Below are 42,078 nucleotides of genomic sequence, written 5' to 3'. Positions count from 1 at the left end.
TGCTTAACTTCAAATCCTTGCGGTCAATGTGTCAAGTTTTATTGACAAAATCATAAGGAATGAAACAAATGGCAGATACCCGAGATATATCGTGTGGGAAAACGTCCCCGGAGCGTTCAGCTCAAACAAAGGCGAGGACTTCAAAGCGGTCCTCGAGGGCATATGCAGGCTCAAAGACAAACGTTTTTCTGTTCCTAGACCTGCAAAGTGGTCAAAAGCCGGAGAGATATTGGCAGACAGTTTCTCCATCGCTTGGAGAACCCTCGACGCTCAGTATTGGGGAGTGCCCCAAAGAAGAAAACGTATCTACCTTGTCGCAGATCTTGATGGCAGGAGTGCAGGAAAAATACTTTTTAAGTACGAAAGCCTGTCGGGGTATACTGAACCGTGCCGCCGTCCGTGGCAAACAGCTTCCCGAACTTTTGCGGCTGGCTTTGGAGAAACAAGCGTATGCCTGAACGATCAAGGCGGCGAAAGAATGGACATCACCAATGATGTGACAACTACCCTCAGAGCAGAGGCTTATCACTCGCCTTGTGTTTTGGAAACGGCAGGATTTTGTACAGAACATTCAGCAAAAGCAGGCGGTATCGGTTTTGATGAAGAAAAAGCACCTACGCTCCGTGCAGGAACTATCCCTGCGGCGGTATATGAAAACCATTCGCAGGATACAAGGTATACCGAACTGAAAGACACCGCACCGACCGTGTCCTCAACATACGGAACCGGAGGCAATAATCAGCCGTTTGTGGTAGAAAAAGATACCCGATGTTTTGATGTCAGATTTACTTCTGAGGGAACAAGGAACGCAAGGCATAACTGCTACGAAACGGACACCTCACGAACGATAGATACCGGCGGCAACCCTCCCGATTCAAATCAAGGCGGAATAGCAGTTGTGTCAGTTCAAGGCTCAATGATAGGCAGGGCTGAAAAGAATGGTCCTATGGGCAGCGGCATTAACGAGGAAGTTTCGTTCACCTTAAATTCCACAGACAAACACGCTGTTGCATACAGCACTAGTAAGAATTCTCATCACACGCAGGCGGAAGAAAATTTGGCAAATACACTTGTGGCAAGCGACTGGAAAGACCCGCCCACTGTGTCCAGCAAACCGACTTACATAGTCCGCAGACTTACTCCAACCGAATGTGCAAGACTTCAAGGCTTTCCCGATGATTGGTGTGCTGATCTTGGAACTGATGAACCGACCGATGATGAGATAAAGCTGTGGCAGGATATTTTTGCAGAGTACAATAAAGCTGTTGGCAAAAGCACAAAGCCTAAGACTGAAAATCAGATACGCAAGTGGCTTAAAGCTCCCCATTCTGATTCGGCAGAGTACAAGATGTGGGGAAACGGCGTGGCTTTGCCTTGCGTATGTTTTGTGCTGGCAGGAATAGTGTATTACGCACAAAACAACAATTTGTAGTATTCCATCGCCAGATATACACAAGATATTGTGTGTATCTTTGTCGAATGATCGTATTGATATATCTCCGAAAAAGAGTTAATATGTGTACACCGAAAGGGAAATACACAAGTTTAGGAGAATTGAAGATGAACGACAAGCTTGCAAGACAGATAGAGGAAATGAAAACGCAGACCATTGGCGTTGAGGTGGAGATGAACAACATCACAAGAGAGAAAGCCGCACGCATTGCCGCAGAACTTTTCGGCACAGGCAGATTTGAAAACACCGCTTACCGCAACGGCTACTGCACTTGGTCGGCTTTTGATGAGAGTGGCAGAGAGTGGAAATTCCAAAAGGACGTCAGCATTGCAGGTATAGACAGCGAAAAGTGCGAACTTGTAACACCGATACTTCAATATTCGGACATCGAGCTTTTGCAGGAACTTATCCGCAGACTTCGTAGAGCGGGAGCAAAAAGCGATGCAACAAGGGGCTGCGGAGTTCATATTCACATCGGTGCAAAGGGTCACACACCGCAGACGCTTCGCAACCTTGCAAACATTATGGCAAGCCACGAAAGCCTTTTAGCCGCCGCTTTAAAGCTTGACAGAGGAAGAATGAACAGATACTGCAAGACAGTTGACCCGAATTTCCTTGAAAAACTCAATAAACGCAAGCCAAAGACAATGTCAGACCTTGCCGACATCTGGTACGGTTCACAGGGTGCTGATTCTTACAGAGAGCACCATTACAATTCAAGCAGATACCATATGCTCAATTATCACGCAACATTCACCAAAGGCACGGTTGAGTTCAGACTTTTCCAGTTCGATGCACCATCAAACGGCAGGCAGAACGGACTTCATGCTGGTCAGCTGAAAAGCTACATTCAGCTTTGCCTAGCACTCAGCCAAATGGCGAAAGAGGTCAAGACCGCTAGTCCGAGACCTCAGCAGAACGAAAACCCTAAATACGCAATGAGAACTTGGCTTTTAAGGCTAGGCTTTATCGGCGAGGAATTCGCAACGGCAAGGGATATTTTAACACGCAATCTTGACGGCGACACGGCTTTCAGACACGGCAGAGCGGCTTGAAACGATTAGTCGCAGACCCACCCGATCGCTTTGGCGGTCTTGCGGTGGTAGAAGGAGTTGATACTTTTGAAAAGATACTACATAGCATACGGCAGTAACTTGAACGTTGCTCAAATGAGAAGAAGATGTCCGACTGCGACAATACTTGCAACGGCTGATTTGAAAGGCTGGGAACTGCTTTTTAAAGGCAGTTTGACAGGTTCTTATCTCACCATTGAGAAGAATGAAAGTGGCAGTGTTCCGGTAGCAATATGGGAAGTGAACCCTGCCGATGAACTTGCCCTTGACCGCTACGAGGGTTACCCGAACTTCTATTACAAGCAGAACATCAAGCTGACCTGCAAGGGTATACGCACAGGCAAAAGGCGAACGATAACAGCATTTGCCTACATTATGCATGAGGACAGACCTATCGGCATTCCGAGTGAGTTTTACTTGAGAACTTGCCTTGATGGGTACGAGGCTTTTATGTTTGACAAGCGTGTGCTGATGAGGGCATATGAAAAGTGCAGGGGATAGTTGAGAATGAAAGATAACACAACAACGCTTCGCACCTGTCCGCTTTGTGGGGCACAGTACGGCGATGTTCCAGCTCTTTCGAGGAAGTACCCCAACACGCATATCTGTCCCGAATGCGGCATACGGGAAGCCTTAGAAAGCATAGGTGTCCCCGCTGATGAGCAGGAAAAGATAATCGAAACTATACATAAAAGCAAGGGGTGATAATTTGCGAAAGCTTGAAAAATATGTTCCTACTAAATTTATGTCTGAAACTTCGCACTATGACAATTCAGCCGCTGACTATGCCGTGAATTTCATCGAGTGCCTATGCCACACCAAAGGCACTTGGGCACACAAGCCGTTTGAACTAATCGACTGGCAGGAGAAGATAATCCGTGATATTTTCGGCGTGCTAAAGCCGAATGGCTATCGTCAGTTCAACACGGCATACATTGAGATACCAAAGAAACAAGGCAAATCGGAACTTGCGGCGGCTGTTGCATTGCTTTTGACCTGCGGCGATGGCGAGGAACGTGCGGAAGTTTACGGCTGTGCGGCTGACAGGCAACAGGCAAGCATAGTTTTCAACGTGGCGGCGGATATGGTAAGAATGTGCCCTGCTCTTTCAAAGCGTGTGAAGATACTCGATTCACAAAAGCGTTTGATCTATCAGCCGACCGGCAGCATTTATCAAGTGCTTTCCGCAGACGTCGGCAACAAGCACGGTTTCAACACCCACGGTGTTGTCTTTGACGAGCTTCACACTCAGCCGAACCGCAAGCTTTATGATGTTATGACCAAAGGCTCTGGTGACGCTCGTATGCAGCCGCTGTATTTTCTCATCACTACGGCCGGCAATGACACAAAGTCTATCTGCTATGAAATTCACCAAAAGGCACTTGATATTATTAAGGGCAGAAAGATAGACCACACTTTCTATCCTGTGATATACGGAGCGGAAGAATCAGACGATTGGACTGACCCGAAAGTATGGGCAAAAGCTAATCCTTCGCTTGGCATCACAGTGGGTATTGACAAAGTACAAGACGCCTGCGAATCGGCAAAGCAGAACCCTGCTGAGGAAAACAGTTTTCGTCAGCTTAGGCTTAATCAATGGGTAAAGCAGGCTGTACGCTGGATGCCTATGGAGAAATGGGACAAGTGTGCTTTTGCTGTCAGAGATGACGATTTAGAGGGGCGGGTGTGCTATGGCGGGCTTGACCTTTCATCGACTACGGATATTACTGCATTTGTGCTTATTTTTCCTCCGAGAGATGAGGACGAAAAATACATCATCCTGCCGTACTTTTGGATACCTGAGGACAATCTTGAACTGCGTGTTCGCCGTGACCACGTTCCATATGACCTATGGCAGAGGCAGGGCTTTTTGCAGATCACTGAGGGGAATGTGGTTCATTATGGCTTCATTGAGAAGTTCATAGAGCAATTAGGCGAAAAATTCAACATTCGTGAGATAGCGTTTGACCGCTGGGGTGCTGTGCAGATGGTTCAGAACCTTGAGGGTATGGGTTTTACAGTAGTGCCGTTTGGACAGGGTTTCAAAGATATGTCGCCGCCGACAAAAGAGCTTATGAAGCTGACGCTTGAAGAGAAGATCGCACACGGCGGTCAGCCTATCCTGCGTTGGAACATGGACAACATTTTCATTCGTACCGACCCTGCCGGCAACATCAAGCCCGACAAGGAGAAGTCTACCGAGAAGATAGACGGTGCTGTGGCGACCATTATGGCGCTAGATAGGGCTATTCGGTGCGGGAATGATAATACGGAGAGTGTGTATGATAGTAGAGGAATACTGTTTATCGATACATATTAATAGTATATTGTGATTTAGGCATACTATAAATGTCTTCATATATTTGAGGAGCACAGTTTGAATTTGTTTAGAAAAAATTTCTTAATAAACATTGACTGTTGGGGAGCATTTGTGCTATAATAGCAATATAAAAAGTTCCCCAAGGGAGAAGATACAATGTCGGTACAATATAATGAAATACAGGAATTACTGAGGAGGCGTGCTGATCTTAATGTAAGATTAAACTTAATGCCCTACGATGGTACACCTGAAATCAAAGAGCGTGGAGATGGAAAATATCTTTATGTAAGAAAGCGTGTGGCTGGCAAACAAACATCAACGTATGTTGGAGTATATACTGAAGAACTGTATAATCTGCTTCTTCGTAATGCTAGAGAGGCACGTGAAATAAGAAAGTCACTTAGAAGTATTGAAAAGCAGCTTGCTGCAGTTGGATATTCTGAGGATGAACTTTCTGCTGATGTTATAAGTAATATAGCATTTGCCCGTGTCAATATGAAAACGAACATCTATGATCAGGCGGTTTTGGAAGGTGTAGCAACCTCTTTTCCACAGACAGAGAAAATTATAGAAAACGGAAAAGTTTCCGGTATGACTGCTACAGATGTGCAGAAAATTTTGAATTTGAAACACGCATGGGAGTTTATTTTGGACCGCGATGTAATTGCAAGCCAGTCTGACTACTATATGCTCAGTCATATTGCAGGACTGGTAAATGAAGGATTTTTTGCCGAGGGTGGTCGAATTTGAGGTGTTCCGGTTACCATAGGCGGTTCAAGCTATGTGCCTCCACTGCCAAATGAACTGGATGTAAAAGATAAAATCAAACAGATAGTTGAAGAAAATGATGATGCTATTAACATAGCTATAAAACTTTGTCTTTATTGTATGAAGATGCAGATCTTTCTTGATGGTAACAAACGTGCTTCTGTCATTTTTGCAAATCATTATCTTATTTCGCATGGTGCTGGTTCCCTAGTGATTCCTGAAAATGAAGTTCCAGAATTTAAACGACTTCTTGTAAAATACTATGAAGATGATGAAATTAACGTTATTGCATCCTTTATGAAAGAACACTGTTGGAAGACAATTTGATTACAACTAACATTTGTGTTGGGGAACAAACGATGATATAAAATTACGAATATGCTCCCCAATGTTATAGATACCATAAGAGTCGAGAAATCGGCTCTTTTATATAGCAGAGGGATACCGCTTGATACTTTCCCTTATTTCTCACATAATATTAAGGACAAATTCACTTATTCTATTGACCTTTCCCTTATTTTATGATATAATTTAAGGTAAAAGAATGGAGGTAAGGAAATGCGAAGCTTTAATTACTCTGCTTTGAAAGAACAAAGGTGGGATTCTGATATTCTCGGACTTATAGCGGCTATATACAAAGAGACCGGAAAACAGGAGCAGTATTTGAAACAGCGTCCGCAAGAGTTGGAAAAGCTTGTTGAGATAGCAAAAATTCAAAGTACCGAAGCCTCAAATGCGATAGAGGGTATCGTAACAACAAGCACGAGGATCAAGCAGTTGGTCGAAGAAAAGACTACTCCTCGAAATCGTGACGAGCAGGAGATCGCAGGGTATAGAGATGTGCTGAACGTTATACACGAAAGTTTTGACGCTATTCCGATAACTCAAAATTATATTCTGCAGCTTCACAAAATGCTTTACAGCCATATGAACAATCCGCTTGCAGGCAGAACAAAAAGCGTGCAGAATTATATCAGTGCGACTTACCCCGATGGACATACAGAAATACTGTTTACTCCGCTCGCACCATACGAAACATCTGAGGCACTTGACAGGATATGTGAAGAGTACAACCGTGTTATCGGTAATTTGGAGGTTGAACCGCTTATAATCATCCCCATATTTATACACGATTTTCTCTGTATACACCCTTTCAATGACGGCAACGGCAGAATGAGCCGTCTGCTTACCACTCTTCTGCTGTATCAGAATGGCTTTTACATTGGTAAATATATATCGCTCGAGGCAAAGATCTCTAAGAACAAAAATCTGTATTACAGTGCTCTGAGTCAGTCGCAGACCGGCTGGCACGAAGGCAAAGAGGACGCTGTGCCATTTATAAAGTACATTTTAGGCACGATACTTGCATCGTATAAAGATTTTGAAGAGCGTACCTCGCTTGTTCAAGAGAAACTGCCTGCAATTGAGATGGTCAGAATGGCAAGCAAAAGCAAAATAGGGCGATTTAATAAGCAGGATATAAGGGAACTCTGTCCTACTCTCAGTGACAGTTCTATCGAGGGCGCACTAAGAAAACTTGTTGCCGCGGGAGAATTAAAAAAAGAGGGCAAGGGAAAGAGTACCTGCTATTTCAGATTAAATTAGATCACAAATTGAATTAACGCAATACGAGCATCTATCAAAAAAGATAGGTGCTTTTTTATGTCCAAAAACCAGAAACGAGGTGACCAAATGTCAATATTCAGCGGCATATTCCACAGCAGGGATAAGCCTAAAAACTCCACAGCAGGAGCGTCCTACTGCTTCTACATGGGAACAAGCACCAGCGGCAGACGTGTGAGCGAACGCTCGGCAATGCAGATGACGGCGGTGTATTCCTGCGTTCGTATACTTTCTGAGGCAGTGGCAGGACTGCCTTTGCATTTGTATAGATACACAGCGGAGGGCTCGGCAAAAGCCACAGACAACCCACTTTACGCTTTACTGCACGATGAACCAAACCCTGAAATGACCAGCTTTATGTTCCGTGAAACGCTTATGACGCACCTGCTTTTGTGGGGTAATGCTTATGCTCAGATTATTCGCAATGGCAAGGGTGAAGTCGTCGCACTCTATCCTTTGATGCCAGACCGAATGACAGTTGACAGAGATGAAAACGGCAGGCTGTACTACCAGTATCAAATGCAGGACAGCGACCCACGAACTATGAAAGGCTCAACTGTCATTTTACAGCCGTCAGATGTTCTGCACATCGCAGGACTAGGCTTTGACGGATTGGTCGGATACTCGCCTATCGCAATGGCAAAGAACGCCGTCGGACTTGCGATAGCCACAGAGGAATACGGAGCAAAGTTTTTCGCAAACGGAGCAACGCCAAGCGGTCTGCTTGAATATCCGGGCACTGTAAAAGATCCCGAGCGTGTGCGTGACAGCTGGAACAAAGGTTTTTCGGGCGGCAATTCACATAAAGTTGCGATACTCGAAGAGGGTATGAAGTACACGCCTATCTCCATTTCGCCAAACGAGGCTCAGTTTCTTGAAACCCGTAAATTTCAGATAAATGAGATAGCGAGAATATTCAGAGTGCCGCCACATATGGTCGGTGATCTGGAGAAATCAAGCTTTTCAAACATTGAACAGCAATCATTGGAGTTCGTCAAATACACACTTGAACCTTGGATAGTTCGATGGGAACAGGCAATTTCAAGAGCATTGCTGACACCCGACGAGAAAAGCAAATACTACCCTAAGTTCAATGTTGACGGCTTGCTTAGAGGTGACTATCAGAGCAGAATGAATGGGTATGCAGTGGGTATACAAAATGGTTTTATGTGCCCGAATGACGTGCGTTCACTGGAGAATATGGATCTTATTCCTGATGAGTTGGGCGGCAACAAATTTATGTGCAACGGAAATATGATAGATATTGCCAGCGTAGGCAGGCAGTACGAAAAGGAGAAAGACGATGAAGAAGTTTTGGAAGTGGAAGAATCAGACCGAACAGACGGAGAACAGTCCGATGACGGAGAGAACGCTCTTCCTAAACGGCACGATAGCCGAGGAAAGCTGGTTCGATGATGATGTCACGCCGCAGATATTCAAAGAAGAACTGAACAGCGGTTCGGGCAACATCACGGTTTGGATAAACTCTCCCGGCGGTGACTGCGTGGCGGCGGCTCAGATATACAATATGCTTACCGACTACAAGGGCAATGTGACCGTCAAGATAGATGGCATTGCGGCAAGTGCGGCGAGCGTTATCGCTATGGCAGGTACGCAGGTGCTTGTTTCGCCGGTTTCAATGCTGATGATACACAACCCTGCGACTATGGCTTTCGGCGATCACGCTGAAATGCAGAAAGCTATCGATATGCTCGGTGAGGTCAAAGAGTCTATCATCAATGCTTACGAGAGAAAAACACATCTAAGCAGAGCGAAACTCTCACACCTTATGGACGCTGAAACTTGGATGAACGCTAATATGGCGCTTGAACTTGGCTTTGCTGACGGGTTTATTGAACGTTCGGCGGATAAGAAGTCTGAGGAAGATGATAAATCCGATGAAGATACAGAAGAAGATAACGATGGTGACGATGATGAAGAGGATAAGGACAATTCAGATGATGATACCGATGAGAAGAAGTCTAAAGAAAAGACCTCTTCTTTTTTGTTTTCACGAACAGCTGTAAACAGGGCTTTGCAGAACAAGCTTGAAAGGCATTACCGCAAGCCCGAAAACATAGGCGGAACGCAGGCAAGCGACCTTAGAAACCGCCTTGACATAATCAAAAAATACATTTAAGGAGGACTTTTTATGACTATTCAGGAACTTATGCAGAAAAGAGCAAAGGTGTGGGAAACGGCAAAGAGCTTTGTTGACACCCACGAGGACAAGAACGGCAGGCTTTCCGCTGAGGATACTGCCGCATACAACAGAATGGAGCAGGAGATCGAGGACTTGACCGCCTCTATCGAACGTCAGCAGAGGGCGGCAGAACGTGACAAAATGCTTTCTCAGCCAATAAATTCACCTATCGTCAGCAAGCCTGCACAGACTGCAAAAGAAAAGACAGGTCGTGCGTCTGACGAATACAAGGCGGCTATGCTTGGTGCTCTGCGTTCAAATTTTCGCAACGTTTCAAACGTTCTGCAGGAAGGCGTTGATGCTGACGGCGGTTATCTTGTGCCGGAGGAATATGACAAACGTCTTATCGACGTGCTTGAAGAGGAAAATATTCTCCGTGCACTGGGCACGAAGCTGACAACAGCGGGCGACCATAAGATAAATGTGGCGGCGACAAAACCGGCGGCATCATGGATAGAAGAGGGGCAGGAGCTTACATGGGGCGACAGTACTTTCAGCCAGATACTGCTTGACGCTCACAAACTGCACGTTGCGATAAAGGTCACTGAGGAACTGCTTTATGACAACGCTTTCGGACTTGAAAACTACATCATAACGCAGTTTGGAAAGGCATTGGCTAATGCCGAAGAGGACGCGTTCTTAAACGGCGACGGCAAGGGAAAGCCTACCGGTATCTTCGCCAAAACCGGCGGTGGAAATGTTACAGCTGAGGTGGCGGCGTTTATTGGCGATGAGCTTATCAACCTCGTTTACACGCTGAAAAGACCATACAGAAAAAAGGCGGCTTTCATTATGAACGACAAAAATCTTGCCGTTCTGAGAAAGCTTAAAGATGCGAACGACCAGTATCTTTGGCAGCCTTCGCTGAAAGAGGGCGAGCCCGAAAGACTGCTCGGCTATCCCGTTTACACTTCGGCATATGCGCCCGCAGATGCTATTGCTTTCGGAGATTTCAGCTACTACAATATCGGTGACAGAGGGTCGCGCTCGTTCAAGAAACTGACGGAACTTTTCGCCGGAAATGACATGGTCGGTTTTGTAGCTAAGGAGCGTGTTGACGGCAAGCTTATCCTGCCCGAAGCAGTCCAGATACTCAAGCTGAAAACGGCACTTCCTGCGTCTGGCAAGTGATAATTTAGCTTTTTAATTGGAGTGATGATAAATATGATTGTAACACTTGATGAAGTAAAGGACTATTTAAGGCTTGACGGCAATGCGGAGGACGATTTTCTTATTGCACTCATATTCTCTGCCGAACAGCTTTGCACCAACATTGCAAGAACAGAAATTGAAGATAAGCCTATCGCAAAAATAGCTGTGCTTTATGCTGTGGCATATCTCTATGAACATCGTGAAGAGGCAGACCACAAAGCACTAACATTAACGCTCAGAGCCTTGCTTTTCGGCATAAGGCAGGAGGGATTTTGATGAAGATAGGCGGTATGAGGTATCGTGCAGAACTGCAAAGAAATACGGCGGTCAAAGACGATGAGGGCTTTACTCAGAACATTTGGCAGACCGAGCATATTGTGTGGGCTGACATTGTTCCCATTTCGGGGCGAGAGTTTTTGCAGAGCGGAACTGAAACGGCGGAAGTTACATTTAAAATATATATTCGTTGGATAGAAAATGTGGACGCAGATATGCGTGTGAAATGCGGTGAAAACATCTATCTTTTGACGGCTGTGCTCGGAAACAAACGCAAAGGTATGCTGACTTTGATGGCAAAGGAGTTGAGGTAATGGCGAAGATGTCAATTCAAATGCCCGAAGATCTTCTGCTTAAGATGTCAAAGCTGGGTTCTGAATTTGACAGCACGGCTGAAAAAGTTTTGCAGGCAGGCGGCGAGGTCATGCTTTCGGCGGTCAAGAATAGTCTTTCTGCTGTGGTAGGCAAGGACACTAAGTATCCCTCTAAAAGTACGGGTGAGCTTGAACGTTCGTTAGGTCTTTCGCCGGTTTTGCAGGACAAGAATGGCGACCACAACATCAAAGTGGGGTTTTCCGAGCCACGTTCAGACGGCGGCAGTAATGCCAAACTTGCCAGCATTTTGGAATACGGCAAAAGCGGTCAGCCTGCAAAGCCTTTTATCAAGCCTGCAAAGTCAAGAGCGAAGTCTGCGGCTATTACGGCAATGCAAAATGAACTTGAAAGCGAGGTCGATAAGCTATGAATGACAGTTTACTGAAAAGGCTGAACACAATTCTCGGCAGGCTGAATATTCCTGCTGAAACCGGTGTATTTACTGATACTCCGCCCGATGTGTACTGCGTTCTGACTCCCTTGACTGATACGCTTTCAGAATTTGCGGATAACAAGCCGTCAAGTGAGGTGCAGGAAGTGAGAATTTCGCTTTACTGCAAAGGCAATTACATAAGCGTGAAAAATCGGCTGACAAACGCAATATTAAAGAACGACATAACAATAACCGCCCGACAGTACATCGGGCTTGAAACTGACAGCGGCTATCATCACTACAATTTTGATGCTGCCGACTGTGTAAGATTGGGGGAATTTTAATGGCAACTATCGGTCTTGACAGGCTTTACTACGCCAAGATAACTGAGGACGAGAGCGGTGATGAAACATATGGAACGCCTAATTCGCTTGCAAAAGCTATCTCTGCTGACCTATCCGTAGAGATGAATGAGGCAACACTCTATGCCGATGACGGAGAGGCTGAGGTGGTCAAAGAGTTCAAAAGCGGCAAGCTGACACTCGGAATTGATGACATTGGCACGTCTGTTGCGAATGAACTTACTGGTGCGAAGATAGACAAAAACCACGTTCTCATCTCGGCATCTGAGAACGGCGGTGCGCCTGTGGCGGTAGGTTTTCGTGCTAAAAAGAGTGACGGCAAGTACAGATATTTTTGGCTGTACAGAGTTATCTTCGGCATACCTGCGACCAATCTCGCTACCAAAGGCGAGAGCATAACATTCTCCACGCCGACCATTGAGGGCACTATCTACCGCCGCAAAAAGCTTGACGGCAACAGCACTCACCCTTTGAAAGCTGAGGTCAACGAGGGAGAACAGGGTGTGCCGACATCAGTTATTTCAAATTGGTTCAACGAGGTTTACGAACCCGAATTTACGGAGGTGCATAATGGTGAATGACAGAAGTGCGGTTATTGAGATAGGCGGAAATGAATACGAATTAGTCCTTACAACGAGGGCTACAAAAGAGATAGCAAAGCGTTACGGAGGGCTTTCTAATCTTGGCGACAAGCTTATGCAGGCGGAGAATTTTGAGAAAGCTATTGATGAGGTAACTTATCTTATCTGTCTGCTGGCTAATCAGGGTGTGGAGATACACAATTTGCGGTATCCTGATGATAAGCGAGAAATGCTGACGGCTGAATTTGTGGAACTTATGACTTCTCCGTATGATCTTGCAAAATACAAGGACGCCATTATGCAGGCGATGTACAAGGGCACAAAGCGTGAGGTCGAAAGCGAGGAAACTCCGACAAAAAACACGCAGGTCGGGTAAGTGATGAGGAATCATTTGCCCGACTTATATTCTACGGTGTTACTCTTCTTGGCAGGAGCGAACGTGAAGTATGGCTTATGCCTATCGGCGAATTGCTCGACCAGTGGGAGATCTACAAGCAGTGGAACGGGCTGGCTAAGGCTAAGCGTGAGGTGTTTATTGATGAGGTCATTCCTAGGGGGATATGACGATCGTGGGGTTGTATTGGGTTAAAAGATGTGGTATAATGGATTTATAAGGGTATTTGGTCTGCTCGACAAATCGGAATTTGTACAGAATATTTTTTGAAAAAGCTCTTGACAACAAAGCTTCTATATAGTATAATCTAATAAACTACTATATAGGAGCTTTTGTATGGAAATGAATGGAGGATTTCTTGTCACCAAAATAAAACAACTTGGAGACCGGATTTTTGAGAAGATTCTCAGCGAAAAGAATATTGATGCGTTCAATGGAGCCCAGGGGCGCATTCTTTATGTGCTGTGGCAGGAGGATGGTATCTCAATCAGGTCACTCTCGACTAAATGCGGATTAGCGATAACATCTCTTACTACGATGCTGGAAAGAATGGAAAATCAAGGGCTGATAAGCCGTGTTCAGTCTGAAACGGACAAAAGGAAAACACTCCTGTTTCTGACTGAGAAAGCACATGCCTTAAAGGGCGAGTACGATTCTGTATCTGATGAGATGGGCAGTGTTTACTACAAAGGTTTTTCAGAGGAAGAAATAACTCGGTTTGAGGAATGCCTCGACCGCATCAGAAAGAATCTTGAGGAGTGGCAGAAGTCATGAGTATTTGTATCAAAGATCAGATTCAGAACATGAATATCGTCATTGGCTGCACAGTGGGGTGTGCATATTGCTATGCCCGCAACAACGTGAAACGCTGGCATATGATTGATGACTTCGCTGATCCTGAGTTCTTTCCGGGCAAGCTCAAGAGGATGGAAAAGAAACGTCCGCAAAACTTTCTTCTTACCGGCATGAGCGATCTCTCCGGATGGAAGCCGGAATGGAGAGACGAGGTATTTGCAAAGATCCGTGAAAATCCACAGCATCAGTTCCTGTTTCTGACCAAACGACCTGATCTGCTGGATTTTGATACCGATCTGGAAAACGCATGGTTTGGCGTTACGGTGACGAGGAAAGCCGAACTGTGGCGTATCGACGCCCTTCGGAAAAATGTCAGAGCAAAACATTACCATGTTACCTTTGAGCCGTTATTCGACGATCCCGGCACAGTTGACCTTTCCGGAATCAACTGGATCGTTGTCGGCACTATGACCGGGGCTCAGAGCAGGAAGATTCATACGGAGCCGGAATGGACATGGTCTCTGACGGATCAGGCACACGCACTTGGCATTCCGGTGTTTATGAAGGAAGACCTTGTCCCTATCATAGGGAATGAAAATATGATTCAGGAAATGCCGGAGGAATTCAACAAAGTGTTAGAGGTACAGAGATCATGGCAGAAGTAATCGATGGCATCCTCATTCGTGAGGTGGAAACAAAGAACATCATGACCAAGTCCAGTCTGCCGGTAGGCGGTTACTCGGTCAATCCTTATGTAGGCTGTACACATGCCTGCAAGTATTGCTATGCTTCTTTTATGAAGCGCTTTACCGGACACACGGAGGAATGGGGCACTTTCCTTGATGTGAAGCATTGGCCGGAAATTAAAAATCCGAAGAAATATGCCGGACAGCGTGTGGTCGTCGGTTCTGTGACGGATGGCTACAATCCACAGGAAGAGCAATTCGGGAATACCAGAAAACTTCTGGAGCAGCTGATCGGCAGTGACGCAGATATTCTGATCTGCACAAAGTCTGATCTTGTGGTACGGGATATTGATTTGCTGAAGAAGCTTGGACGAGTGACCGTTTCATGGTCGATCAACACACTGGATGAAGATTTCAAGAACGATATGGACTCTGCTTCGAGCATTGAGCGGCGCATCGCTGCTATGAAGCAGGTATATGATGCAGGTATCCGTACAGTCTGTTTCGTATCCCCGGTATTTCCCGGTATCACGGACTTTGAAGCGATCTTTGAGCGGGTAAAGGATCAGTGCGATCTGTTCTGGCTCGAAAATCTCAATCTTCGAGGCGGTTTCAAGAAGACGATTATGGATTATATCGCCGGAAAACATCCTGATCTTGTACCGCTTTACGATGAGATCTATAACAAGCATAACCGCAGCTACTTTGAAGCACTTGAAGTAAAAGCTGAGGAAATGGCTAAGAAGTATGATTGTCCCTTTGTGGATAATGAAATGCCTTATGGCAGAGTCCCGCAGGGGCATCCGGTGATCGTGGATTATTTCTATCATGAGGAAATCCGTGGGACAGAAAATACCGGAAAAAGAAATCGTTAAACAGAAATTTGTTAGGAACTGAATAAAAAATGGAAAAAGCAATATTTATAATCATTGTTATTTTTGGAATTATGTTTTTAACTGGAATAATAATGTCAATTTTTACGCAGGGCCTTTTATTTTAATAAGTACAAGTTCCATACCATTTTAACTGTTCTATTTTCAATACTCCTTTTAACGTTAATATACCTTCCAATGATTCATACTATAGGTTTTATATCTCAATTTGTCCTTATATTGCTAACACCATATAGTATATGGATGGTTGTTTGGAGAATAAGAAATAGAATTATAAAAAACAAATAAATTCCAGTTTATCAAGCAGTTAACACACCCAAGGAGCACCCACTACGGCTGCTCCTTTTTTCATACCTAGAGCCAAACGGCTCTTTTTTTTTATGCCCATTTCAAGGAGGTGACGCAGAATGTCAGACAAACTAGGAGTAAAGCTGGGACTAGAGGGCGAAAAGGACTTCAAGAAAGCACTGGCGGATATAAACTTATCATTCAAAGTGCTGGGTTCGGAAATGAAACTGGCAGAGTCGCAGTTCGGCAAGAATGACAACAGTGTGTCCGCTCTTACTGCCAAGAATGAAGTGCTCAACAAGCAGATTACTCAGCAGAAAGAAAAGGTCGAAGTGCTGAAAAATGCACTCGATAATGCGTCAAAGTCCTTTGGCGAAACGGACAAGCGTACTCAGAACTGGCAGATAAAGCTGAATAACGCTGAGGCAGAACTCAACAATATGGAGCGTGAACTGGACGGCAATAAAAAGGCTCTGAACGATGCCGCAAATGCTATGGATAACGCAGGCGACAACGCAGATAAGCTTGCCGACGATATGGAGGACGTGGGCGAGGAAACTGAGAACTCATCGGGGCATTTCGAGAAATTTGGTTCTGTTGTGAAAACCATAGGTGCAGCAGCAGCCGCCTCAATAGCCGCTATCGGTGCTGCCGCAGTTGCCGCCGGCAAAGAGATAGTTAGTATGGTAAATGACACTGCCGCCGCAGGCGATGAAATAGACAAAGCAAGTCAGGCGGCAGGTATGGGTTCTACTGCATTTCAGGAGTGGAGCTACGTCCTTGACCGAAACGGTGCAAGTGCCGATTCGCTCTCCACTTGGATGAAAAAGCTGAACAACAACGTTGACGATGCGGCAGGCGGCAGTGCTACTGCTGTCGAAAAGTTCAGCAGATTGGGTATCTCCATAGAGGACTTGCAGAATAAGTCAAGAGAAGATGTTTTCGCCGAAGTCATCGCAGGTCTGCAAAATATGGACAACGAATCTGAGCGTGCCGCTGTCGCAAATGACCTGCTTGGCGGTTCGGCAACTGACCTTGGTGCTTTGCTAAACTCAACCGCTGAAGATACAAACGCTTTACGCCAAAATGCTCACGACTTGGGACTTGTTATGAGCGAGGACGCTGTAAAGGCATCTGCCAACTATGAAGACGCACTAACAGATTTAAAGGGTGCTTTCACGGGAGTTAAAAATTCTATCTCGTCAGAACTGTTACCCGGCTTTACAGACGTTATGCACGGACTTACAGGCCTTATCACAGGAGAAGAAAACGCCGCAGATACGCTCAGAAACGGCATGTCTGACATAATAGACAGCGTTTCAAGTGCCGTGCCCAAATTCTTAGATTTGCTGTCTAACATCATTTCTTCGGTTTCAGCCAGTGCACCAGAGATAATCACAAGCCTTGTAAGCGGAATAATCGATAATCTGCCAATGCTCATAACTGCGGCACAGCAGATCTTGTCTGCACTCATTGACGGCATAATTCAAGCACTGCCAGCTTTAACAGACGGAGCAATTCAGCTGATACTTGCACTCACAAACGGCATTGTAGAGAACCTGCCTGCCATAACAGAGGCGGCAGTTCAGATGATAGTGACACTCGCCGCAGGACTTGGAGAGGCTCTGCCAGAGCTTATCCCTGCCATAGTCCAGTGCATTGTGACCATAGTTCAGACTTTGCTTGAAAATATGGATCAGATATTAGAGGCGGCGCTCTTGCTTATCCAAGGTCTGGCAGACGGCATAATTCAAGCTTTGCCAGTCCTCATAGACGCTCTTCCGCAGATAATCCAAAGCATAGTGGAATTTGTCATAAACAATCTGCCGCTGATACTTGACACAGCAGTTCAGATAATGCTCGCCATAATAGAAGGGCTTTTGCAGACTCTGCCGCAGTTGGTGGAGATAATTCCGCAGATATTGGAGGCAATAACCGAACCTCTAAGCGGCTTGGTGGACTTTTTCTCAGAATTGTGGAATATTATCACTGACGCTACCTCAAAAGCTTGGAACGCAATAAAGGCATTTTTCGTTGACCTATGGAAAAGCATAACAAGCAGTGTGAAATCGGCTTGGAACGGCATTTGGGACTTTCTTACGGACATTGTATCCTCACTCATTTCTGCAATTATGGATATTTTCTCGCCTATTGTGAACTTTTTGAGCGACCTTTGGAGCAATGTTTCATCGGGTGTTAAAAGTGCTTGGAGCAATATAAAGTCAAGTTTGTCAAGCACAGTTTCAAGCATATTTTCCAACATCACAAGCGTTTTCAGCGGACTGCCTGCGAAGATAGGCGGCATTTTTACTAACATTTTCGGCAAGATAAAGGACTTTGGTTCAAATGCGATCACGTCCATAAAAAGCAATATGCAGAGTTTTGCAAGCACTGCGGTAAACGCTCTTTCAGACCTGCCAAGCAAGTTTTGGGACATCGGCAAGAACATAGTCAGCGGCGTTTGGAACGGCATACAGAGTATGGCGGGATATTTTCGGGATCAGGTCGAGGGATTTTTCTCTGGCATTGTTGACGGAGTAAAGGACTTTCTAGGCATTCACTCGCCGTCAAAGGTGTTCGCCGAGATTGGCGGATATATGGGTCTTGGTTTGGAAGAGGGAATGACCGATTCGCTTGATGACGCACGAAAGAGCATGAACAAGGCTTTTCGTGACATTACGAATGACGCTATGAATGTGCAGACTAGGTTTGAGTTTGCAGGAAACGCAGGCAATTCAAATGGTGCTTTTGGTGTAAACGTTAGCGTACCGCTCTACCTTGACGGACGTGAGATAACCGCCGCATCTAGCCATATCCAAAGCGGCAGAAATCAAAGCTGTAAACGAGCATTGGGAGTGACATAATTGGCTGAGATAATTCTTAGGACTGTGGATAATACGCACATTGCTGACATTAGAAAAGTGCTGTCCTGCACGTCTGAAGAAAAGCTGACCACCGAGAAAACGCTAAGTTTTGAGGTTCTCCTGCGTGGCGATGTGGCAAGTGTAAGCGATAAGATAAAATATGTTGCTGAGTTCGAGAACGATTTTTACGATATAGTTTCGATAAAGAAAAGCCTGCAAAACGGCATTTATCAAGCGGCATTTGAGTGCGAGCATATCTCATATCGCCTTACTGACTGCAAGCTTGCGTACTTTGCAAACAACGGCACACTCAAAGAAACGCTCACAAAACTGCTTGGCGGCACAGGCTTTTCCTGCGGAGATATTCCCGATACTGAGGTCAAGGCGTTCTCTATCCCGAGTACGTCAACTGTCAGAGCTGTTGTATTAGATTTGGCGGAACTTTTTGGCTACGAAGTCGAGTTTCATCAATATTATGTGTCTATGAAAAAGCACAGAGGGAGTGAGAAAGTTCGTCCTCTTACCGACAGCAATGTTGTATCAGTATCTAAAACCACAGACTGCACCAGTGCTGAAAATTCCTACTCCTGCACGCTCTATCAGCCCGATAATATCTCGCTTGGTGATGAGGTGCAGTTTGATTTTGCAAGGCTTGATATACACGAAAGTGTGCGTATCATAGGCATTAAGCGACAGCCGTTCTCGTCAAAAAACGTGGAGCTTGAAGTAGATAACCCGTCAAAGACACTTGAACGTGACGCCGCCCAAGAAGCTGAGAACACTGTTCCTCAGAGCAAAAGATATTACGGCGTTAGGATAGGTGCGGAAGAGGGTCTGTCTGTTACTCGCTCAGACGGTGGTGCAAAGGTGGTCTTAAACGCTGATAAATTTTCGATGAAATCAGCAGATGAAAACGGAAATTTTACTGATAGGATATATTTCGACCCAGTGACTTCAGACTACAAATTTGTAGGTAATGTCACTATTGACGGCGGAAAGATAGACATTGGCGGAAATTTCAAGGTTGATGAGTACGGCAATGTGTATATGACCGGCGATTCTACGATATATGGCGGCAGATACTATGCAGGCACGCCCGAAAGCATTGATGGATACAGCGAGATGACCAGCCGTGGATTTGATGTGTTCAATAGTTCGGGCGAGCTTAAACTTAGGTTCGGCTACACAACAAGCGGCGAGGATTATCCTTTCATTCAGTTGGGTTCGGGTTCAGGCAAGGACGCTGACTATGGTTTAGTCAAAAAGTTCACTGACGGACTTTGGATAGGCAATTCCGACCCTGCTAACGAGAGCGGAGAGTTTCGTGCAAAGCAGGGCTACAACGGCATTTTCTTCAAGTTTTCGGACAACACGGCATACATTGTCCGCAACACAACGCAGAAGAATATTTACACAGGTGCGTCTATCGCGAAGTTCGGTTAAGGCGGTGTCGGTATGATAAAACCTTGGACTTGGGAAGAGTCAAACGGCTCTGCGGCTTACTGGCAAATGAAAGCGGCTGTCGAGGTGCTTTCAAACTGCGGCACAACGGCGGGCTTTTTCCACCCGGTGTGGAATGACCTTGTTGACAAAGTGAATGAAACTGCAAATGCTCTGCGTCACGGCTGGTGCAATGCTCCGCTTAAGCTATCAGATATGCTAATTTCAGAAACGTATCACCCATTGACGGCGAGAATGTTCAACACGCTAGTGTACAACACCCATTATCCGGTTTGGAGCTGGCAGGAAACGCTAGGAAGGACTGAATTCCACGGAGTTGAAACTCACGGCGAGGCGGCTGCGGATATTGTTTACGGCAGATATTTTTATGAGCTGACGGAGCGTTTGAATCTTGTTATCGCTATACTAAATGACACGGCTGACAGCATTAAGTTAAGGCTTGCGTACAAGATCTTGACGGACATTTCAGCTGACTTAAATGCTCTCCAATCAGAATATTTACGCACTCATCAAAAGCACAAGCTTACGGCCATCGGCGTTTTAACGCAGGAAAAGCTTGACACTTGGCGTTTGCACTACAAGATCCCGACAGCTGAGTTCACAGCCATTATCCAAAACGGCGACTTTGCTGAGTGCAGGGGTCAGGTGGAAAGTTATCTGAACATAAAGCGAAAGGCGAATGTTCTTTCCAGTGGTGTATTGGCGGTCAAGCCTCACTTGGCTGATGTGCTTGGAGCTTACGCTGAAATATCAACTGACAAACCGCAGATGTTTCTTGCAGATAGCATTGAAACTCCTGAAAACTTTTCAAAGCTAAACAGACTTCATTCCGTAACCTTTGATAGCAATAACTTTGCTAAGTTGGGAATTAAGGCAACTGCAAGGACTTCAAAAACTCAGTCTGTAAGATGGTCGCCGCTGTCGGCAATGCTCACTTTCGGAGCAAAAGCCTCAATGGACAAGCTGAACTTCATCGGTGCGGCACATTTCAAATCAGAGCATAAAGGCTATTCTAAACTCGATATGCGTAAGTCAGGTCAGGTTTTAGTTGATTTTAGCGACAAAATCACTGTTTTTGCCGCTCTTGAACAAGCTGATCTTTTTATCGGTTTTTCGGCTGATACAGAGCACAAAATTGCAAATTCAGCCGATATTTCATACAATATTTCGGAAAACGCTTACGCTGAGTCCAAATTCGGGCTTAGCATTAAAGCTGACGCTGGAGTGATACGCTATGCAAAGGCTAATGCTGAGAGCGTTATTCTTCTTAATGATTTCGCCAACCTTGAAACTACCGGCAGTTGGAGTTATCCTGTGCAGGAGGGTGAGGACCTCAGCATTTCGCAGGTATATGAGATAGAACAGAATAATGAACACTTGTTCTTTGACTTCGGAGTTATAGTTTGCAAGACAGCATTTGAAATATTATCACACGCAAATATCGACTGGCAGCTTAAATGGGAGTATCCTGTGCAGAGTGGTAACATTCTGTTTATCCCGCAAAGCGTGCTGGCAAGGCAATTTACAAGCAAATTGGAGGTGGATTGATGCCTGATATTTTACTCAAAACTGAAACGGGCAAGCAAAAAGAATACTATGGGATAGAAACGATAACAGTCCAGCGAGTTGGCGGCGGAACGGCGGCTTACTCCTTCGGCTATCCCGCACCTACCGAGCATTGGGAGCAGATGACGGAGTTTTTGTCGCAGAATACATACACGAAGTACACCGCCAATGTGCAGTTCGGAAAGCTTGTAAGTTCGGATATTACCGACTTCGGGCTGTGGTATCTGAGCAATTATGATGCGATAAAGCTGCTCGAAAAGACCAGCTGGAGCAATTTTCAGCCCGTTTCGGGCGGTGCTTTGCTGTCCAACAATTATTCATCCAATGAAGGTCTGTACCTATTTGACAGCAAGGAAATGACGGCACGGCAAGTCTATCCCTATGGTTACAGTTGGTCTGTGTTTCAGAAAATCTACGGAGGTTATCTTGTTTCGGGAGCAGGTATGGGCTTGCTTTTCTATGATGAAAATGCAAAAACTGCCGTTCAGATATATTCCAAAGGCACATACTGGAGCAGATTTATCGAGGTGGCAGGCGGCTATCTTGTTTCAAGCACAAGCAGTAAATCAAGTTCTTACGGCATACTTTTTGTTGACACTCAGAAACATACGGCAGTTCAAATTTACACGCAGGGGTACAACTGGAGTTACAGCATAAAGACAGACGGCGGGCTGCTTCTTTCGTCAAATTCAAGTTCCTACGGTGTAGTCTATTTTGATGAAAAGAAACGGACTGCTGAGCAGAAATATACCGCAGGCTATCAGTGGCAGTATTCCTGCGATGTTGAGGGCGGCACGCTCATTTCAAGCTACCGAAGTGGCACGGGGCTGCTGTTTTTTGACAATACCACTAAGGCTATCATGCAGGTTTCAAATCTGTCATACCGCTGGCAATATTTCTGCAAAACGGACGGTGGTGTTGTATGCTCGTCGAGCGTTTCGGGTACGGGTATTATGTACTTTGACAGCTCAACTAAAACCTTTCAGCGTGTGTACACCGCTGGCTATGGCTTTTCATACTTGACCGCTGTAAAAGGCGGCTGTCTATGCTCTTCATCGCAAAGCAGTTATGGGCTTGTTTATGTTGACGACAGCGGCACGGCAAAGGCACTTGTGAGCACAGGCTACTGGTCTATGATGAAACGTGTGGGTGATAATTGCCTTGTTTCAGGAACATCTTCTGATTGCGGATTAAGGCTTTTCGATTCAGATACAAAGAGCCTTGTAAACTTGTATGGTTCATATTATTGGAACTGCTTTCAAGAAGTCGAAGGCGGCTGTCTTATCGGAAGCTCAAACTCGTCAACGCAGGGGTTGCTGTTCTATGAAAGCACGACGAATAACTGCACTTTGCTATTGAGCGGCACTTACTGGCAGCACTTTAAGCCCACAGCAAAGGGCTGTTTGGTATCCGCTGACAGTTCGACAAACCTCGGAATTTACTACTTTAAAAACTCGTCAAAAGAGCTTGTCAAGCTTATGGACACGGGTTATTGCTGGTACAGCTGGGTGGATACCGATGGCGGAGTGCTTATCTCCAGTGCGTCAAGTTATTACGGCATTTACTGGTTTGATGAGATTGCGGAAACTGTCACGCAAAAGTACAATGGCGGCTACAACTGGAGAAATGTTCACGAGATCGACGGCGGAAAACTCATCTACTCAAACAGCACAAGTACCGGCATAGTTTACTGGAACGAGGGGGCTAAAACCATAAGCTGTTTGTACAACAGCGGCTGTTCATACAGCATTATCCACAAAGTTCGTGACGGCTATCTGCTTGCGGCGAACAGTTCAAGCTATCCGGGTATCGTCTATGTCGAGCCGTCAAATGAAAGCGGCAAAAAGGTATGGACTACCAGTTACAACTGGAGCGATTTTGAGGACACTGACAGTGGCTGTCGGATATTTCAGAAGTACACACATTTTGTTAAGTCGCTTTTTTGGAGCGATGAGGACAAACAAATAACTGAAACATAAAGAAAGGGTTGATTTTATGGCATTTACAAACACAGGAAGTACGGCAATTTTAAACGGACTTATCGGAAAATCGAGCAGCGGCCCGCTTTCAAACTGTTACTTAGCACTTAGTTCGACCACGCCTAATCAGGACGGAACGAATTTTACAGAACCGTCAAGCACGGCGGGCTATGCTCGTGCGGTAGTTGGACTTTCGAGCCAGTCGGCAACGCAGGTGATGAACCCGCCTGTCAACGGAACTACCCAGAACAAGGAGATAATCTTCTTTCCTGAGGCGTCCGCAAGCTGGGGAACGCTGACGCATTTCGGGCTGTACTCAGCGGCGAACGGCGGAAATCTCATTCTTTACGGGGCGTTGTCCTCGCCTATTACTGTTGCGGCGAATTACGTTCCGCTGTTTCGTGCGGGCAATTTCTCGCTGACGTTGACTTAACTGAAAATTTGGCATAGGAAAGTTGGTGATCATCGTGCCAAAATATATTGAACTTTCGGCTCAGACAGAGATCGCTTTGTCTGAGCTGTTTTCATCTAACAAACCAAAAGAAGATGATAAAAAATCAGATAAAGGAGATGAAGAGAAATGAAAGAATTATGGAACACATTTCAAGCCGTAATAGCGGCATTGGGCGGTTGGCTGGGGTATTTTCTTGGCGGGTGTGACGGTTTGCTGTATGCACTGATAGTCTTTGTGGTGCTTGACTACATCACAGGTGTGCTTTGTGCGATAGCAGACCGCAGGCTTTCCAGTGCAGTTGGGTTCAAGGGTATCTGCCGCAAAGTGCTTATCTTCACACTTGTCGGCATTGCGAACATTCTTGACGTTCACGTTATAGGTACTGGCTGCGTTGTGAGAACGGCTACAATTTTCTTTTACATATCCAACGAGGGTGTGTCGATATTGGAGAATGCGGCGAACCTCGGTTTGCCGGTGCCGAAAAAGGTAAAGGAAGTTTTGAAACAGCTCCACGAGGGAGCAGAAAGTGAGGACGAAAATGAGAGGGATTGATATTTCGCAGTTTCAGGGGAACGTAAATTTCAGCAAAGTTAAGAAATCGGGCATTGAATTTGTGATGATCCGTGCAGGTTTTGGACGTTACGAAAGTCAGCGTGACCCGTATTTTGAGAGGAACTACAAGGCGGCTAAAGCGGCGGGGCTTCATGTCGGTGCGTACTGGTACAGTTATGCTCAGTCGGTCGATGACGCCAAGCAGGAAGCCAAAGTTTGTATGAAGATAATCAAAGGCAAGCAGTTTGATTTTCCTATCTTCTTCGATCTTGAAGAGCGTTCGCAGTTTGCCAAAGGCAGAAATCACTGCGACGGTTTAGTCAAGGCTTTTTGCGGAGAGCTTGAGAAGAACGGGTGGTTTGCGGGGCTTTACATAAGCCGTTCACCACTTCAAACTTACATCTCTCCGACCGTTGCAAAGCGTTATGCTCTTTGGGTGGCTGAGTATGGTTCACGCTGTAACTATGGCGGCTCTTACGGCATTTGGCAGTATTCGTCTACCGGCAGAGTGAGCGGCATCAGCGGAAATGTTGACCTTGATGTATCCACTGTGGACTATCCGACAGTTATCTGCAAGGGCGGGTTTAACGGTTATGCTAAAGGCTCTGACAAAAAGTCTGTTGACACTCTTGCTCGTGAAGTCCTTTCCGGCAAGTGGGGCAATGGGGCTGAGAGGAAGAAGAGGCTGACAGCGGCAGGGTATGACTATGCTAAGGTGCAGAAGAGGGTCAATGAACTGCTCAGATAACTGAATATGTTTAGTTGATACGCCCATCGGGATTTTTTTCTCGGTGGGCAAATTTTTTTATCCTTCGTTATAAAAAGAGGGAAGAAATGTCCTTAATATAGTAGGAAGCATTGTGCTTATTGTACAGCTTTCACGGAAGAATACCGACTTATGATCGTGTAGTATATATCTGCACATTTGCTTGAATAATATCGCTTTTAGAGGTAATATTTATAGTATATATAAGTTGGATAATATTAGTATTTATAAAGGAGATGTATTTCATGAAAACTGAAAATCCGGATCTGATGCTCAAAAAACAGACCCTCGCCGCTTGGACAAAACTGCTGCTCGATAAAGGCGACATCGACCTCAGAAAATACAACAGAATGCTCGTTCTTATCGAAAGACTTACGGCTTGAACAAGCATATGTTTAACGCTTTGATAACTAATTTAGAAATGTTTTCCCTCCCGTTGACTTGTGTTGTTCGGTATGGTATAATCATTAGCAATGATACCAAAGCAAACCGATCGGGCTAAGGCATTAAATCTAAATCGAAGGAGCGATCTATATGGATATTTACGCAGCCGCGGATATTATGAAACGCGAGCGCAAAACGATTTTTGACCTTGAGATGAATGTTACATTCTACGCACGAGTTTCCACTACCCGTGATGAGCAGGAAAATTCGATAGAAAACCAGATAAACTTTTTTACCGAGATGATAAAGTCGAATCCTAACTGGACTTACGTTGACGGCTACATCGACAGGGTGAGGGGAGAGCACGCCGAAAACCGTGCAGAGTTTATGAGAATGATCGAGGACGGAAAGGGCGGCAGGTTCGACCTGGTGCTTACAAAAGAGGTAAGCCGTTTCGCCCGAAACACTATCGACAGCCTTACTTACACCCGTGACCTGCTTCGTGCAGGTGTGGGCGTTTATTTTCAGAACGATAATATCTGCACCATTGACTCTGACAGCGAAATGCGGCTTACCATTATGTCGAGTATCGCCGCAGACGAAGTAAGAAAGCTTTCAGAACGTGTGCGCTGGGGACATAAGCGCGCTATCGAGGGCGGAAACGTTTTGGGAAACAGCCGCATTTTCGGTTACGATAAAGACGACTGCAAGCTCATTATAAACGAATCTGAAGCGGAAATGGTTCGCATGATCTTTGAGCTTTATTCGACAGGCGATATGAGCGTTCGCAAGATAGAGCGTATACTTTACGATAAAGGATACCGCGGACGCAGCGGAACACGCATACAGCACAACACGATCTCGAGCATTATACAAAATCCGAAATATAAAGGCTATTACTGCGGAAACAAGGTCAAGATAGTTGACTACCGTACAAAGGAACAGCGATTTCTGCCAAAGGAAGAATGGGTAATGTACAAGGACGAGACCGGCGAGGTAGTGCCCGCCATTGTTTCGGAAGAGATATGGGAAAAGTGCAACATGATATTTGAACAGCGCAGTACGGTGATAAAGAGCCGTGAGCACTCTTTCAAAGACAAGAGCGTTTTTACGGGCAAGATATGGTGCGGCGCACATGACAGACCTTATTGGCGAACAAGCTATTCAAACAGCGTTTCGCTCGGCAAGCCTGTCTACCAGTGGATATGTTCAGAGAAAAAGAAAATGGGTGCAAAGACCTGCTCATCTTTTGCGATAATGGAGAGCGAGCTTTACACTATGCTTTCAGAGTTTTTCGTTGACATTGCAGAAAATCTTGAGGACTACGTTGAAACTTTTCTGAAGATATACAAAGAAGCTGACCGCTCGGCAGAGGCGGTAAAACAGCTCAACAGGGTAAAGGTACAGCTGGAAAAAGAAAACCGCAAGCGCGACAAACTGCTGGAGCTTTACATGGAAGAAACGATAACCAAAGCGGAATTTACAAAACGCAATACCGAATGCGGCGTCATCATTTCAGACTTGGAGGAAGAGGTACACCGCATTGAGAAAAAGATAGCGGGAGATGACGACTACGCAGACCGCTTGAAAAAGATAGAAAAGTACTTCCGCAAGATGTACGACCCTAACGCAGAAATGAACAAGGAACAGGTAGACGCAATGGCAAAGGCGGTCATCGACCGCATAACGGTAGTGCCGATAAGCGAGAACAAAATGAAGCTTGAGGTAAAGCTGAAAACAGGGGAGTCAGAGCCGATGACCTATATAAGAAATGGGGAAAGGTACGGTCGGCGTTCCGGACTCACGAGCAAGAAGATGATCGACGCTTATAAGACCGGCAATAAGCAGTAATTTGCTTTCGCCATACGCGGGCCGCTGCGCCCGCGCTACATATTTTTTTGTGTAATATCTGTTGACAAACTGTGTATATTGTGATATAATTATTCTGCGGCGCGCACCTTTTGGTTTAGTCTGCCCAACTCGCCGCTGATTATGTGATTTACTGTAAATATGAATATCGGGAGATTTTTTGATGGATAAGAGTAACCGCGCCGATGTTAAAGCAGTATGCGTTATCGCGGGGCTGGTCGGCACAGTGATACTGCTTTGTCAGCTTTTTACACTAGTTACTTGGAAAAGCACTACCGCTGCGGTGGATGCTGTCAACCGCATGGGGCATACCCGCCGCGGCGGCGTTGCCGGCTATGAGATGTACTATACATACGAGGTGGACGGGCAAGTCTACTCCGGCGAAAGTACCGTGCTGAACGCTATCTCGCGCGAGGGCGACCGCGTAAGGGTCTTTTATAAGCGCTCAGACGTCGCGCGCTCTACCGCTTTGCAAAGCATAGTGCGCAAGCTTTTCTTTGGCGTCGTGCTTTTCGCGATGGGGCTTACAGTCGTCGCACCCAACGCTTTCAAACGTCTGCACAAACGCAATATTTAAGGCAAAAATAAACGGGAACAGTTTTTGTGAACTGCTCCCGCTTTTTTCTGCGCGAAATTATTCTTCCGACATCTTGCGCAGAAACGCTTTCGTGCGCTCGTTGTTCGGGTTGTCTATAACGTCTGCGGGCGCGCCCTGCTCTACTACTAAGCCGTCCGCCATGAAGATCACGCGGTCTGATACGCTGCGCGCAAAGTCGATCTCGTGCGTTACTATCACCATCGTCATCTTCTCAGCCGCCAGCGCCCTCAGAACTTTCAGTATCTCAGCCGTAAGCTCGGGGTCGAGCGCGGAGGTCGGTTCGTCGAAGAAAAGTATCTCGGGCTTCATGGCGAGCGCGCGCGCTATCGCTACTCGCTGCTGCTGTCCGCCGCTGAGCTGGTAGGGGTAGTAGTCGCCCTTGTCGCTAAGCCCCATCTTCTTCAGCAGCGCCGCCGCTTCTGCCATTACCTCCTGCTTGTCGCGCTTCTGAACGTGTATCGGCGCGTCGGTGATGTTCTGCAAAGCAGTGTAGTGCGGAAAGAGGTTGAAATTCTGGAAAACCAGCCCGAAATACCCCTGTATCCGTCGCAGATCGGACTTTGCCGCGTAGCATACCGTTCCGCTCTCGCTCGTTACCGCCGTTTCGCCGCAGTAAGCTATGCTGCCGCCGTCTATCTTTTCCAGCATGGTAAGGCAGCGCAGAAAAGTCGATTTTCCCGAGCCGGAAGGGCCGATTATCGAGATAACTTCGCTTTGCTCGACCTCCATGCTTATGTCTTTCAGTACGCGGAGGTCGCCGAAGCTTTTGCTCAGATTTTTTACCTCCAGCAGAGTTTTTTTGCTTATCTCAGCCATTTGCATAGACCTCCTGTTTTATCTGTAATAATTCAGCTTTTTCTCGATGCGCTCCATCACGAATGCTACCACGAAATTGAATATGTAGTAGAACACGCCCGCGATGAAAAGCGGCATTATGGTAGTCTGCGCGGCGGCTATCTGCTTCGCCAGCGTGAACATTTCGGTGAATGATACCGCAAACGCCAGCGAGGTATCCTTTACCAGCGTGATGACCTCGTTTGTTACCGAGGGTATGATGTTCTTTATCATCTGCGGGAAGATTATCTTTACGTTCGTCTGCATTCGTGTGTAGCCCAGTACCTCTGCCGCTTCGTACTGTCCGCACGGTACTGCCTGTATGCCCGAACGGTATATCTCGGCGAAATACGCTGCGTAGTTTAGCGTGAAGCCGATTATTACTGCCGCAAAACGGTAGTTTGGCGGGGTGTGCACATTGAATAGGTAGTAAGGCCCGAAGAACACTACCAGCAGTTGCAGCATCAGCGGTGTGCCGCGCGCTATGGATATGTAAAGCTTTATCAGCCAGCGCAGGGGAGCGAATTTCGACATCCTGCCCGCCATTACCAGCAGACCAAGCGGCATCGAAAGGATTATCGTAAGCACGAATATCAGCGCCGAAGCCAGCAGACCGCGCAGCAGCTGCGAGGATATGTTGGCGAATTTTTCGCCGAAGCCGGGCTTCTTGTCTTTCGCGACCGCGCTGTCGCTGACGTTGCCGTTTTCGGTAACTTCGTCGCGCGAAAGGCATACGCTTTCCTCAAGACCCCAGTCCTTAGCTATCTTCTCGAAAGTTCCGTCGTCCAGCATATCGAAAAGGGTGTTCTGCACGGCGTCGCGCAGCTCGGTGTTGCCGAGCAGGAAGCCCACGCCGTACTCCTCGGCAGAAAGGTGGTCGTCAAGCATTTTAAATCCGCCGCCGCGAGAGTTCATCTCGTAGCTGGCTACGCCAATATCCATCGCGATGGCGTCTACCGCGCCGGAATCGAGGTTCATGAAAGCGCTGTTGTAGTCGCCCACCTGCTGTAAGTCTTTGAAGCTTTCCGCCAGCGCAAGGTTCTCTTCGGTAGCGTCCTCGCCCGTGAGCGCCGCCAGCGCCGAGCTGTCAGCCTGCACCGCTACTATCTTGCCTGCAAGGTCGTCAAGCTCGTTTATGCCCGAGTTGTCCTTTACTATGACCACCTGCGAGTTGTCAACATACGGCACGCTCCAGGTGTACTTGCTCTCGCGGCCGTTCATCGTGAAGCCGTTCCATAGGCAGTCGATAGTGCCGTTTTTCAGCTCCATGTCTTTTGAGTTCCACTCTATCGGCTGTTTTTTCAGCGTCCAGCCGTTTCTGTCGCAGACCTCCTGCGCGAGGTCTAGGTCGAAGCCGACGTATTCGCCGTTGTCGTCCTTGTAGCCGTAGGGCGGGAATTCGGCGTCGAAGCCTACTATAAATTCCTTGTCCTCCAGCGTGTTTGCAGAGGCGCTCATAGTCAGCTCGGCGGGCGATATGTACACCGCCGCCGCTGTCATAACGGCCGCCGCCGCAAAGCTTATCAGCTTTTTCAGTATCAAGTTCAGTACCCTCATTTCGTATTATTTTATCATCATATTATCGTGTTGACACATTCACACGTTCGCACGTTCGCACGCTTTTCTTTTAGCGCGCTAAAGCGCAGCAGGCAGGGCGGGGAAGTGACCGCCGCCTGTATCATGTTCAGTATGCTTAGTTCGCTCAGTCAGCCGTGTATGCCAGACCCAGTACCGAGAAGTAGCGGTCGTCTTCGCCGTCCGCCATGGTTATCTCTATCTCGTACTCTGCGTTTTTAGCCGACATGCCTATGCACTTTGTCTGCGGATTTCCCCAGCCGCTCTTGTCAACGGGGTCGAGGTCGAATTCGTCGTAAACTTCGCCGTCTTTAGTAACGGTTATGTGCGCCTTGCCGTAGTCGCCCCAGTTGTTTTCCTCGTAGATAAGGTATACGAATCTGCCCGTCAGCGTGAATTTCAGCGTGCCGTTTTTATCGCCGTACTTGTGCGTCCAGCCTTCGTTGAAATGCGCGATGGTCGAGCCTTCCTCCCAGTTCTCCATCTCGGGCTTGCAGTTGGTATTGTCAAGCATCTGCGCGCCGTACTCGTGGATAGAGTTTATCGGCTCGGTGGGGTAGGTGTACTCCTCAGCCTTTTGATCCATCACGGTGTCGAAATAGTTGTCGATCATCTCAGCCACCAGCGTGTGGCCGTACTTGTTCGGGTGCGACTGGTCGTCAGAAAAGTCCTGCCATACCATCTTGCCGTTATCGAACATATACTTTATCGCGTCGCTGTAAGAGATCATCGGCAGGCCGTAGTACTCGCCCTGCTGCTGCATATATTCCTGACAGGTGTGGCCGTTTTCCGTGCGCGCGAACACCAGCACCACCGCCACATCGTTCTCGATCAGCGTGCGGATTATCGACTCGTAAGCGCTCTGATAATCGCTTTCCATGCCGTCATTTACCGCAAATTCCACGAAGCATATGTCGGGGTCGGTCGAGAGCACATCTCTTTGCAGGCGAAGTATGCCCAGCTTTGAGGGTGTGCCGCTTATGCCCGCGTTGTTGTAATTGACGTTTTCGCCTGTGCCAAATTTCTCGGCGATGTGGTCGTAGGTCAGCTTAGCCCAGCAGGTATCGGGCGTAGCGCCCACGCCCTCGGTTATCGAGCCGCCGAGGTACGAGATATTCAGCTTTTCGCCCGCCTGCGCCGCTTTCAGCTTTTCCTGCATCTTGCTGACGTTGCCGTAAGAGGTCAGCGATTTGTTTATCATTGCCGTGTGCCATTCCTCATCGGTCTCTGGCAGCTTTTCCTCTTCGCTTGAGGTATCAGCCGCGCTCGCGGCGCTTTCGGCAGTGCTTTCCGCCGACTTATCTCCGCAGCCCGTCAGCCCCGCCGCGCAGGTACTGAGCATCGCCAGAGCCGCCGCAGCCGCTACGATCTTCTTTGCTATCATATATTTTTCCCTTCTCAAAAACTCAGCCCCTCCTCCATATAGCGAAGGAAGGGCTGAATGCTTATTTTTCAGATGTGATCTATTGACCGTATGAGCTTACAAGCCTATCAGTTGATAACGCTCTTCTCGGTCTCCTTATCGAAGATATGGATCCTGTTAGGATCAAGAGCAACCTGGATCTCGTCCTGAGGACGTGCGGTAGATCTGGGCGATACTCTTGCAGTCAGAGGAATACCTTCGCAGGTGAGGTACAGGTATGTCTCTGCACCCATCATTTCGGTTACTTCAACGGTGGTGTTGATAACGCCGGTCTTAGCGTTAGAGATGAACATTTCTTCATCGTGGATGCACTCAGGACGAATACCGAGTACAACTTCGCGGTCTACCAGCGGCTCAAGAGCCTCAGCGTCAGCCTTGCCCTCGGGTACTTCTACGGTGTACTTTACACCTCTGCTGGTCTTGGTATCTTCAGAGCCGAACTCTACGAGATACTTGCCGTCTTTCTTTATCAGCTTAGCGTCGATGAAGTTCATCTGGGGAGATCCGATGAAGCCTGCAACGAACTGGTTTACAGGGTACTGATAGAGGTTCTGAGGAGTATCGATCTGCTGGATGTAACCGTCCTTCATAACTACGATACGGTCACCCATCGTCATAGCCTCGGTCTGGTCATGGGTTACATAGATGAATGTAGTACCCAGCTTCTTATGCAGCTTCGAGATCTCAGTTCTCATCTGCGCACGCAGCTTAGCGTCGAGGTTGGAAAGAGGCTCGTCGAGCAGGAATACCTGAGGCTCACGAACTATTGCACGACCCAGCGCAACACGCTGTCTCTGACCACCCGAAAGAGCCTTAGGCTTTCTGTCGAGCAGGTGAGCGATGTCGAGAACTCTTGCAGCTTCTTCTACCTTCTTAGCTATCTCGTCCTTAGGAACCTTGCGGAGCTTCAGACCGAAAGCCATGTTCTCGAATACTGTCATGTGAGGATACAGAGCGTAGTTCTGGAAAACCATTGCAATATCTCTGTCCTTAGGTGCGATGTCGTTTACGAGTCTGTCGCCGATGTACAGCTCGCCTTCGCTGATCTCTTCAAGACCTGCGATCATACGCAGGGTAGTAGACTTACCGCAGCCGGAAGGGCCAACGAGGATTATGAACTCCTTGTCCTTGATCTCGATGTTAAAGTCGGAAACCGCAATAACGCCGCCGGGGTACTTCTTATAGATCTCTCTTAATGATACACTTGCCATTTAAATAGGACCTCCCTAATTTTGATTTTGCTTGATTTACATTAATTAAGAATCAGGGCTTAGCCAACTATATGAGCGCTCCGGCTGAGTAAGATCCTGCCATATATAGCGCCATAGCTGCACCCTTTTTGCTATAATAATATCATAACAAATTTTTCATATAGTGACAAGAGTTTTTTTTACTAAACTTTCGCGGCGGTCTTTATAAATATTGACGAAAAATCATAAGGGATTTACATATACTGTCAATTGCTATCGCCGCGGCACAAAAGTTTTTCAACATCTTTGTGCATAAGTTCCAAACAGCCGCCGAGCGGCAAATTTGGGTCTAAAGCCAGCCCGCCGATGCTTATCCTCTTTAAATATACCACCCTGTTTCCCGCCGCTTCAAACATTCTTTTCACCTGATGAAATTTGCCCTCGTGCAGGGTAAGGGCGCAGGCGTGCGGGTCGTCCCCGTCGGCGCAGCACTCGGCAGGCAGACACACCTCGCCGCCGTCGATAGTTATGCCCTCGGCGAACAGCGCTTCGCAGGCGGGGTCGTATGGCTTTTCCAGCCGCACATAGTAGGTCTTGGGCACATGGCGAGAGGGAGCAAGCATATTGTGCGCCAGCTCCCCGTCGTCAGTTATAAGCACGAACCCCTCGGTGTCCTTATCCAGCCTGCCCGCGGGAAAAAGTCCGCGGCGGCGCAGCTCTTCGGGCACAAGCTCCAGCACAGTAGGCGTTCTGCCCGCCCGCGTAGAGCATATGCAGCCCTGCGGCTTGTTGAGCATTATGTATATGTGCTCTTTGTAGCCGACGATCTCGCCGCAGACCTCTACAGTATCGGCGGGGTCTACGTTCATCTCGGGCTTTTTCGCCGCCGCGCCGTTTACCTCCACCTTGCCCGCGCGCACCAGCTTTTTCACATCGCTGCGCGAGAGGTCGATGCGCTGCGATGAAATGTATTTGTCTAACCTCATTATTGTATACACGTCCCTTAACGTCAAGCGCCTTATTTCTCATTTGTGCTCATAAGTCCCTGCATAAAGCCGTCAAGCTCCGAACAGCTGACGTCGCCGCCGATGAGCCTGCCCTCGCAACCGATGATGGTGAGGGTCATGCAGTCCTTATGTCCTTTATAATTATACACCGGATACGAATAAATTTCAACCTTTTTTCCTTTATATTTTGTCAGATCAAAGCCCTGCTGCTTCTGAAGCTCGTTGTAGGCGGAGTACACCTCGTCAAATTCGGCGGGTATCTCGGCCGTCTTGTGCTCAGAGGGCTTCTCAGAGGTCTTCCAGCCCAGTTCGGCTATCAGCGTTTGGCGCTGCTGCTCGGTCTTTACGGCGTATGTCTTGCCGCCGCCCGCTGCGCGCACCACGCAGAGCACTATCAGCAGCACCAAAGCGGCGCACACCGCGGCGGCAGCGGCTATCGCCGCAGTCTTTTTCACTTTCAGAGTCTTTACAAACATAAGTATCCTACCTTTCGTTTTGTCAGAATTTGCTTTTGATTGATATATATGCCCTGCGGCCGAGATGTAGAACAAGCGCTGACAAGTTTTCTGTTGTTTAAATAGAATAAATCTTGATCAAGTGGTATTGTGCAAAACAAACAAAAATGAGACTGCAAATTGATATAAACTTACGATTTTGCTTTTTTTGTTTAAAATCTCTTTGACAATTTCAGATTTTGTGGTAAAATAGATTATAGGTAATACTGCGGAAAGCTCTGAGGGTGTTTGCGTAAAGCGGCGGCTTCGGACGAGTACACCGCCGGTTTGTGAGGGAAGGGATCGGCAGGGAAGCGTAAATTTAAGTATTACAGTTTATTTTATGCGGCTGGGATCGCTCGCCGCGCCCGCAGCCTTTTCGCTTCGGCGTTTCGGCAGCTGTGCGGGCATATACACACGAAAGGGGCAGAAGGATCTTATGTCAAAAATTATTGCGGTAACCTCCGGTAAAGGAGGCACAGGCAAATCTTCTATCAGCGCCTGTCTGGGTTACGCTCTTGCTAAGCAGGGCAACAGAACTCTTATCATCGAGCTGGACTTCGGTCTGAGATGTATGGACATCATGCTCGGTATGCAGGGCAACATCACTTACGATCTGGGCGATGTTCTTGAAGGCACCTGCGATGTTTACAAGGCTACCACCACGGTAAAGCTGGCTTCAAATCTCTCGGTGCTCTGCGCTCCGTCAGACCCGTTCGTACAGCTCAAGGCTGAGGACATAGAGAAGATAACTTCGGAAATGAGAAAGTATTTCGAGTACATAATCATCGACACCTCTGCGGGTATCAATAATTCGGTATTCGATATAGTTACAAATTCAGACCTTATCCTTATAGTTACCACGCCCGACCCCGTATGCGTGCGCGACGCCCGCATGATGTCAGACGAATTTTATAAGAGAGGCAACCAGAAACAGCGCCTTGTTATCAATAAGGCTAACAAGAGGATATTCGAGTACGACGATATAGACGACCTCGACGCTATTATAGACACCGTAGGCGTACAGCTTCTCGGCGTTATCCCCGAGGACGCGGCTATCCCGCTGGCTACCGGTAAGGGCGCGCCCCTCTCCTCCAGCTCTATGGGCTTCCTCGCATTCTCGGCTATCTCAAGAAGAATTAAGGGCGAGCATATACCGCTTTCGATAAAGGCGTAAAAACGCCGCAAACATGATCTGTCTTTGGGGGGATTTATTTTGAATATAGCGCTTATCGCTCATGATACAAAAAAAGAACTGATGGTGCAGTTCTGCATAGCATACTGCGGCATCCTCAGCAGAAATAATCTCTGCGCTACCGGCACTACCGGCAAGCTTGTTTCTGAAGCTACCGGCTTGAAGATACAGAGATATATGAGCGGAGTGCAGGGCGGCGCTCAGCAGATAGCGGCGCGCATTTCCTGCAACGAGATAGACCTGCTTTTGTTTTTCAGAGATCCTATTTCCGCGAAGCCGCATGAGCCCAACGAGGCTAACCTGCTCAGGCTCTGCGACGTGCATAATATACCTGTGGCGACCAACATCGCTACGGCTGAGGCGCTTGTACACGCCCTCGACCGCGGAGATCTTGACTGGAGAAATATAGTAAACCCCGTAGCTCCCGAGCGCTCGTAAGACGCAAAGAGTACGGCTAAAATCGAATATCTGTCACATAAAGGCAGCGACGGAGGAAAGCAGCACAGCGAAAGCCATGCACAGCGAGGACGGTACGGTGAGAGCGTCCGCATAGCGGCGGTGATTATGACGCCTCTAACAGCCTGCGCCTGAACTAAAGGGCGCGCGTAACCTCTGCGTTAAAGAGATGATGAGAGGCGGCGAAAACTTACGGCTTTTTCCGCAATTAGGGTGGTATCACGATCATTTATGCAAATTTTGGTCGTCCCTTTTTGAGGGGACGGCTGTTTTTGTTTTATAAGGAGAATTATGGATAACAGCAGACCGCTGCGGCTTTCGCAGCTCGATACTTCGGCATTGGACAGCGCTCTTGTGGATAAGCTACTATTTGAGGGGCTGGAGTACGGCGGCGAGCGGGCGGACATCATAATGGTGCTGGGCAGCCGAAAGGCTTGCGAATACCGCGTTCCGCCGGCGGCAAAGCTACTTGAGCAGGGCGCGGCGGATAAGCTGCTTTTCTGCGGCGGCAGGGTACAGCGCACGAAATTCGGCGAGATGGCGGAGTACCGCTCGATGCTTGCGGCGGCGCAGCAGTTTGGCTTGCCGATGGAAGCGATATGCACCGAGGAGCGCTCTATGAACACCGCCGAGAATTTTAAATTTTCGCGGGAGATACTCGCGCGGCAGATACCCCGTGGAGGCAGCGTGATACTCGTTACTACGGCTTACCATATGCGCAGGGCGATAATGCTCGCGCGGCGGATATTGCCCGAGTACCGATTTATACCCGCGCCCGCCGACTGCTGCAGCACCCGCCGCTCAAACTGGCAGCTTACCGAAAAAGGCATAAGAACCGCGCATGCCGAGGCTGAAAAGCTTGCGGAATACGCGCGTAAAGGATATATCGAAAATATCGAGATATGATAGATCACGAAAGGAATTATTATCTATGGCTACATTAAAGGTTCAAAGACCAAAGGGCACGCAGGACGTAGTGCCCTCGCAGATGTACAAGTGGAACACGGTAGAGGGTATCGTGAAAGATACCGCCTCCGCTTACGGCTTCCGCGAGATACGCATACCTACTTTTGAGGACACCGCACTCTTCGTTCGCTCGGTGGGCGACACTACCGACGTGGTGCAGAAAGAGATGTACAGCGTTACCGCAAAGGGCGACGCCGACTTTTCTCTGCGCCCCGAGGGCACGGCGGGCACTATTCGCGCGCTGATAGAAAACGGCATACTAAACGAGGGATTTCCGCAGAAGGTTTTCTACGTTCTCTCCTGCTTCCGCCACGAGAAACCGCAGGCGGGCAGACTGCGCGAATTCCACCAGTTCGGCGTAGAGATGGCGGGCACTAAAGACCCCCGCGCCGATGCCGAGGTCATCTCTCTCGCAAAGTCGATAATCGACACGGCGGGTCTGCGCGGGATAAAGCTTTTTATCAACTCGATAGGCTGTCCCGAATGCAGAGCCAAATACCACGCCGCGCTTAAAGAATATTTCGCAGGCAGAGCCGACGAGCTTTGCGACACCTGCCGCGGCAGACTTGAAAAGAACCCCATGCGCATACTCGACTGCAAGTCGCCCGTCTGCTCTGAGATAGCCGAGGGCGCGCCCGTTATCCTCGATTACCTCTGCGAGGACTGCCGCGAGCACTTTGAAAAGCTTCAGCAGTACCTCACGGCTATGGATATAAAGTTTGAGATAAATCCGAAGATCGTGCGCGGTCTGGATTATTATACCAAGACGGTGTTTGAGTTCGTAACTACCGACATCGGCGCGCAGGGCACTGTTTGCGGCGGCGGCAGATACGACGGACTTATAGAAACTCTCAGCGGCAAGCCCTGCCCCGCCCTCGGCTTCGCCATGGGTCTTGAAAGGCTGATACTCACAATGGAAAAGCAGGGGCTTGACTTCGCGGCGGAGGACACCTGCGATATTTACATCGCTTCTATGGGTGATGCGGCTTCCGTAAAGGCTATGCAGATGTGCGCCGAGCTGCGCGCCGACGGCGTTTCGGCTGAGTGCGACGTGGTAGGCAGAGGTCTGAAAGCGCAGATGAAGTACGCCGATAAGCTGGGCGCGAAATTCTCAGTAGTTCTCGGCGACAGCGAGCTTGAGAGCCAGACCGCCGAGCTGAAAAATATGCAGACGGGCGAAAAGGTAACTCTGCCGATAGACGAGCGCTTTAAGGCGGCTTTCAACGCTATGCTCATCTCGCATATGCTCTCCGCCGAAGAGATAGAAGAGCCGTTTGACGAGCTTGAAAGCGGCGACATTACCGACTAACGAAAGGAAATCACAAATTATGGCTAAAGAAAGATGCGCTGTCTGCGGAAATATACCGCTGGTGCAGATACACAATCCGCAGGAGTATATGCTCTGCCTAGATTCATTCATGAGAATGGTCAACGCGGGCGACCTCACGATAGTTTACCAGACTTGCCCTCTCGACGAGGTGATAAAGGACGGTAAATTTTATCAGCAGAAGCTTTTCCACCAGTTCAAGTGCCCCGCCTGCGGCTGCATTTACGGTATGTATGTAGATGCTACGCAGGGCGGCGAGATAAAGCAGAACGATAAAGTATTCGTACCGCAGGAGTATTAAGGGATATGTTTTTTCTGTTGCCTAAAAAGGTATCGCTGGAAACTAAGATGTCCCCCGCCGAGTGCCGCCGCAAGCTTAACCGCGAGCTGATAGACTACACCCGCAAGCCCAGCTTGGTAGCGGCGAGCCAGTTCCTAAAAAAGCACCGCCTTGAAAACTGCTACTTCGGCAGCAGCGAGAAGAGCGGAAAGGTAGAGATATTCTACCACCGCGCCAAAAAGCACGACGGCTCTTCCGCAGGATTTTTCGGGCATATTGAGAAAACGTCGGGCGGCTCGCGCATAACGGGCAGCATACGCCGCACCGCTGCCGTGTACATCGCGGCGGCGCTTTGGACAGTTATAACGCTCTTCATAGCGCTGGTGCTCGTCGCGCTGAAAGAGTACAGCGGGGCTGCTTGTACGGCGGCTGTCATGCTGGCAGGTCTTGGGCTGATGCTTTGGGAAGGCTCGGCAGGGTATATACAGACCTACCTTGAAACGTTCCCGCCGATGAAGCCGAAAGAGCCTGAGCTTACCGACTCTGCGGATGATTCGGACGATACAGACGATTGACAGTCTGCCGCAAATTATAGGGAGAATTTGATATGGATAAATTACGCCGAGCGTTGCTTTTTGTTGCAAAAGCCTTGGTGCTGACGGTATTGCTTGTGCTCATGGGTACGGGCTGGCTGTTCCTGCTGTTTATACAGGGCGGCGGATTTTCCGAAAACGCCAAAATACCCATCTACTGGGTGGCGATCGACATACTGCTTTTCGCCGCCTGCATAGCGTTTTATGTGTTTATAGCCGTAACGCTCAGCAAGCTCGGCAGGAAAACCGACTGTCAGCCCAGCCGCCTAAAGCGCGCGAGATACCCGCTGCTGCTGGCGTTTGCATCCGCCGTGCCGATACTGATATGGGCGGCGGCAGGCCCCGTAAATGACTTCGCCGAAAAGCGGCTGGCTCTTTACCATTTGGAAAACGCGGACGTGGTCATAGAGTATCAAAACGACCTCGACTACAACGCCGATCTGCTGGGTACGGGTCTGCACCGCAGCACCGCGATAGTAGACCGCAGCGCAAAGCGGGCGACTTTCATTTTTCACTTTGATTACGATAAAATGAGGTCGTACAAGCTGAAAAAAGGCTTTTCGGCAGAGGGCATGAAGCTGCAGTTTACTCAGACCATTGGCGACGGCTGGATATTTTCGACATATTACAGCGGCGATAATGCGATATGCACCGAAGCCGTTGCCCTTCAAAACCCCGACGGCACGGTTTGGGGCAAAGATATTGGCGGCGAGTGGCTGGACTTCAACGGCGCATTATGCGATGATCTGAGCAAGATACTCACCGACACCGCGCAGATAGTGCCTTACAGCGAAGCCGAGCTTCCGCCATACGCTATGGGCGTGGAGCACAACAGCGTAGTGCCCGACATGGAAAACGGCAGATTGGGCATAGTTTACGGCGCGGAGAATAACGTGGTGCACTGCAGCAGCTTCACGCTTAATGAGGTAGAGATGATCGACGGCGTGTATGTGCAGGCAGAAGTGCCGCTGGGCGGCGGCGCGACGCTTTACGCTTACGCAAGAAACGACTATACTACCGATAGTCGCACCGACGGAATGGCGATACTCACCGCCGAGGGCAGGCTTTACGAATGTGCGGAATACCGCGAGTGGGGCCGCTACGGCTTTGAGAACAGCATTTACGCTGTGGATAAAAGCACGCCGAGGGACATCGTTTCGACTGTTTCGACAGTTCCCACAATAGATAATTAAATCAAAATCAGATAAATATGAAAAGAGGAAAAATTTATGAAGCTTGATTCAATGAAAGGCTTGAAGAGAACGCACTACTGCGCAGAAGTGCCCGACGACGCTAAGGAAGCCGTAGTCTGCGGCTTTGCCGACAGGGTGCGCGATATAGGTCACAATATTTTTATCAACCTGCGCGACAGAACGGGCATAGTACAGCTCGCATTCAATGACGATACCGACAGAGCCGTTTTTGAAAAGGCGCAGCAGGTAAAGAGCGAATTTGTGCTGATGGCAAAAGGCGCTGTACGCCCGCGCGAGAGCGAGAATGCCAAGCTAAAAACGGGCAAGATAGAGATAGCCGTTACCGACCTGCGCATACTTGCAAAGGCGGAAACTACGCCTTTTGAGGTCACCAATTCCGACAAGGTGAACGACGAGCTGAAGCTGCGCTACCGCTACCTAGACCTCAGAAACCCCAGACTTCAGAAAAACCTCATCATGCGCCACGAGATAGCTAAGGCGGCGAGAGAGTACTTCTACTCGAACGGCTTCCTCGAGATAGAAACGCCTATGATGATGCGCTCTACCCCCGAGGGCGCGCGCGACTACCTCGTGCCCTCGCGCGTGCACAAGGGCAGCTTTTACGCCCTGCCGCAGTCGCCGCAGATATACAAGCAGCTTTTGATGGTATCGGGCTACGACCGCTATGTTCAGATAGCCCGCTGCTTCCGCGACGAAGACCTGCGCGCCGACCGCCAGCCCGAATTTACCCAGATAGACCTTGAGATGTCTTTCGTAGACGTTGACGGACTTATCGAGATGGGCGAGGGCTTCTTGAAGCACATCTGCAAGCAGGTACTGGGCAAGGATATACCTACGCCCCTGCCGCGCATAACCTTTGCCGACGCTATGAACCGCTACGGCTCTGACAAGCCCGACACCCGCTTCGGCATGGAGATACAGAATATAACCGAAGCTGTAAAGGGGATAGAGTTCCCCGTATTTACAGGCGCGGTAGAAGCGGGCGGAAGCGTTCGCGCGATAGTTGCCGAGGGCGCTGCCGCGACCTACACCCGCAAGGAGATCGACAAGCTTACCGACCACGCAAAAGGCATAGGCGCAAAGGGTCTGGCGTATATTCGCTGGACAGCGGACGGCGCTAACTGCTCATTCAAGAAATTCCTCGGCGAGGGCGACCTTGATAAGCTGCTCGCGGCGCTGGGCGCTAAGGAAGGCGACCTCGTGCTGATAGCCGCCGATAAGGACAAGATAGCCCTGCCGGTACTCGGTGCGCTCCGCCTTATCATCGCGAAGAGAATGGATATTATCCCCGCCGACAAGCTGAACTTCCTCGTTATCACCGAAATGCCTTTCTTTGAGTACGACGACGAGAGCGGTAAGTGGCTCGCTATGCACCACCCGTTCACCATGCCGATGGAGGAGTGCCTCGACAGCCTC

General features: G+C 48.1%; 44 protein-coding genes (1 of these 44 cut by a window edge). 38 read left to right on the top strand and 6 right to left on the bottom strand.

The window, feature by feature from the left end; genetic code table 11:
• The first annotated feature begins 28 nt into the window (after positions 1-28).
• The 30 genes from LI114_RS07755 (at position 29) to LI114_RS07610 (ending at position 28,087) form a co-directional block, all read left to right on the top strand.
• Positions 29-1,432, top strand: a complete 1,404-nt coding sequence (locus tag LI114_RS07755; protein WP_227220182.1) for a DNA cytosine methyltransferase — start codon at positions 29-31, stop codon at positions 1,430-1,432.
• Positions 1,433-1,560: 128 nt separating this feature from the next.
• A complete protein-coding gene (locus tag LI114_RS07750; protein WP_227220181.1) occupies positions 1,561-2,508 on the top strand; it encodes an amidoligase family protein in 948 nt (315 codons plus the stop codon).
• 66 nt (positions 2,509-2,574) lie between these two features.
• The gene (locus tag LI114_RS07745; RefSeq protein WP_264468253.1) at positions 2,575-3,027 is read left to right on the top strand and encodes a gamma-glutamylcyclotransferase family protein; all 453 of its coding nucleotides are present in this window, start codon (positions 2,575-2,577) and stop codon (positions 3,025-3,027) included.
• Positions 3,028-3,033: 6 nt separating this feature from the next.
• Positions 3,034-3,231, top strand: a complete 198-nt coding sequence (locus LI114_RS07740) for a hypothetical protein (RefSeq protein ID WP_227220180.1) — start codon at positions 3,034-3,036, stop codon at positions 3,229-3,231.
• A 4-nt stretch (positions 3,232-3,235) separates the two neighbouring features.
• A complete protein-coding gene (locus tag LI114_RS07735; protein ID WP_227220179.1) occupies positions 3,236-4,846 on the top strand; it encodes a terminase large subunit in 1,611 nt (536 codons plus the stop codon).
• 156 nt (positions 4,847-5,002) lie between these two features.
• Positions 5,003-5,596 (top strand): hypothetical protein, encoded by a 594-nt coding sequence (locus tag LI114_RS07730; RefSeq protein ID WP_227220178.1) that lies wholly within the window; start codon positions 5,003-5,005, stop codon positions 5,594-5,596.
• 33 nt (positions 5,597-5,629) lie between these two features.
• Positions 5,630-5,941 carry a hypothetical protein gene (locus LI114_RS07725; protein ID WP_227220177.1) on the top strand — a complete coding sequence of 104 codons (312 nt, stop codon included), beginning with the start codon at positions 5,630-5,632 and terminating at the stop codon, positions 5,939-5,941.
• 231 nt (positions 5,942-6,172) lie between these two features.
• Entirely contained in the window at positions 6,173-7,219 is a 1,047-nt protein-coding gene (locus tag LI114_RS07720; protein WP_227220176.1) for a Fic family protein, read from the top strand.
• Positions 7,220-7,306: 87 nt separating this feature from the next.
• Complete coding sequence (locus tag LI114_RS07715; protein WP_227220175.1) at positions 7,307-8,653, top strand: phage portal protein; 1,347 nt, start codon at positions 7,307-7,309, stop codon at positions 8,651-8,653.
• Positions 8,541-9,377, top strand: a complete 837-nt coding sequence (locus tag LI114_RS07710; RefSeq protein ID WP_319638298.1) for a head maturation protease, ClpP-related — start codon at positions 8,541-8,543, stop codon at positions 9,375-9,377. The genes LI114_RS07715 and LI114_RS07710 overlap by 113 nt, the downstream gene beginning before the upstream one ends.
• Positions 9,378-9,389: 12 nt before the next feature.
• The gene (locus tag LI114_RS07705; protein WP_227220173.1) at positions 9,390-10,571 is read left to right on the top strand and encodes a phage major capsid protein; all 1,182 of its coding nucleotides are present in this window, start codon (positions 9,390-9,392) and stop codon (positions 10,569-10,571) included.
• A 33-nt stretch (positions 10,572-10,604) separates the two neighbouring features.
• Positions 10,605-10,868: a head-tail connector protein gene (locus LI114_RS07700; protein ID WP_227220172.1), complete on the top strand. Its 264-nt coding sequence runs from the start codon at positions 10,605-10,607 to the stop codon at positions 10,866-10,868.
• Positions 10,868-11,182 carry a phage head closure protein gene (locus tag LI114_RS07695; protein WP_227220171.1) on the top strand — a complete coding sequence of 105 codons (315 nt, stop codon included), beginning with the start codon at positions 10,868-10,870 and terminating at the stop codon, positions 11,180-11,182. Before LI114_RS07700 ends, LI114_RS07695 begins: the two co-directional genes overlap by 1 nt.
• Positions 11,182-11,613 (top strand): HK97-gp10 family putative phage morphogenesis protein, encoded by a 432-nt coding sequence (locus tag LI114_RS07690; protein ID WP_227220170.1) that lies wholly within the window; start codon positions 11,182-11,184, stop codon positions 11,611-11,613. The genes LI114_RS07695 and LI114_RS07690 overlap by 1 nt, the downstream gene beginning before the upstream one ends.
• A complete protein-coding gene (locus tag LI114_RS07685; protein WP_227220169.1) occupies positions 11,610-11,960 on the top strand; it encodes a hypothetical protein in 351 nt (116 codons plus the stop codon). The genes LI114_RS07690 and LI114_RS07685 overlap by 4 nt, the downstream gene beginning before the upstream one ends.
• On the top strand, positions 11,960-12,559 hold the full coding sequence (locus LI114_RS07680) for a major tail protein (RefSeq protein ID WP_227220168.1): 600 nt from the start codon (positions 11,960-11,962) through the stop codon (positions 12,557-12,559). The genes LI114_RS07685 and LI114_RS07680 overlap by 1 nt, the downstream gene beginning before the upstream one ends.
• A complete protein-coding gene (locus LI114_RS07675; protein WP_227220167.1) occupies positions 12,549-12,935 on the top strand; it encodes a hypothetical protein in 387 nt (128 codons plus the stop codon). Before LI114_RS07680 ends, LI114_RS07675 begins: the two co-directional genes overlap by 11 nt.
• 354 nt (positions 12,936-13,289) lie before the next feature.
• Positions 13,290-13,727, top strand: a complete 438-nt coding sequence (locus LI114_RS07670; protein ID WP_038670739.1) for a radical SAM mobile pair system MarR family transcriptional regulator — start codon at positions 13,290-13,292, stop codon at positions 13,725-13,727.
• On the top strand, positions 13,724-14,413 hold the full coding sequence (locus LI114_RS07665) for a radical SAM mobile pair protein A (RefSeq protein WP_227220188.1): 690 nt from the start codon (positions 13,724-13,726) through the stop codon (positions 14,411-14,413). The genes LI114_RS07670 and LI114_RS07665 overlap by 4 nt, the downstream gene beginning before the upstream one ends.
• Positions 14,401-15,309 (top strand): radical SAM mobile pair protein B, encoded by a 909-nt coding sequence (locus tag LI114_RS07660; protein ID WP_227220166.1) that lies wholly within the window; start codon positions 14,401-14,403, stop codon positions 15,307-15,309. Before LI114_RS07665 ends, LI114_RS07660 begins: the two co-directional genes overlap by 13 nt.
• A gap of 425 nt (positions 15,310-15,734) precedes the next feature.
• Positions 15,735-18,479 (top strand): phage tail protein, encoded by a 2,745-nt coding sequence (locus LI114_RS07655; RefSeq protein ID WP_227220165.1) that lies wholly within the window; start codon positions 15,735-15,737, stop codon positions 18,477-18,479.
• Complete coding sequence (locus LI114_RS07650; RefSeq protein WP_227220164.1) at positions 18,480-19,922, top strand: phage tail protein; 1,443 nt, start codon at positions 18,480-18,482, stop codon at positions 19,920-19,922.
• A 66-nt stretch (positions 19,923-19,988) separates the two neighbouring features.
• Complete coding sequence (locus LI114_RS07645) at positions 19,989-21,488, top strand: hypothetical protein (protein WP_227220163.1); 1,500 nt, start codon at positions 19,989-19,991, stop codon at positions 21,486-21,488.
• Entirely contained in the window at positions 21,488-23,485 is a 1,998-nt protein-coding gene (locus LI114_RS07640; protein WP_227220162.1) for a hypothetical protein, read from the top strand. Before LI114_RS07645 ends, LI114_RS07640 begins: the two co-directional genes overlap by 1 nt.
• A 16-nt stretch (positions 23,486-23,501) precedes the next feature.
• A complete protein-coding gene (locus tag LI114_RS07635; protein WP_227220161.1) occupies positions 23,502-23,918 on the top strand; it encodes a hypothetical protein in 417 nt (138 codons plus the stop codon).
• Positions 23,919-24,065: 147 nt separating this feature from the next.
• The gene (locus LI114_RS07630; protein ID WP_227220160.1) at positions 24,066-24,491 is read left to right on the top strand and encodes a holin family protein; all 426 of its coding nucleotides are present in this window, start codon (positions 24,066-24,068) and stop codon (positions 24,489-24,491) included.
• Positions 24,478-25,239, top strand: coding sequence for a GH25 family lysozyme (locus LI114_RS07625; protein ID WP_227220159.1), 762 nt, complete (start codon positions 24,478-24,480; stop codon positions 25,237-25,239). Before LI114_RS07630 ends, LI114_RS07625 begins: the two co-directional genes overlap by 14 nt.
• 263 nt (positions 25,240-25,502) lie before the next feature.
• Positions 25,503-25,640, top strand: a complete 138-nt coding sequence (locus LI114_RS07620; protein WP_227220158.1) for a hypothetical protein — start codon at positions 25,503-25,505, stop codon at positions 25,638-25,640.
• Between the two features lie 151 nt (positions 25,641-25,791).
• Positions 25,792-27,492 carry a recombinase family protein gene (locus LI114_RS07615; RefSeq protein WP_227220157.1) on the top strand — a complete coding sequence of 567 codons (1,701 nt, stop codon included), beginning with the start codon at positions 25,792-25,794 and terminating at the stop codon, positions 27,490-27,492.
• Positions 27,493-27,673: 181 nt separating this feature from the next.
• The gene (locus LI114_RS07610) at positions 27,674-28,087 is read left to right on the top strand and encodes a DUF3592 domain-containing protein (RefSeq protein WP_227220156.1); all 414 of its coding nucleotides are present in this window, start codon (positions 27,674-27,676) and stop codon (positions 28,085-28,087) included.
• A gap of 57 nt (positions 28,088-28,144) precedes the next feature.
• Here the strand turns inward: LI114_RS07610 and LI114_RS07605 are convergent, their stop codons facing one another.
• From LI114_RS07605 to LI114_RS07575, 6 genes are all read right to left on the bottom strand, one after another.
• Positions 28,145-28,924 carry an amino acid ABC transporter ATP-binding protein gene (locus LI114_RS07605; protein WP_022127667.1) on the bottom strand — a complete coding sequence of 260 codons (780 nt, stop codon included), beginning with the start codon at positions 28,922-28,924 and terminating at the stop codon, positions 28,145-28,147.
• Positions 28,925-28,942: 18 nt separating this feature from the next.
• Complete coding sequence (locus LI114_RS14300; protein WP_319638296.1) at positions 28,943-30,484, bottom strand: ABC transporter permease subunit; 1,542 nt, start codon at positions 30,482-30,484, stop codon at positions 28,943-28,945.
• 160 nt (positions 30,485-30,644) lie between these two features.
• On the bottom strand, positions 30,645-31,901 hold the full coding sequence (locus tag LI114_RS07590) for an SGNH/GDSL hydrolase family protein (RefSeq protein ID WP_227220155.1): 1,257 nt from the start codon (positions 31,899-31,901) through the stop codon (positions 30,645-30,647).
• Positions 31,902-32,008: 107 nt separating this feature from the next.
• Entirely contained in the window at positions 32,009-33,151 is a 1,143-nt protein-coding gene (locus LI114_RS07585; RefSeq protein WP_022127664.1) for an ABC transporter ATP-binding protein, read from the bottom strand.
• A 245-nt stretch (positions 33,152-33,396) separates the two neighbouring features.
• Positions 33,397-34,116, bottom strand: coding sequence for a pseudouridine synthase (locus tag LI114_RS07580; protein ID WP_227220154.1), 720 nt, complete (start codon positions 34,114-34,116; stop codon positions 33,397-33,399).
• Between the two features lie 32 nt (positions 34,117-34,148).
• A complete protein-coding gene (locus LI114_RS07575) occupies positions 34,149-34,613 on the bottom strand; it encodes a DUF4830 domain-containing protein (RefSeq protein ID WP_227220153.1) in 465 nt (154 codons plus the stop codon).
• Between the two features lie 457 nt (positions 34,614-35,070).
• On the opposite strand from LI114_RS07575, the gene LI114_RS07570 reads away from it, so the two are divergent.
• The 8 genes from LI114_RS07570 to aspS all read left to right on the top strand — a co-directional run.
• Positions 35,071-35,808 carry a P-loop NTPase gene (locus LI114_RS07570; protein WP_022127661.1) on the top strand — a complete coding sequence of 246 codons (738 nt, stop codon included), beginning with the start codon at positions 35,071-35,073 and terminating at the stop codon, positions 35,806-35,808.
• Positions 35,809-35,847: 39 nt separating this feature from the next.
• Positions 35,848-36,264: a methylglyoxal synthase gene (mgsA, locus tag LI114_RS07565; protein WP_022127660.1), complete on the top strand. Its 417-nt coding sequence runs from the start codon at positions 35,848-35,850 to the stop codon at positions 36,262-36,264.
• 309 nt (positions 36,265-36,573) lie between these two features.
• Positions 36,574-37,188 carry a YdcF family protein gene (locus LI114_RS07560; RefSeq protein WP_227220152.1) on the top strand — a complete coding sequence of 205 codons (615 nt, stop codon included), beginning with the start codon at positions 36,574-36,576 and terminating at the stop codon, positions 37,186-37,188.
• Positions 37,189-37,213: 25 nt separating this feature from the next.
• Positions 37,214-38,557: a histidine--tRNA ligase gene (gene hisS, locus LI114_RS07555; protein ID WP_227220151.1), complete on the top strand. Its 1,344-nt coding sequence runs from the start codon at positions 37,214-37,216 to the stop codon at positions 38,555-38,557.
• Between the two features lie 19 nt (positions 38,558-38,576).
• Positions 38,577-38,876 carry a hypothetical protein gene (locus tag LI114_RS07550; protein ID WP_022126607.1) on the top strand — a complete coding sequence of 100 codons (300 nt, stop codon included), beginning with the start codon at positions 38,577-38,579 and terminating at the stop codon, positions 38,874-38,876.
• A 5-nt stretch (positions 38,877-38,881) separates the two neighbouring features.
• Positions 38,882-39,430 (top strand): hypothetical protein, encoded by a 549-nt coding sequence (locus LI114_RS07545; protein ID WP_227220150.1) that lies wholly within the window; start codon positions 38,882-38,884, stop codon positions 39,428-39,430.
• 32 nt (positions 39,431-39,462) lie between these two features.
• Positions 39,463-40,641: a hypothetical protein gene (locus LI114_RS07540; protein ID WP_227220149.1), complete on the top strand. Its 1,179-nt coding sequence runs from the start codon at positions 39,463-39,465 to the stop codon at positions 40,639-40,641.
• A 36-nt stretch (positions 40,642-40,677) separates the two neighbouring features.
• Positions 40,678-42,078: the 5' portion of an aspartate--tRNA ligase gene (aspS, locus tag LI114_RS07535; protein ID WP_227220148.1), read on the top strand. The gene runs 393 nt beyond the window's last position; the window shows 1,401 of its 1,794 coding nt (coding positions 1-1,401); it begins with the start codon at positions 40,678-40,680; its stop codon lies off the right edge, out of view.

It is taken from the genome of Ruminococcus sp. 210702-SL.1.03 (assembly GCF_020559915.1).
Classification (GTDB): Bacteria; Bacillota; Clostridia; order Oscillospirales; family Ruminococcaceae; genus YE71.
Note: the sequence above shows the minus strand (reverse complement) of the source record. Positions and strands in the feature narration are given on the sequence as shown.

Coding starts and splice junctions, on each gene's coding strand:
- LI114_RS07750 (WP_227220181.1), top strand. CDS start 1,561: ATGAACGACAAGCTTGCAAGACAGATAGAGGAAATGAAAACGCAGACC.
- LI114_RS07740 (WP_227220180.1), top strand. CDS start 3,034: ATGAAAGATAACACAACAACGCTTCGCACCTGTCCGCTTTGTGGGGCA.
- LI114_RS07730 (WP_227220178.1), top strand. CDS start 5,003: ATGTCGGTACAATATAATGAAATACAGGAATTACTGAGGAGGCGTGCT.
- LI114_RS07720 (WP_227220176.1), top strand. CDS start 6,173: ATGCGAAGCTTTAATTACTCTGCTTTGAAAGAACAAAGGTGGGATTCT.
- LI114_RS07715 (WP_227220175.1), top strand. CDS start 7,307: ATGTCAATATTCAGCGGCATATTCCACAGCAGGGATAAGCCTAAAAAC.
- LI114_RS07710 (WP_319638298.1), top strand. CDS start 8,541: ATGAAGAAGTTTTGGAAGTGGAAGAATCAGACCGAACAGACGGAGAAC.
- LI114_RS07705 (WP_227220173.1), top strand. CDS start 9,390: ATGACTATTCAGGAACTTATGCAGAAAAGAGCAAAGGTGTGGGAAACG.
- LI114_RS07700 (WP_227220172.1), top strand. CDS start 10,605: ATGATTGTAACACTTGATGAAGTAAAGGACTATTTAAGGCTTGACGGC.
- LI114_RS07695 (WP_227220171.1), top strand. CDS start 10,868: ATGAAGATAGGCGGTATGAGGTATCGTGCAGAACTGCAAAGAAATACG.
- LI114_RS07690 (WP_227220170.1), top strand. CDS start 11,182: ATGGCGAAGATGTCAATTCAAATGCCCGAAGATCTTCTGCTTAAGATG.
- LI114_RS07685 (WP_227220169.1), top strand. CDS start 11,610: ATGAATGACAGTTTACTGAAAAGGCTGAACACAATTCTCGGCAGGCTG.
- LI114_RS07680 (WP_227220168.1), top strand. CDS start 11,960: ATGGCAACTATCGGTCTTGACAGGCTTTACTACGCCAAGATAACTGAG.
- LI114_RS07675 (WP_227220167.1), top strand. CDS start 12,549: ATGGTGAATGACAGAAGTGCGGTTATTGAGATAGGCGGAAATGAATAC.
- LI114_RS07670 (WP_038670739.1), top strand. CDS start 13,290: ATGGAAATGAATGGAGGATTTCTTGTCACCAAAATAAAACAACTTGGA.
- LI114_RS07665 (WP_227220188.1), top strand. CDS start 13,724: ATGAGTATTTGTATCAAAGATCAGATTCAGAACATGAATATCGTCATT.
- LI114_RS07660 (WP_227220166.1), top strand. CDS start 14,401: ATGGCAGAAGTAATCGATGGCATCCTCATTCGTGAGGTGGAAACAAAG.
- LI114_RS07655 (WP_227220165.1), top strand. CDS start 15,735: ATGTCAGACAAACTAGGAGTAAAGCTGGGACTAGAGGGCGAAAAGGAC.
- LI114_RS07645 (WP_227220163.1), top strand. CDS start 19,989: ATGAAAGCGGCTGTCGAGGTGCTTTCAAACTGCGGCACAACGGCGGGC.
- LI114_RS07640 (WP_227220162.1), top strand. CDS start 21,488: ATGCCTGATATTTTACTCAAAACTGAAACGGGCAAGCAAAAAGAATAC.
- LI114_RS07635 (WP_227220161.1), top strand. CDS start 23,502: ATGGCATTTACAAACACAGGAAGTACGGCAATTTTAAACGGACTTATC.
- LI114_RS07630 (WP_227220160.1), top strand. CDS start 24,066: ATGAAAGAATTATGGAACACATTTCAAGCCGTAATAGCGGCATTGGGC.
- LI114_RS07625 (WP_227220159.1), top strand. CDS start 24,478: ATGAGAGGGATTGATATTTCGCAGTTTCAGGGGAACGTAAATTTCAGC.
- LI114_RS07620 (WP_227220158.1), top strand. CDS start 25,503: ATGAAAACTGAAAATCCGGATCTGATGCTCAAAAAACAGACCCTCGCC.
- LI114_RS07615 (WP_227220157.1), top strand. CDS start 25,792: ATGGATATTTACGCAGCCGCGGATATTATGAAACGCGAGCGCAAAACG.
- LI114_RS07610 (WP_227220156.1), top strand. CDS start 27,674: ATGGATAAGAGTAACCGCGCCGATGTTAAAGCAGTATGCGTTATCGCG.
- LI114_RS07605 (WP_022127667.1), bottom strand. CDS start 28,924: ATGGCTGAGATAAGCAAAAAAACTCTGCTGGAGGTAAAAAATCTGAGC.
- LI114_RS07590 (WP_227220155.1), bottom strand. CDS start 31,901: ATGATAGCAAAGAAGATCGTAGCGGCTGCGGCGGCTCTGGCGATGCTC.
- LI114_RS07585 (WP_022127664.1), bottom strand. CDS start 33,151: ATGGCAAGTGTATCATTAAGAGAGATCTATAAGAAGTACCCCGGCGGC.
- LI114_RS07580 (WP_227220154.1), bottom strand. CDS start 34,116: ATGAGGTTAGACAAATACATTTCATCGCAGCGCATCGACCTCTCGCGC.
- LI114_RS07575 (WP_227220153.1), bottom strand. CDS start 34,613: ATGTTTGTAAAGACTCTGAAAGTGAAAAAGACTGCGGCGATAGCCGCT.
- LI114_RS07570 (WP_022127661.1), top strand. CDS start 35,071: ATGTCAAAAATTATTGCGGTAACCTCCGGTAAAGGAGGCACAGGCAAA.
- LI114_RS07560 (WP_227220152.1), top strand. CDS start 36,574: ATGGATAACAGCAGACCGCTGCGGCTTTCGCAGCTCGATACTTCGGCA.
- hisS (WP_227220151.1), top strand. CDS start 37,214: ATGGCTACATTAAAGGTTCAAAGACCAAAGGGCACGCAGGACGTAGTG.
- LI114_RS07550 (WP_022126607.1), top strand. CDS start 38,577: ATGGCTAAAGAAAGATGCGCTGTCTGCGGAAATATACCGCTGGTGCAG.
- LI114_RS07545 (WP_227220150.1), top strand. CDS start 38,882: ATGTTTTTTCTGTTGCCTAAAAAGGTATCGCTGGAAACTAAGATGTCC.
- LI114_RS07540 (WP_227220149.1), top strand. CDS start 39,463: ATGGATAAATTACGCCGAGCGTTGCTTTTTGTTGCAAAAGCCTTGGTG.